60 protein-coding genes, 4 tRNA genes, 2 pseudogenes and 1 riboswitch (2 of these 67 only partly in view) are annotated in these 55,774 nt (G+C 62.7%); of the genes and pseudogenes, 28 read left to right on the top strand and 38 right to left on the bottom strand.

Annotated features, from left to right (window positions below):
- The 4 genes from gcvH to G454_RS0100975 form a co-directional block, all read right to left on the bottom strand.
- A protein-coding gene (gene gcvH, locus G454_RS0100990) for a glycine cleavage system protein GcvH (protein ID WP_027717073.1) crosses the window boundary here: on the bottom strand, nt 1-186 show its 5' end (the start). It extends 207 nt beyond the left edge of the window; only the first 186 of its 393 coding nucleotides appear in the window; its start codon is at nt 184-186; the stop codon falls past the left edge of the window.
- A gap of 1 nt (nt 187) precedes the next feature.
- Nucleotides 188-1,270 (bottom strand): glycine cleavage system aminomethyltransferase GcvT, encoded by a 1,083-nt coding sequence (gene gcvT, locus G454_RS0100985; protein ID WP_027717072.1) that lies wholly within the window; start codon nt 1,268-1,270, stop codon nt 188-190.
- 137 nt (nt 1,271-1,407) lie between these two features.
- Nucleotides 1,408-1,510, bottom strand: a riboswitch (glycine riboswitch).
- Between the two features lie 24 nt (nt 1,511-1,534).
- Nucleotides 1,535-2,665 (bottom strand): alanine dehydrogenase, encoded by a 1,131-nt coding sequence (gene ald, locus G454_RS0100980; RefSeq protein ID WP_027717071.1) that lies wholly within the window; start codon nt 2,663-2,665, stop codon nt 1,535-1,537.
- A gap of 127 nt (nt 2,666-2,792) precedes the next feature.
- A complete protein-coding gene (locus tag G454_RS0100975) occupies nt 2,793-4,352 on the bottom strand; it encodes a sigma-54-dependent Fis family transcriptional regulator (protein ID WP_035106290.1) in 1,560 nt (519 codons plus the stop codon).
- A gap of 496 nt (nt 4,353-4,848) precedes the next feature.
- Here G454_RS0100975 and G454_RS0100970 point away from each other — a divergent pair, with 496 nt between their 5' ends.
- Nucleotides 4,849-6,204, top strand: a complete 1,356-nt coding sequence (locus tag G454_RS0100970; protein WP_027717069.1) for an alanine/glycine:cation symporter family protein — start codon at nt 4,849-4,851, stop codon at nt 6,202-6,204.
- 101 nt (nt 6,205-6,305) lie between these two features.
- Nucleotides 6,306-7,451, top strand: a complete 1,146-nt coding sequence (alr, locus tag G454_RS0100965; protein ID WP_027717068.1) for an alanine racemase — start codon at nt 6,306-6,308, stop codon at nt 7,449-7,451.
- Between the two features lie 100 nt (nt 7,452-7,551).
- Here alr and G454_RS22245 read toward each other — a convergent pair whose 3' ends face one another.
- From G454_RS22245 to G454_RS0100940, 5 genes are all read right to left on the bottom strand, one after another.
- Nucleotides 7,552-7,842, bottom strand: coding sequence for a transposase (locus G454_RS22245; RefSeq protein WP_245574262.1), 291 nt, complete (start codon nt 7,840-7,842; stop codon nt 7,552-7,554).
- Entirely contained in the window at nt 7,772-8,833 is a 1,062-nt protein-coding gene (locus G454_RS17160; protein WP_245574261.1) for an RNA-guided endonuclease InsQ/TnpB family protein, read from the bottom strand. The genes G454_RS22245 and G454_RS17160 overlap by 71 nt, the downstream gene beginning before the upstream one ends.
- Nucleotides 8,834-8,990: 157 nt before the next feature.
- Nucleotides 8,991-9,251 carry a CZB domain-containing protein gene (locus G454_RS22005; protein WP_245574263.1) on the bottom strand — a complete coding sequence of 87 codons (261 nt, stop codon included), beginning with the start codon at nt 9,249-9,251 and terminating at the stop codon, nt 8,991-8,993.
- 106 nt (nt 9,252-9,357) lie between these two features.
- Nucleotides 9,358-11,718, bottom strand: a complete 2,361-nt coding sequence (gene hypD, locus G454_RS0100945; RefSeq protein ID WP_027717066.1) for a trans-4-hydroxy-L-proline dehydratase — start codon at nt 11,716-11,718, stop codon at nt 9,358-9,360.
- 3 nt (nt 11,719-11,721) lie between these two features.
- Nucleotides 11,722-12,633 (bottom strand): glycyl-radical enzyme activating protein, encoded by a 912-nt coding sequence (locus G454_RS0100940; protein ID WP_035106287.1) that lies wholly within the window; start codon nt 12,631-12,633, stop codon nt 11,722-11,724.
- A gap of 138 nt (nt 12,634-12,771) precedes the next feature.
- Between G454_RS0100940 and G454_RS20150 the strand changes: the two genes are divergently transcribed.
- Nucleotides 12,772-13,470, top strand: a complete 699-nt coding sequence (locus tag G454_RS20150) for an HAD-IB family phosphatase (protein WP_051275733.1) — start codon at nt 12,772-12,774, stop codon at nt 13,468-13,470.
- On the top strand, nt 13,467-14,501 hold the full coding sequence (ltaE, locus tag G454_RS0100930) for a low-specificity L-threonine aldolase (RefSeq protein WP_027717064.1): 1,035 nt from the start codon (nt 13,467-13,469) through the stop codon (nt 14,499-14,501). The genes G454_RS20150 and ltaE overlap by 4 nt, the downstream gene beginning before the upstream one ends.
- A 4-nt stretch (nt 14,502-14,505) precedes the next feature.
- Here ltaE and G454_RS0100925 read toward each other — a convergent pair whose 3' ends face one another.
- On the bottom strand, nt 14,506-15,225 hold the full coding sequence (locus G454_RS0100925) for a TerC family protein (RefSeq protein WP_027717063.1): 720 nt from the start codon (nt 15,223-15,225) through the stop codon (nt 14,506-14,508).
- 227 nt (nt 15,226-15,452) lie between these two features.
- On the opposite strand from G454_RS0100925, the gene G454_RS0100920 reads away from it, so the two are divergent.
- The 3 genes and pseudogenes from G454_RS0100920 to G454_RS22825 form a co-directional block, all read left to right on the top strand.
- Nucleotides 15,453-16,556 carry a coiled-coil domain-containing protein gene (locus G454_RS0100920; RefSeq protein WP_027717062.1) on the top strand — a complete coding sequence of 368 codons (1,104 nt, stop codon included), beginning with the start codon at nt 15,453-15,455 and terminating at the stop codon, nt 16,554-16,556.
- 49 nt (nt 16,557-16,605) lie between these two features.
- A pseudogene (locus G454_RS22830) lies at nt 16,606-16,992 on the top strand (sugar diacid recognition domain-containing protein); the annotation flags it as partial.
- Nucleotides 16,993-17,148: 156 nt separating this feature from the next.
- Nucleotides 17,149-17,466: pseudogene (locus tag G454_RS22825) on the top strand (methyl-accepting chemotaxis protein); the annotation flags it as partial.
- Here G454_RS22825 and G454_RS17150 read toward each other — a convergent pair.
- The 13 genes from G454_RS17150 to G454_RS0100850 form a co-directional block, all read right to left on the bottom strand.
- Nucleotides 17,459-18,796, bottom strand: a complete 1,338-nt coding sequence (locus G454_RS17150) for a DNA recombination protein RmuC (RefSeq protein WP_156896603.1) — start codon at nt 18,794-18,796, stop codon at nt 17,459-17,461. The pseudogene G454_RS22825 and the gene G454_RS17150 sit on opposite strands and share 8 nt — an antisense overlap.
- Nucleotides 18,793-19,413: an AAA family ATPase gene (locus G454_RS0100905; protein WP_027717060.1), complete on the bottom strand. Its 621-nt coding sequence runs from the start codon at nt 19,411-19,413 to the stop codon at nt 18,793-18,795. The genes G454_RS17150 and G454_RS0100905 overlap by 4 nt, the downstream gene beginning before the upstream one ends.
- 104 nt (nt 19,414-19,517) lie before the next feature.
- Nucleotides 19,518-20,543: a beta/alpha barrel domain-containing protein gene (locus G454_RS0100900; protein ID WP_027717059.1), complete on the bottom strand. Its 1,026-nt coding sequence runs from the start codon at nt 20,541-20,543 to the stop codon at nt 19,518-19,520.
- Between the two features lie 12 nt (nt 20,544-20,555).
- A complete protein-coding gene (locus tag G454_RS0100895; RefSeq protein WP_027717058.1) occupies nt 20,556-21,338 on the bottom strand; it encodes an enoyl-CoA hydratase/isomerase family protein in 783 nt (260 codons plus the stop codon).
- 17 nt (nt 21,339-21,355) lie between these two features.
- On the bottom strand, nt 21,356-22,900 hold the full coding sequence (locus G454_RS0100890; RefSeq protein WP_035106284.1) for an acyl-CoA carboxylase subunit beta: 1,545 nt from the start codon (nt 22,898-22,900) through the stop codon (nt 21,356-21,358).
- 12 nt (nt 22,901-22,912) lie between these two features.
- Nucleotides 22,913-23,164: a hypothetical protein gene (locus tag G454_RS0100885; RefSeq protein WP_027717056.1), complete on the bottom strand. Its 252-nt coding sequence runs from the start codon at nt 23,162-23,164 to the stop codon at nt 22,913-22,915.
- Nucleotides 23,165-23,383: 219 nt separating this feature from the next.
- The gene (locus tag G454_RS20145; protein ID WP_051275732.1) at nt 23,384-23,701 is read right to left on the bottom strand and encodes a spore coat protein; all 318 of its coding nucleotides are present in this window, start codon (nt 23,699-23,701) and stop codon (nt 23,384-23,386) included.
- Between the two features lie 47 nt (nt 23,702-23,748).
- The gene (locus G454_RS0100875) at nt 23,749-24,006 is read right to left on the bottom strand and encodes a hypothetical protein (RefSeq protein ID WP_211229880.1); all 258 of its coding nucleotides are present in this window, start codon (nt 24,004-24,006) and stop codon (nt 23,749-23,751) included.
- A gap of 37 nt (nt 24,007-24,043) precedes the next feature.
- Nucleotides 24,044-24,940, bottom strand: coding sequence for a radical SAM protein (locus G454_RS0100870; RefSeq protein WP_027717054.1), 897 nt, complete (start codon nt 24,938-24,940; stop codon nt 24,044-24,046).
- 33 nt (nt 24,941-24,973) lie between these two features.
- Nucleotides 24,974-25,201, bottom strand: a complete 228-nt coding sequence (locus tag G454_RS0100865) for a hypothetical protein (RefSeq protein ID WP_027717053.1) — start codon at nt 25,199-25,201, stop codon at nt 24,974-24,976.
- Nucleotides 25,202-25,311: 110 nt separating this feature from the next.
- Nucleotides 25,312-26,412, bottom strand: a complete 1,101-nt coding sequence (ychF, locus tag G454_RS0100860) for a redox-regulated ATPase YchF (protein WP_169719290.1) — start codon at nt 26,410-26,412, stop codon at nt 25,312-25,314.
- Entirely contained in the window at nt 26,409-27,242 is an 834-nt protein-coding gene (locus G454_RS0100855; RefSeq protein WP_027717051.1) for a carbon-nitrogen hydrolase family protein, read from the bottom strand. The genes ychF and G454_RS0100855 overlap by 4 nt, the downstream gene beginning before the upstream one ends.
- Before the next feature lie 75 nt (nt 27,243-27,317).
- Nucleotides 27,318-27,539, bottom strand: a complete 222-nt coding sequence (locus G454_RS0100850; protein ID WP_027717050.1) for a NifU family protein — start codon at nt 27,537-27,539, stop codon at nt 27,318-27,320.
- A gap of 230 nt (nt 27,540-27,769) precedes the next feature.
- Here G454_RS0100850 and G454_RS0100845 point away from each other — a divergent pair, with 230 nt between their 5' ends.
- From G454_RS0100845 to G454_RS0100820, 7 genes are all read left to right on the top strand, one after another.
- Nucleotides 27,770-29,155, top strand: coding sequence for a sigma-54 interaction domain-containing protein (locus tag G454_RS0100845; protein WP_156896602.1), 1,386 nt, complete (start codon nt 27,770-27,772; stop codon nt 29,153-29,155).
- Between the two features lie 272 nt (nt 29,156-29,427).
- Nucleotides 29,428-30,798 (top strand): acetyl-CoA hydrolase/transferase family protein, encoded by a 1,371-nt coding sequence (locus tag G454_RS0100840; protein WP_027717048.1) that lies wholly within the window; start codon nt 29,428-29,430, stop codon nt 30,796-30,798.
- Nucleotides 30,799-30,882: 84 nt separating this feature from the next.
- Nucleotides 30,883-30,971 (top strand) — tRNA-Leu (locus G454_RS0100835).
- A gap of 115 nt (nt 30,972-31,086) precedes the next feature.
- Nucleotides 31,087-31,200 (top strand) — tRNA-OTHER (locus G454_RS21245).
- A gap of 169 nt (nt 31,201-31,369) precedes the next feature.
- Nucleotides 31,370-32,149 carry a DUF169 domain-containing protein gene (locus G454_RS0100830; protein WP_027717047.1) on the top strand — a complete coding sequence of 260 codons (780 nt, stop codon included), beginning with the start codon at nt 31,370-31,372 and terminating at the stop codon, nt 32,147-32,149.
- A gap of 15 nt (nt 32,150-32,164) precedes the next feature.
- Nucleotides 32,165-32,650, top strand: coding sequence for a metallophosphoesterase family protein (locus G454_RS0100825; protein WP_027717046.1), 486 nt, complete (start codon nt 32,165-32,167; stop codon nt 32,648-32,650).
- 36 nt (nt 32,651-32,686) lie between these two features.
- Entirely contained in the window at nt 32,687-32,989 is a 303-nt protein-coding gene (locus G454_RS0100820) for a DUF3795 domain-containing protein (protein ID WP_027717045.1), read from the top strand.
- A 70-nt stretch (nt 32,990-33,059) separates the two neighbouring features.
- Here the strand turns inward: G454_RS0100820 and G454_RS0100815 are convergent, their stop codons facing one another.
- The 5 genes from G454_RS0100815 to G454_RS0100800 all read right to left on the bottom strand — a co-directional run bounded on the left by G454_RS0100815 (nt 33,060) and on the right by G454_RS0100800 (nt 36,029).
- Entirely contained in the window at nt 33,060-34,337 is a 1,278-nt protein-coding gene (locus tag G454_RS0100815) for an RNA-guided endonuclease InsQ/TnpB family protein (protein ID WP_245574260.1), read from the bottom strand.
- Nucleotides 34,338-34,451: 114 nt separating this feature from the next.
- Nucleotides 34,452-34,640, bottom strand: coding sequence for a hypothetical protein (locus tag G454_RS0100810; RefSeq protein ID WP_027717043.1), 189 nt, complete (start codon nt 34,638-34,640; stop codon nt 34,452-34,454).
- Nucleotides 34,641-34,843: 203 nt separating this feature from the next.
- Entirely contained in the window at nt 34,844-35,131 is a 288-nt protein-coding gene (locus G454_RS22675; RefSeq protein ID WP_245574259.1) for an AzlD domain-containing protein, read from the bottom strand.
- Between the two features lie 8 nt (nt 35,132-35,139).
- A complete protein-coding gene (locus G454_RS0100805) occupies nt 35,140-35,784 on the bottom strand; it encodes an AzlC family ABC transporter permease (protein ID WP_169719289.1) in 645 nt (214 codons plus the stop codon).
- A gap of 162 nt (nt 35,785-35,946) precedes the next feature.
- Nucleotides 35,947-36,029, bottom strand: a tRNA-Leu gene (locus G454_RS0100800).
- An 89-nt stretch (nt 36,030-36,118) separates the two neighbouring features.
- Between G454_RS0100800 and G454_RS0100795 the strand changes: the two genes are divergently transcribed.
- The 7 genes from G454_RS0100795 (at nt 36,119) to G454_RS0100765 (ending at nt 42,048) form a co-directional block, all read left to right on the top strand.
- On the top strand, nt 36,119-37,195 hold the full coding sequence (locus G454_RS0100795) for a hypothetical protein (RefSeq protein ID WP_027717041.1): 1,077 nt from the start codon (nt 36,119-36,121) through the stop codon (nt 37,193-37,195).
- A 72-nt stretch (nt 37,196-37,267) separates the two neighbouring features.
- Nucleotides 37,268-39,472, top strand: coding sequence for a dynamin family protein (locus G454_RS0100790; protein ID WP_027717040.1), 2,205 nt, complete (start codon nt 37,268-37,270; stop codon nt 39,470-39,472).
- Nucleotides 39,439-39,633: a hypothetical protein gene (locus G454_RS0100785; protein ID WP_027717039.1), complete on the top strand. Its 195-nt coding sequence runs from the start codon at nt 39,439-39,441 to the stop codon at nt 39,631-39,633. The genes G454_RS0100790 and G454_RS0100785 overlap by 34 nt, the downstream gene beginning before the upstream one ends.
- 17 nt (nt 39,634-39,650) lie before the next feature.
- Nucleotides 39,651-39,917 carry a hypothetical protein gene (locus G454_RS0100780; RefSeq protein ID WP_027717038.1) on the top strand — a complete coding sequence of 89 codons (267 nt, stop codon included), beginning with the start codon at nt 39,651-39,653 and terminating at the stop codon, nt 39,915-39,917.
- Nucleotides 39,918-39,920: 3 nt separating this feature from the next.
- Complete coding sequence (locus G454_RS0100775) at nt 39,921-40,175, top strand: hypothetical protein (protein WP_027717037.1); 255 nt, start codon at nt 39,921-39,923, stop codon at nt 40,173-40,175.
- An 83-nt stretch (nt 40,176-40,258) separates the two neighbouring features.
- The gene (locus G454_RS0100770; RefSeq protein ID WP_027717036.1) at nt 40,259-40,987 is read left to right on the top strand and encodes a hypothetical protein; all 729 of its coding nucleotides are present in this window, start codon (nt 40,259-40,261) and stop codon (nt 40,985-40,987) included.
- An 83-nt stretch (nt 40,988-41,070) separates the two neighbouring features.
- Nucleotides 41,071-42,048 carry an inorganic phosphate transporter gene (locus G454_RS0100765; RefSeq protein ID WP_027717035.1) on the top strand — a complete coding sequence of 326 codons (978 nt, stop codon included), beginning with the start codon at nt 41,071-41,073 and terminating at the stop codon, nt 42,046-42,048.
- On the opposite strand, the gene G454_RS0100760 is transcribed toward G454_RS0100765, so the two are convergent.
- The 4 genes from G454_RS0100760 to hisG form a co-directional block, all read right to left on the bottom strand.
- Complete coding sequence (locus G454_RS0100760) at nt 42,033-42,725, bottom strand: rhomboid family intramembrane serine protease (protein ID WP_027717034.1); 693 nt, start codon at nt 42,723-42,725, stop codon at nt 42,033-42,035. The genes G454_RS0100765 and G454_RS0100760 overlap by 16 nt on opposite strands.
- Before the next feature lie 60 nt (nt 42,726-42,785).
- Nucleotides 42,786-43,472: an acetate--CoA ligase family protein gene (locus G454_RS0100755; protein ID WP_027717033.1), complete on the bottom strand. Its 687-nt coding sequence runs from the start codon at nt 43,470-43,472 to the stop codon at nt 42,786-42,788.
- 2 nt (nt 43,473-43,474) lie between these two features.
- Nucleotides 43,475-44,869 (bottom strand): acetate--CoA ligase family protein, encoded by a 1,395-nt coding sequence (locus G454_RS0100750; RefSeq protein ID WP_027717032.1) that lies wholly within the window; start codon nt 44,867-44,869, stop codon nt 43,475-43,477.
- A gap of 80 nt (nt 44,870-44,949) precedes the next feature.
- Nucleotides 44,950-45,819 (bottom strand): ATP phosphoribosyltransferase, encoded by an 870-nt coding sequence (hisG, locus tag G454_RS0100745; protein ID WP_027717031.1) that lies wholly within the window; start codon nt 45,817-45,819, stop codon nt 44,950-44,952.
- Between the two features lie 166 nt (nt 45,820-45,985).
- On the opposite strand from hisG, the gene G454_RS0100740 reads away from it, so the two are divergent.
- Nucleotides 45,986-46,690 carry an LCP family protein gene (locus tag G454_RS0100740; RefSeq protein WP_027717030.1) on the top strand — a complete coding sequence of 235 codons (705 nt, stop codon included), beginning with the start codon at nt 45,986-45,988 and terminating at the stop codon, nt 46,688-46,690.
- 12 nt (nt 46,691-46,702) lie between these two features.
- A complete protein-coding gene (locus tag G454_RS0100735; protein WP_035106270.1) occupies nt 46,703-47,866 on the top strand; it encodes an amidase domain-containing protein in 1,164 nt (387 codons plus the stop codon).
- Nucleotides 47,867-47,905: 39 nt separating this feature from the next.
- On the opposite strand, the gene G454_RS0100730 is transcribed toward G454_RS0100735, so the two are convergent.
- Entirely contained in the window at nt 47,906-48,433 is a 528-nt protein-coding gene (locus tag G454_RS0100730; RefSeq protein ID WP_027717028.1) for a BON domain-containing protein, read from the bottom strand.
- A 126-nt stretch (nt 48,434-48,559) separates the two neighbouring features.
- Between G454_RS0100730 and G454_RS0100725 the strand changes: the two genes are divergently transcribed.
- From G454_RS0100725 to G454_RS0100710, 4 genes are read left to right on the top strand one after another with little or no spacing between them, the layout of a single operon-like run.
- Nucleotides 48,560-49,366, top strand: coding sequence for a polysaccharide deacetylase family protein (locus G454_RS0100725; RefSeq protein ID WP_027717027.1), 807 nt, complete (start codon nt 48,560-48,562; stop codon nt 49,364-49,366).
- A 12-nt stretch (nt 49,367-49,378) separates the two neighbouring features.
- Nucleotides 49,379-50,332, top strand: coding sequence for a phosphodiester glycosidase family protein (locus tag G454_RS0100720; protein ID WP_211229879.1), 954 nt, complete (start codon nt 49,379-49,381; stop codon nt 50,330-50,332).
- 15 nt (nt 50,333-50,347) lie between these two features.
- Nucleotides 50,348-51,217 (top strand): hypothetical protein, encoded by an 870-nt coding sequence (locus tag G454_RS17140; RefSeq protein ID WP_084413166.1) that lies wholly within the window; start codon nt 50,348-50,350, stop codon nt 51,215-51,217.
- Nucleotides 51,218-51,277: 60 nt separating this feature from the next.
- A complete protein-coding gene (locus G454_RS0100710) occupies nt 51,278-51,724 on the top strand; it encodes an MgtC/SapB family protein (protein WP_027717025.1) in 447 nt (148 codons plus the stop codon).
- A 4-nt stretch (nt 51,725-51,728) separates the two neighbouring features.
- Here the strand turns inward: G454_RS0100710 and leuS are convergent, their stop codons facing one another.
- From leuS to nadD, 5 genes are all read right to left on the bottom strand, one after another.
- Nucleotides 51,729-54,215, bottom strand: coding sequence for a leucine--tRNA ligase (gene leuS / locus G454_RS0100705; protein ID WP_027717024.1), 2,487 nt, complete (start codon nt 54,213-54,215; stop codon nt 51,729-51,731).
- Between the two features lie 99 nt (nt 54,216-54,314).
- A tRNA-Ala gene (locus tag G454_RS0100700) sits at nt 54,315-54,389 on the bottom strand.
- 31 nt (nt 54,390-54,420) lie between these two features.
- The gene (locus G454_RS22525) at nt 54,421-54,549 is read right to left on the bottom strand and encodes a hypothetical protein (RefSeq protein WP_281168422.1); all 129 of its coding nucleotides are present in this window, start codon (nt 54,547-54,549) and stop codon (nt 54,421-54,423) included.
- A gap of 26 nt (nt 54,550-54,575) precedes the next feature.
- Entirely contained in the window at nt 54,576-54,947 is a 372-nt protein-coding gene (gene rsfS, locus G454_RS0100690) for a ribosome silencing factor (protein ID WP_027717023.1), read from the bottom strand.
- A gap of 54 nt (nt 54,948-55,001) precedes the next feature.
- Entirely contained in the window at nt 55,002-55,616 is a 615-nt protein-coding gene (gene nadD / locus G454_RS0100685) for a nicotinate-nucleotide adenylyltransferase (protein ID WP_027717022.1), read from the bottom strand.
- A gap of 77 nt (nt 55,617-55,693) precedes the next feature.
- Here nadD and G454_RS17135 point away from each other — a divergent pair, with 77 nt between their 5' ends.
- A protein-coding gene (locus tag G454_RS17135) for a selenium metabolism-associated LysR family transcriptional regulator (protein ID WP_035106257.1) crosses the window boundary here: on the top strand, nt 55,694-55,774 show its start. It continues 828 nt past the right edge of the window; only the first 81 of its 909 coding nucleotides appear in the window; the start codon lies at nt 55,694-55,696; its stop codon lies beyond the right edge, outside the window.

The raw sequence follows: 55,774 nt of genomic DNA, 5'->3' as shown, positions 1-55,774 counted from the left end.
CGATTCCACCACCCCGAAGGGCTCTCCCTGGACCACTTTATCCCCCACCCCAGGAAGTTCCACGTAAACCACATCGCCTAAAGACTCCTGGGCATAATCGGTAATGCCCACCCGGCCCCGCCCGCCTTCCACGAGGAGCCACTCGTGCTCCCTGGTGTACCTCAAGTTGGGCAGCACTCTGGACACGTCAAATCCCTCCCCGACGGAAAAATTTTAAAAAGTTTTTGGGCAAAACTTCTGCCTCCAGCCTCTTGCCCCGCACCTCCACGGCCAGCACCCTCTCCCGGTGGTAGGGCGTATCCACCAGGGCCAGGGCAAAGTAGCCCTTGAGGTAAGGGGCATAGTTCCCCGTGGTTACAAAGCCCACCTGCTTTTCACCGCTCCAGACGGCATACCCTTGGCGCGCCACCCCCTTTTCTTTGAGCCTTAAGCCCACCAGCCTCCTGCCCGTCCCCTGCTCCTTCTGCGCCAAAAGCACCTGCCGTCCCAGGAAGTCCTTTTCTAACTTAATAAAGGGGTCCAGCCCGGCCTCAACGGGGGTAATGTCCTCGCCCAGCTCGTGGCCGTACAAGGGCAGCCCGGCTTCAAACCTTAAAGTGTCCCGTGCCCCCAGGCCGCAGGGCACCACCCCCTGCCGGACAAAGGCCCTAAAGAGATCCCTTACGGCCCCGGGCGGGCCGTAAACCTCAAAGCCGTCCTCACCGGTGTAGCCCGTGCGCGAAACCAGCACCTCATCCCCCCCGTACGGCGCAAAGGTAAAGCCGAAAGGAGGCAGGCCCGCCACTTCCTCGCCCAGCACGGTCTTCACGTGCTCCCGGCTCCGCGGCCCCTGCAGGGCTATCCCGGCGTAGCCTGCGCTGAGGTCGCGCACCGCTACCCCCGGCGGCAGGTGCTGCCGCAGGTGTGCGTAATCCTTCCGGATGTTGGCCGCGTTGACCACCAGCAGGTAGGCGCTTGCGGCCACCCGGTAGGCAATGAGGTCGTCCACCGTCCCGCCGTGCCCGTAAGTCATGATCGTGTACTGGGCCCTCCCGGGGAAAAGCAGCTCGAGGTCGTTGGTAAGCAGGCGGTTTAGAGCCGGCCCTGCCCCCTCGCCCTCCACCAGGATCTCGCCCATGTGGGAGATGTCGAAGACCCCCGCCCTTTCCCGCACGGCCAGGTGCTCTTCGATAATAGAGGTATATTGCACGGGAAGAAGATATCCAGAAAAGTCTATCATTTTAGCCCCGAGCTTGAGGTGTTCCTCGTAGAGCGGCGTCTTTTCGGGCATGATACCTGCACCCCGCTTTTAAAAGAATTAAGAGGTTTAAGCCGCAAGCAATCTCCCCTAGCGGCTTAAACCTCTGTCCTTGGGCCTGAAAGATTTTCCTCTTCGGCGCCCTTTATTGGCGGGCTCTCCAGAGGCCGGTCGGGGAAGCGGTCCTTTTGCCTGAGAGTTTTGCCCTCACAGCCGCCGCAACGGAGGGCTTGCCCCTTCGGCGCCCCAGCGGGTCTCTCCCGCTCCCCGTCATCCCCTACGCTATTTTTTTTACTTTTAGTTTTCCAGCTCGCCCAGCACTTCTTCCAGACGGCAACAGGGGAGCCCGTGAGCCTCGGCCACCCCGGGGTTGGTAATCCTGCCCAGGACCACGTTTACGCCCCTGGCCAGGGCAGGGTCCTCTTTCACCGCCCTCTTCCAGCCCTTGCTTGCCAGGGCAAGCACGTAAGGCAGGGTGGCGTTGGTGAGGGCCAGGGTGGAGGTGCGGGGAACGGCACCGGGCATATTGGCTACGGCATAGTGGACTACCCCGTGCTTGATGTAGACCGGATCCTCGTGGGTGGTGGGCCGGTCGACGGTTTCCACGCAGCCCCCCTGGTCCACGGCCACATCCACGATCACGCTGCCCGGCTCCATGGCACGCACCATCTCCTCGGTAACGAGGCGGGGGGCACGGGCCCCGGGGATTAAAACGGCACCGATCACCAGATCGGCCTCACGCACCGCCGCGGCAATGTTCAGGTGATTGGATGCCAGGGTTTCAATCTGGCCGTGGAACACGTCATCTAAGTAGCGCAGGCGGTTCAGGTTTTTATCTATCACCGTCACCCTGGCTCCCATGCCTATGGCCCGCTTTAAGGCGCTGGTACCGACGGTACCTCCGCCCAGGATGACCACATGGGCCGGCGGCACCCCGGCTACGCCGCCCAGGAGGATGCCCTTGCCCTGGCGCGGCTTCTCCAGGAAGGTGGCGCCCACCTGCACGGCCATGCGCCCGGCCACCTCGCTCATGGGCGTCAGCAGGGGAAGGGAACCGTTGGGAAGCTCCACCGTCTCGTAGGCTATGGCCGTGACCTGTTTTTCCGCCAGCACCCGTGTTAATTCCGGTTCTGCCGCCAGGTGAAGGTAAGTAAAGAGGACCAGCCCGGGCCGGAAGTATTTGTATTCCGCCGGCAGGGGCTCCTTTACCTTCACCACCATGTCGGCCTGGGCCCAGACCTCGCCGGCCTCCGCAGTTATCTGGGCTCCCGCCTGGCGGTAATCGGCATCGCTAAAGCCGCTCCCTTCGCCTGCGCCCCTCTCTACCAGCACCCGGTGGCCCGCCCGGACCAGGGCATCCACCCCCGCCGGGGTCAACCCCACCCGGTGCTCCTGGGGCTTGATCTCCCGCGGCAGCCCCACAATCATGCCAAACCACCTACCCTCCCCGTAGCACGCTTTCCCCAGGGGGTTGCAACAACCGTTACCTGCAAATTCAGTGCCAGAAGCTGTTACCTCTCCGGTCCCGCCAACGCTACGGGGAGGGTGGCAAGTTTTATTTCCACTGGCCTGCCTGGTTGCCACCAAGGCGGTAACGCCGCATCTTGTTGATTACCGTGGTATGGGAAACCCCCAGGATCTTGGCCGCCTTGCGCACGCTGCCTCCCTGTACCAGCGCTTCCAAAACGGCCTGCCGCTCCACTTCCTCCACCGCCTTTTTAAGCTCGTTAAAGCGCCTCTCCCTGGGGGCCCCTTCCGGGAGCAGTATGTGGGTCGCGTCCAGCTCTTCCCCCTCGGCCAGGTTCACCGCCCGCTCGATAACGTTTTCCAGCTCGCGTATGTTGCCCGGCCAGTCATAGACCTCCAGCCGCTCCAGGGCCGCCCGGGTTATGCGGGTGATGTTTTTACCCAGGCGCTGGTTGAACTTGGCCACAAAATGGCGGACCAGGACGGGGATATCTTCCTTCCGCTCTCTTAAGGGAGGAAGGTAGAGGGGTATGACGTTCAGCCGGTAGAAAAGGTCCTCGCGGAAGGCCCCCGAGGCAATCATTTCTTCCAGGTTGCGGTTGGTCGCCGCAATTACGCGCACGTCGACCTTATTTTCCACCATCTCGCCCAGGCGGCGGACGCAGCCATCCTGCAGGACGCGCAGGAGCTTGGCCTGCACGTGGGGCGGTATCTCGCCCACCTCATCCAAAAAAATGGTGCCGTGGTGGGCAAACTCAAAGAGGCCGGGCCGCCCGCCCTTTAAGGCGCCGGTGAAGGTTCCCTCGGCGTAGCCGAAAAGCTCGCTTTCCAGCAGGGTGTCGGGGATGGCCGCGCAGTTGACCACCACAAAGGGGTTGTCCCGGCGCGGGCTGGCCATGTGGATGGCCCTGGCAAAGAGCTCCTTTCCCGTGCCGCTCTCACCGCGCAGGAGAATGGTGGAATTGCCCCGGGCCACCGTCTTGGCCAGGGCCACCAGCTGGGCCATCTTGGGGCTGGCGTAGATGATTTCCTCGAAGGTGATCATCACCGGGCGGGTGAGGGACTGAATGAGGCGCCTGACCTTGGACATCTTCTCTATGGTGATCATGGCCCCCGATGCTTTCCCGTGCTCGTCCACCAGCCGCTGGCTCTTAACCAGGCAGCGCAGCCGGCCGTAAGGGGTGCTGAGCACCACCTCCTGCTGGCTCAGGCGCCCCACCGCCAGGGACTGGAGGACCTCCTGGGGGAAGCCTAGTTCTTCCAGGAAGCTGCCCATGATGGTGTTTCCCCACCCCAGCACCTCGGCGGCCTTGCGGTTGCAGAGCGTGACGGCGCCCTGCTCGTTGACCAGCAGAATCCCTTCATCTACCGCCTCAAAGACGGCCTGGAGCCGCTGCTGGGCCAGCTCGTGGGGCAGCCACTCCACGGGCGTAACTTCCAGAACATCGGGTATAGCCTGAACTTTCTGTAACATATTGGCCAGCACCGCCGCGGAAATGCTCTCGATCTGGAGGTGCATCTCCCCGGGCTTGACTTCCAGGGAGAGGATGTTGGCACCGTGCTCCGCCACCACAGAGGCCACATCGCGCACCATCCCCACCCGATCACAAAAGCGGATGCGAAAGCGGAAACGCTGCACCTCTTTCATCCCCTCTTTTGCGAACTCATCCAGGCCGGCCTCCCAAAAACCAAAAGGGCGCCTTTCCCCGGTGGTAGCATCTTTGCCACCTGCAAAAGCGCCCTTGCCCGTTCGCCATCAAAACCCTGCCGGGCAACAGAACCGGTGCCTGCCCCTCACGGTCCTTTGGCCGTCAACCTCCAAAGGACATCCCTGCCTCACAAAATTTTGCTGTTTATAAGCCATTGCCCGTTTAACTAGCCTATATCATAAAGCATGGCCCGGCGCTTGTCAACACCGACAGGATGGTACAAGAAAATTGCCATGGAAATTTTCCTTGCCGGAAAGCTCGTAAAAGCGGGAATTGTGTCACAAGTTTCCCCGGCTTCCTCTCCCGCCCGCACCGGCACCGCAGGCCAATTGCCGAAAGCTGGCACAGGTTTTGCTCGCCAAGTCAAGAATGTAAAATGTTAAAGCAGGCCCGCTGTTCCGTCCCCAAATTCAAGCGTGAGAGGTGGTACACGGTATGCAAGCCCTGGAGACGTTTTTAGGCAAGCTGAGCGACATCGTCTGGGGCCCGCCCATGCTCATCCTGCTGCTGGGCACGCACATTTTCCTCACCTTCCGCCTGGGCATCATCCAGCGCTACCTGGGCAAGGCCATTAAGCTCTCCTTTACCAGGAAGACCGAGGGAGAAGGCGACATCAGCCACTTCGGCGCCCTCACCACGGCCCTGGCGGCCACCGTAGGCACCGGGAACATCGTGGGCGTGGCCACGGCGGTGGCCGCCGGCGGGCCGGGAGCCGTGTTCTGGCTGTGGATCACCGGCGTCTTCGGCATCGCCACCAAGTATGCCGAGGCCCTGCTGGCGGTGAAGTACCGCATCACCAACGAACGGGGCGAGATGGCCGGCGGGCCCATGTACGTCCTGGAGCGGGGCTTAAAGATGCGCTGGCTGGGGATGCTCTTTGCCCTCTTCACGGCCATTGCCGGGTTCGGCATCGGCAGCTCGGTCCAGGCAAACTCCATTGCCGAGATGCTCAAGACTTCCTACGGCGTTCCCGGCTGGGCCACGGGTCTCGTCCTGGCTTTTCTCACCGCCCTGGTGATCATCGGGGGTATTAAGAGCATTGCCCGGGTCTGCGAGCTCCTGGTGCCCTTCATGGCCGTATTTTACATCCTGGGCTGCCTGGCCATCTTAATTGTTAACTACCAGGCCTTACCAGGGGCCATCGCCCTGATTTTCAAGAGCGCCTTTACGGGCCAGGCAGCCGTGGGGGGCTTTGCCGGCGCCACCGTCATGGCCGCCATACGTTACGGCGTCGCCCGCGGCCTCTTCTCCAACGAGTCCGGCCTGGGCAGCGCGCCCATTGTCGCCGCCGCCGCCCAGACCAGCAACCCGGTGCGGCAGGCCCTGGTGTCCAGCACGGGCACCTTCTGGGACACCGTGGTCATCTGCGCCCTCACCGGCCTCGTCCTGGTGACCACCGGCAGCTGGACCACGGGTTTAAAAGGCGCCGCCCTGACCAAGCAGGCCTTCAGCACCCTGGGCATTATCGGGCCCCTCACCCTCAGCGTGGGCCTCTTAACCTTCGTCTACTCCACCATCCTGGGCTGGTCGTATTATTGCGAAAAGGCCGTGGAATATCTCTTTGGCACCCGCGCCGTCTACCCCTACCGCTGGCTGTGGGTGTTAATGGTCTTTGTGGGCAGCGTGACCACGCTTAAAGTCGTCTGGTCCTTTGCCGACATCGCCAACGCCCTCATGGCCATCCCCAACCTCATTGCCCTGCTGGCCCTAAACGGGGTGATTGTAGCCGAGACCAGAAAGTACCTGGGCGAAGAGCGGGTCCTGCCCGCATACTCCTCCAGGCAAAGTTAGGGCGGGGCAAAGCCTCCGGAATAAGCACCCGGGGATGGAACAGCGGTCCTGGTTTTTATAAAATACTGGTGTTAGGCTGTTGCTGAAGGTGGTGGGCTTTCGTGGCGCAGGGGCAAGTTCCCGCCCGTACCTGGGCGGAAGTGGACCTAGAGGCCATTGGCCACAACCTCCGGGAAATTAAAAAGCTCTTGCGGCCCGGCGTGCGGGTAATGGCCGTGGTAAAGGCCGACGGGTACGGCCACGGCGCCCTGGAGGTGGCCCGCGCCGCCCTGGGAGAGGGCGCCTCATTTTTAGGCGTGGCCACGGTGGAAGAGGGGATCAAGCTCCGCAAGGCAGGCCTCACATCCCCCATCCTGGTGCTGAGCTCCTGTCCTCCGGAGCAGGCCGACCTCATCATGGCCCACGACCTGACCCCCGCCGTCTTTTCCCCCGCCCAGGCCGAAGCCCTGGCCCGGGAAGCCTTTAACCGCGGCAGGAAGGTCAAGGTACACCTTAAGGTGGACACCGGCATGGGCCGCCTGGGACTAAGGGGGCCGGAGGAGGCGGCGGCCTTCTGCCGTCGCATAAGTTCCTGGCCCCTGGAAATAGAGGGCATCTTTACCCACTTTGCCTGTGCCGAGGAACCCAGTAAGGAAAAGTCTTCACGCCAGCTGGAGGGCTTCAGGGAGGTTTTAAAGAGGCTGGAGGAGGAAGGTGTTTGCCCGCCCCTGCGGCACGCCGCCAACAGCGCCGCCGCCCTGGAGTTCCCTCCCGCCCACCTGGATATGGTGCGCATCGGCATCTCCCTCTACGGCTACCACCCCCGGGGTAAAGGGGCGGGAGGGCCGGACCTCCGCCCGGCCCTGAGCTGGAAGGCGAAGATCACCCAGGTCAAGCGCCTCCCCCCGGGCAGCCCGCTCAGCTACGGGTGGACCTACACCACCAGCGCGGAGGAGATAATTGCCACCGTGCCGGTGGGCTATGCCGACGGCTACCGGCGGGCGCTTTCCAACCGGGGCTGGGTCCTGGTGCGGGGGAAAAGGGCACCGGTGGTGGGCAGGGTGTGCATGGACCAGCTTATGATCCGCCTGGACGAAGAAGTGGCACCGGGCACCCAAGTAACCCTTTTAGGCTGTGAGGGAGAGGAAAGCATTACTGCCGACGACCTTGCATCGTGGGTAGATACCATTAGCTACGAAGTGCTGACCTCCATAGGTCCGCGCGTGCCCAGGATCTACCGCCACGGTGAGGTAGCGCCAAATGGGTAGTTCTGGGGCCTGGTTGGGATTTTAAGGCCGCCCATAAGGGCGGCTTTAACGTTACGGTAGGGTTGACTTCCTCACCCAGGGTTAAAACCCGGGGATTCCTTCAGGCGGCTCGCGCCGCCATCCGGTTGCCGCTCGCCGCATACAGCGTACCGGCGGCAGATTCGAAGCGGCTCACCCACCGGTGGCGGTCCCACCGGAGGGCGAGCGGCTTCAGGGGCGTGGCCTCCGCCCCGTGCCCCTTCGAGGAGCCCAAAAGCAGTATGTTGAGCGCCGCGTTGGCGTCAGCGTGCCAGACGCAGCCGCAGTTTTCGCACGCCACCTTATGCCTGGCGGGACGCTTGACGGGGGAACCGCAGACGGCACACCCGGAAGAGGTGCCGCGCGGCTCCACGGGCACTACCCGTATCCCGGCCCGCGTACAGGCGGCCTCGATGAGGTTTCTCAGCTGTCTCACGGCCCAGAAGTTGTGCACCAGGAGGTTCTTCGGCCCGAAGTCCATGTCCTCCCGGATGCCCGTCAGGGGGGTCTTCGAGGAACAGGGTGGTCACGCGGTGCTGGGACAACGTGCGTGCGATTTCCGCGGCCAGGGCCAGATAAGCGTGTCTGAGCCTGCGGGCGCGAGTTTGGTAGAGCTTCCTCAACTGCCGGGAGGTTTTACGCCCGGCCCGGGCAAGCCTTGCCTGCTCTTCTGCAATTCGCTTCGTCCAGTACAGGAAGTCTTTCCAGACTTTGCGACCGGAGAAGAGAATCTGGCGGCTTACACCTTCGATGGCCAGGGCTGCCAGTATCCTGGCTCCGAGGTCTAAAGCGGCGTATTTCTCAGGCTTCGCTTTTCGCTCCGGTTCCGGCACTTCCACGACCTGGTGGGCGTACCAGCGCTTCTTCGCCCGGTCGTACCTGAGTTCCAGGGTTTTGGGGGTACCATGGAAGCGCAAGACACCCTTCGTGCGCAGGACCAGGCGGCCTCCATGCTTTTCCCGGAGATCCCGCGGTAGTGTGAGGGAGAGGGTGCGGGAGTTCAACGTGTAGGACGTGGGCGCCTTGACGGGGATGACGCAAAACGTGCGCTTTCCCGTCCGGCGGTCTTTCCAGTAGCGGGGTATGCGCGGCGGCCTCTCCAGTTCGCCTTTCCGGTACAGCCGCAGGCAAGCAAAGAAGGAGTCCCACGCCTTCCTCGCTTTCTTGATGACCTCCTGCCCTATGTGAGCGGGCAGGGCACGATACGCCGGGTGCTCCTTGAACTCGGAGCACAGAGCCGCATATGAAGGCACGGGTTCTCCTTTAAAGAAGGCCTGCCTGCACCTGTACTGGACGGCATTCCAGAGGGCAGCACAGCGGTCCCCGATGGTTTCGAGCACTTGCCTCTGTTGCTTGCCGGGCAAAACCCGGACAACGTTTGTTCGCCTCATGCTTCCATTTTAGCACACCCGGCTGCCGCTTTCATCCCCAGGCTTAAAAGCCGGGGCCTTCAGCGGCGGACTTTCTGGTAACCTCACCCCGGGGCGCTGCTTTTCCTGCTCCAACTAACGGCAACCGGGCCTACGTGCGGACGATTTCCCTCTTTAGGGCCACGAAACAGCGCAGCAGCTCCAGCGATGTGCGGGCCAGTTCTTCCGCCTTTTCCGCCCGCGCCTCCTCTGCCAGGTCCGCCCCTATGGCGTGGAACACCCGGTGCGGCTCGTCTATGGCCCGCCAGGCGGGCAGGTGGCCGAAGCGCTTTTCCCCCTCGCCGCGGTACCACCGCCCGAAGGCGCATTCGGTGTGGTCGGGGAGCCTCTCGCCCGAGCCCGCCTTTGCCACCAACCGGCCATCCCGCCAAATTATTGCACACTTCCTTGCCGGTGGCAAAAAAATTTGGGCCACTCCTCGTGGCCCGGCGGTGAAAAAGGTACCGGCAGGGGTTAGGTTACAGGGCGGCGTGCTCCGTGCGGGCGATGATCTCCTCCTGGAGCTCCCGGGAAAGGTCACAGAAATAGTCGCTGTAGCCGGCCACCCGCACCAGGAGGCCCCGGTACTCCTCGGGCTTTCGCTGCGCCTCGCGGAGGATCTCGGAACTGATGACGTTAAACTGCACGTGGTGGCCGCCCAGCTTAAAGTAGGTCCTGATCAGGCGGGCAAGCTTCTCTATCCCCTCCTCGCCGCTTAAAACCTGCGGGGAAAACTTCATGTTCAGCAGAGTGCCGCCGGTCCTGGCGTGGTCCATCTTGGCCATGGAAAGGATGACCGCCGTGGGGCCCTTCCTGTCCATTCCCTGCACGGGCGAGATGCCCTCCGAAAGGGGCTTGCCGGCCAGGCGCCCGTCGGGGGTGGCCCCGGTTACCGCCCCGAAGTAAATGTGGCAGGTGGTGGGGAGCATGTTGATGTGGTAGGTCCCGCCCCGGGGAGCCGGGCGCCCGTCCACGGCGGCAAAAAATGCCTGGAAGGCCCTCCGCATGAGCTCGTCGGCGCGGTCGTCGTCGTTGCCCCATTTAGGCGACTTGTTAAGGAGTAATTGCCGCAGCCTCTCGTAGCCGGCGAAGTTCTTTTCCAGCGCCAGGAGCAACTCCTCCATGGACACGGTTTTCTCCTCGAAGACGTGGTACTTTATGGCGGCCAGGCAGTCGGTAAGGGTGCCGATGCCCACCCCCTGGATGTAGGTGGTGTTGTAGCGGGCCCCGCCGGCGTTGTAATCCCTCCCCTTCTTTATGCAGTCGTCAATGATGATGGAGAGGAAGGGCGCGGGCATCTCCTGCGCGTAAATGGACTGCACGATGGCGTTGCCCCGGATCTTAATATCGATGAAGTGGCGCAGCTGCGCCTCCCAGGCGTTAAACAGCTCGTCGAAGGTCTTAAAGCTCCTGGGGTCACCGGTGCGGGGGCCCAGCTGTTTCCCGGTGCGGGGGTCAACACCGTCGTGCAAGGCCAGCTCTAAAATTTTCACCAGGTTAAAGTAGCCGCTCAGGATGTAAGCTTCCTTGCCGAAGGCCCCCGTCTCCACGCAGCCGCTGGTCCCGCCTTCCCGCGCATCCTCCAGGGCTTTCCCCTGCCGCAGCAGCTCTTCGACAACCGCATCGCAGTTAAAGACGGAGGGGTAGCCGTAGCCCTTGCGGATGACGCGGCAGGCCGCCTTTAAAAAGTGATCCGGGTTCTTGCGCGAGAGCTGGATGTTGGTGCCCGGCTGGAGGAGGTGCATTTCGTCTATTACTTCCAGCAGCAGGTAGGAAACCTCGTTTACCGCGTCGGTGCCGTCGGGGCGCACCCCGCCGATGTTGATGTTCACGAAATCGTTGTAGGTGCCGCTTTCGGCAGCCGTCACGCCCACCTTGGGCGGCGCGGGCTGGTTGTTAAACTTGACCCACAGGCACTCCAGGAGTTCCTTGGCCCCCTCGCGGTCCAGGGTCCCCTCGCGCAGGCCCCGCGTGTAAAAGGGCTCCAGGTGCTGGTCGAGGTGGCCGGGGTTAAAGGCGTCCCAGCCGTTTAGCTCCATGATCACGCCCAGGTGGTAAAACCAGTAGGCCTGCAGGGCTTCCCAGAAATCGCGGGGCGGGTAGGCAGGCACGCGCTCGCAGATCTCCGCAATGCGCAGGAGCTCGGCCCGGCGCCCGGCAGCGGCGGTTTCCGCGGCCATCCGGCGGGCCAGGGCCGCATGGCGGCGGGCAAAAATGATCATGGCCTCGGCGGCAATGTCCATGGCCAGTAATTGCTCGCGCTTGGCCAAGGCCTCCGGGTCGCGGGCAAAATCGAGCCCGGCCATGGCCTCCGCAATCTCGCGCTTAAAGTCCAGGAGGCCTTTTTGGTAGATCTTGCCGTCGGCAGCCGTATGCCCCGGCGCGCGCTGCTCCATGAACTCCGTAAAGACGCCCGCCTCGTAGGCATCCTTCCACTCCTGGGGCAGGCAGGCAAAAATCCTATCCCTGAGCGAGCGCCCCCGCCAGTAGGGGATGATTTCCTCCTCGTACATACGGAAGACCTCTTCCCCCACCTCGTAGCTCGTTTTTTCCCTGGTGCCGAGAATGCGCAGGTCCTCGAGGGAGTGACAGGTGAGCTCGGGGTAGGTAGGCACCCGCTTGGGGGCAGGCCCCCTCTCCCCGACGATCAGCTCGTCTTCCCCGATGTAGATGGTTTGGTGCTCGCAGAGGTACTTAAAGGCCATGGCCCTCATTACAGGCGGGGAGTACTTGCCCAGGTTTTGCTTGTAAAATTCGGTTATGAGCTTTGCCCTCTCGCCGTCTATGGCCGGCCTGGCCTCCAGCGTGCGCTCGCGCAGCCTTTTTATGCGGTCCCGCATTGCTCAACCTCCCACCTTCACTTCAAGGCCTTTTTCCCGGAAAATGCCGGCCGCCTCCTCCACTTCCTGCGCCGCCGGCTCTTTTAAGTGCCGCAGGCGGTATTCCCTTCCCAGCCTCCGGTACTTGTCGGCGCCGATGCGGTGATAGGGCAAAAGGTGCACACGCTTTACGCGGCGTAAGGAGGAAATAAAGCCGGCGACCTGCTCCAGGTTCTCGCCGTCGGTGATGCCCGGTATCAGCGGCACCCTCACCCATACCGCGGCCCCGAGCTCGTCGAGGAGGCGCAAATTTTCCAGCACGGGCCTGTTGGAAACACCGGTGTAGAGGCGGTGCCGCTTCTCGTCGATTATTTTGAGGTCAAAAAGGAAAAGGTCGGTATTGGCGGCCACCTCACGCAGAATGCCGGGGGAAGCATAGCCGCAGGTGTCCACCGCCGTGTGCAGCCCCCTTTCCCGGCAGGCTTCCAGGCACTGGAGCAAGAAGTGCGGCTGCATGAGGGGCTCCCCCCCGGAAAAGGTAACCCCCCCGCCCGACTCCTCGTAAAAGGCCCTGTCCCGCAGCACCTCCTCCAGCACTTCCCCCGCCGTCACTTCCCTCCCCGCCTTTTCCCTGGCCCCGCTGGGACACGCGACGGCGCAATCCCCGCACCGCCGGCAGGAATTATCCCCCTTCCCCGGGGAACTCCCGGAGGAGGGAGCGCGGGAGCAAAAGCTCACGCAGGAGCCGCAGCCGATACACTTTTCCGGCAGCAACAAAAGCTCCGGCTGCTTTTTCTGACCCTCGGGGTTGTGGCACCACCAGCAGCGCAGGGGGCAGCCCTTTAAAAAGACGGTGGTGCGTATGCCCGGCCCGTCGTGGATGGAGTAGCGCTGGATGTTGAAAATAATGCCCCTGTGGTTTTCGATAAGCTTCATCTTCCGCACCACATGTTTGGATAATGTTTAGATAATTTTAGCACAAGGTACCTCCAGCCAAAAGTAACCCTCTCAAATAAAGACGTAGGCCCGCACACAGGCGCGCGCCGTTGCCCGGGAAAACGGCGCGGTGGTATAATGCTGCCGGAGGAAGGTGAGCCCGCCATGCTGGAAATGGTGGCCTTTGATATGGACGGCACGCTGACCCCGGTGCGCAGTTCCTGGGAGTACGTGCACCGGCGGCTGGGGCTCTGGAGTGAACTGGCCGTGCGCTACCAGGAGGATTTCCTGGCCGGCAGGATATGTTACGCGGAGTTTTGCCGGCGCGACGCCGCCCTGTGGCGGGGCATGAGCAGGCGCCGCCTGGAAGAAGTGGTGCGGGAAATACCCCTGCGCCCCCTGGCACGGGAGCTGGTGCGGGCGCTGAAAGAGCGAGGGGTAAAAGTGGTACTCATTTCCTCGGGGCTAGATCTTTTAGCCGAGCGGGTAGCCGCAGAGCTGGACCTTGACGGCTATGTTGCCAACGGCCTGGCCGCGCGCAACGGGCACCTCACCGGGGAGCCCGTGGTGCGGGTTTCCCACGACGAGCCGGGAAAGCTGAAAAAAGACCACCTCCTGAGTTTTGTGGCCCGTTACGGCTGCCGGCGGGAGGCCGTGGCCGCCGCGGGCGACGGCCCGGGGGACCTGGACATGCTCTCCGTGGCCGCCCGGGCCTTTCTCCTGGCAGAGGACTTCCGGGAAGCCGCACGCCTCCGCGCCGCGGTGCCGCACCTGCGCGTGGTGCGCGATCTGGGCCAGCTGGCCAGTCAACTGGGCATACGGGAGCTGGAAAAATGAAGGTAATCGACCTGCGCAGCGATACCGTCACCGTCCCGGACAGGGAGATGCGGGCGGCCATGGCCGGCGCCGCGGTAGGGGACGACGTGTACGGGGAGGACCCCACGGTAAGGCAGCTGGAAGAAAAGGCGGCCGACCTGGTGGGCAAGGAAGCGGCCCTTTTCGTCCCCAGCGGCACCATGGGCAACCAGGTGGCCCTGCTGGCCCACACGGAAAGGGGCGATGAGGTCATCCTGGATGAGGAGGCCCACATCTACTACTACGAGGCCGGGTCCCCGGCCATGCTGGCCGGCGTGCAGCTGAAGCCGGTGGCGGGCCTCCTTTCGGAGCGCGGCCCGGAGGTGCTGCGGCGCGCCTTTCGCCCTCCTGACATCCACTTTCCTCCCACGCGGCTGGTCTGCCTGGAAAACACCTTCAACCGGGGCGGCGGCACGGTCATGCCTCCGGAAGTGATGCGGGAGATATTTGCCCTGGCCAGGGAAAGGGGGTTGGCCGTGCACCTGGACGGGGCCAGGATATTCAACGCCGCCGTAGCCTTGGGTTGCGACGTGCGGGAATTCACCCGCTACTGCGACAGCGTCATGTTCTGCCTCTCCAAGGGGCTGGGGGCGCCCGTGGGGTCGCTCTTGGCCGGGAGCCGGGAGTTCATCGCCAGGGCGCGGCGCTACCGCAAGGCCCTGGGCGGGGGTATGCGCCAGGCCGGCGTGCTGGCCGCCGCGGGGCTGGTGGCTTTGAAGAACATCCCGCGCCTGGCCGAAGACCACGCCAACGCCCGCCTCCTGGCCGAAGCCCTGGCCGGGATGCCCGGCATGAGCGTGGACCTGCGCACGGTGCAGACCAACATCGTGGTGGCCAGGCTCACCGGCGGATGGCCGGCCCCTGCCTTTGCGGAAAGGCTGGCGCAGGAGGGGGTAAGGTGCCACGCCATCGGGCCGAACGCCGTCCGCTTTGTCACCCACCGGGACGTAAGCCGCGCGGACATTGAAGCGGCCATCGCCATCATCGGGAAGGTCCTGGCCGGCGCGGCCTAAAACACTAGTTCCGCGTGGCCTGGCAGGAGGAGGCACCGGCCCTTTCCTTTTTCTCCCTCCCGGAGCAAACCCACCCGGCTGCCAGGACCAGAACCGCAACCGCTGCCGGGAATAGAACCTGCCACGGTAAAAAGGCCAGCCGGGAGTCGGCCAGCAGCCCCTGCACAAACCCGTCCTCCACCACCATTTTTCCGGCCGTCCAGCCAAGCACCGCCGCCCCGGCAAAGAGCAGCACGGGGTACTTTTCCACCAGGAATGAAACCAGCTGGCTTCCGCCCACGAGAATGGGCACGCTCAGCAGAAGGCCCAAAACAACCAGGTAGACGTTTCCGTGGGCGGCTCCGGCCACCGCCAGCACGTTGTCCAAGCTCATCACCACATCGGCTACAATAATTGTTTTTATAGCTTCAAAAAGACTTTTCGCGTCATTTAACGGGGTTACCTGTTTATCCGGCCACAGGAGCTTTAGGGCCACCCAGATCAGTAGCAGCCCTCCGATGGCGCTGAGAAAAGGAACGCGCAAAAGCAGGGTGGCCGCAGAGGTTAAAATTACCCGCAGGATAATTGCGCCCCCCGTCCCCCAAATCAGCGCTTTCCGCTTCTGGAGCGGCGGCAACCCGCGGCAGGCCATGCCGATGACCAGGGCATTGTCGCCGGCAAGCAAAAGATCGGCTACAACAATGGTAAACACGGCAAAAAGGACTTCTGCGTTAAGGAAGTTCATTTTAAGTTACCACCTCCTTGGAAAAATTAAAAAGACCTTCACCTGCTTAACTAGGCGAAGGTCTCGCAGGCGGCTGCAGGCCGCCCTGGCAGCGGGCGCTTGGCCGTACTGACGCCGCCAGGCTAGCTGCTACTCCCCTTCTTTAAAAAGGCATATGCTGCTCCCTGCGTAGCTATTCTACCAGACAGCCGGTGCACCTTGTCAAGGGCAGCGGACCTTTTTGGAGCGTGAGCCGCAAAGTGAACCCGGCAAGGCTAAAAACCCTCGCCGCGTGCCTGCTGGCCTGCCAGCTTTTTTTGCTCCCAGCCCCCCGCCCGGCCTGCGCCGGCCCGCCGGAGTCGCCGGCCGTTTTCCTTTCCCGTATGCTGGCCGTGGAGCTGCAAATAAAAGCGGTGCGGGAAAGGGAGGAGGAAAAGGCCAGGCAGGTGGAGTCCCTGCGGGCAAAAATTCTTACCGCCCAGAACGAGCTGCAAAGCCGTCGCCAGCAACTGGCCGCCGCCCAAAAGGCCTTTTTGCGCCAGCTGTCCTTTTTTTACCGGCTGGGGCCGGCCAGCCTCCTGGGGGTGCTCCTGGGGGCGGAAAGCTTCGGCGACTTTGTTAACCGCTCCTTTTTCGTCGGCGCGCTGCTGGCCCGCCAGGTGAGGCTTGTGGAAAGCATCCGGCAGCACGCGGCGTCTATCGCGGAAAGGCTGGGCGAGCTGGAAAAGCTGGAAAGCGACCTGGCCGGTGAGCTGGAAGCGCAGAGGCTCCTTTTAGCCCGGCTGGAAAGGCTGCGAAACGACAAAGCCCTCCTCGAGGAGCAACTGCGCTCGCTCCCGCCTCCCCTGGCCCGGGAGCTGCTGGAAACATCCCGCAGGTGGGCGGGGCTGCTCTTCGGCCTGCAGGGCACCATGGCGCGGCTTGGGGAACTGCCCGCCGGGACGCTCACCGCCGACCGCTTTTCCCTCACGGCCTCGGGCATGGTGGTGGAGATAAGCGAGAGCACCCTTAACCGCCTCCTGGACCTTGCCCGGGACGGCGCCCTGGAGGCCGTCTCGGTGAGGTTAAGCCCGGGAGGAGCAACGGTTGAAGGCAGGCTGGCCGGGGGCGGCGAGCCCTTTTACCTGGAAGGGGAGCTGGGCTTTGACAGGCGCGAAGGGGTGGTTTACCTCTCTCCCCGTGCCATCGGCCTGCAGGGCCAGGCCCTGGAGGGGGAACTGCTGGACTTCCTGGCCGCCTCCCGCTTCCTGGCCTGGAGGGTGGGGGATTTTGCGCCCCTGGAGGTGGCCTCCGTCACCGCGACCCAGGGCCGCCTGGCCATTACCCTGGCCGGGAGGAGTTTTCCCTTTTAGCAGCGAATGGTCAGACCATAGATAAATTAACATACAGGAGGGTAAGGAAGTGGAATTGCACAGGGAGGTGGCCAGGCAGATCACCGACTTCATCTACCAGGCCACCGGTCACCATGCCATCGTCTGCGACCGCACGGGAACCATCATTGCCGACTCTGCCGGCACGCGCCTGGGCGTGGCGCACAAGGGGGCCATGACCATCCTCTCGTCCGATACAGACGAGTACAGTGTCACCGCCGAGGAGGCCGCCGCTTCCGGGGGCACCATGAAGGAAGGCTTTAACCTGGCCATTAAAGCCAACGGAGAAAAGATCGGTACCTTTGGCATTGCCGGCAGGCTAGAAATCGTGCAGCCCATTGCCAGGATTGCCTCCGCCCTGGTGGTGAAAATGCTGCGGGACGAGGAGATGAAGGCGCGCATCCAGGCCCAGGCCCAGGAAGTGGCCGGGGCCATCCAGCAGGCCGCCCACGCCATCCACGAATACACCGCTTCTTCCCAGGAACTGGCCGCCACCAGCGAAACCCTTGCCCGGGAGGCCCAGGAGGCTTCCCAGCACGTCAAGAGCACCGCCCAGATCTTAAGCTTCATCCAGAACGTGGCCGACCAGACCAAGCTCCTGGGCTTGAATGCCGCCATCGAGGCCGCCCGCGCCGGGCAGGCAGGGAGGGGCTTTGCGGTGGTGGCCAGCGAGGTGCGCAAGCTGGCGGAGGAAAGCAGCCGCTCCGCCCGGGAGATAGAAAAAACCCTGGCCCAGTTCAGGGTTTCCATGGAAAAGGTAGCCAGGGGGATAGAGAGAAACAGCACCATCACCCGGGAACAGGCCCAGGCCATGGAGAAGATTGCCGAAATGGTGGAAAAGCTGGAGAGAATAGGCTCCCAGCTGCACGAAATGGCCGCCGCCCTTAAGTGAGGGCTTCCGGCGTGCGCAAGGTTTCCCCCACCCCTTCCAGGGTCCCAAGCTCCCTGCCCGGCGGAACGGCCCCCAGCTCTTTGAGGCGCCTTGCCCCCGGGGCCACCCGCCCTTCCCAGGAGCCCACGGCGCTGTTGTATGCCGAGACGGCCTTTTGCAGGCCGTCTTTAATTCTGCCCAGGTGCTCGCTGAACCTGCACAGCCGTTCGTACAGCTCCGCCCCGGCCTGGGCGATGAGGCGGGCGTTTTCGGTGAGCGCGTGCTGCTGCCAGGAGAGGGCCACGGCGCGCAAGAGGGCAATTAAGGTGGTGGGCGTGGCCAGAAGCACCCGGCAGGCGAGGCCGTCTTCAATGAGGTGGCGGTCCTGCTCTAAAGCGGCGGCAAAGAAGGACTCCCCGGGCAAAAACAACACCACGAAGTCGGGGCTCCTGTCAAACTGGCTCCAGTAGGCCTTGGAGGCGAGGGCCTGCATGTGCTCCCGCACGGCCCGGGCGTGCCGGGCAAGGGCCGCCTGCCGCGCGCCCTCGTCGCCGCTCTCCATGGCTTCCAGGTAGGCCTTCAGGGGCACCTTGGCGTCCACCACCACCGTCCTGTCACCGGGAAGCTTCACCACCAGGTCGGGCCGCAGCCGGCCCCCTTCCCCTTCCACCGGCACCTGCTCCGCAAAGTCGCAGTAGGGAGAAAGCCCCGCCACCTCCACCGCCCGGCGCAGGGTGATTTCCCCCCAGCGCCCCCGCACCTGGGGCATCTTCAGGGCCGTCACCAGGTTGCCTGTCTCCTTCTGCAGGAGCTGCTGCGTGCGCTGCAACTCCTCCAGCTGCCTCATGAGGCTGCCGTAGGCTTCCCGGCGGGCGCTCTCCATGGCCCTCACCTGGGCCTCGTAGCGGGCCAGCTCCTCCTTCAGGGGCCGGATGAGGGCATCGATGGCCTGCCTCTGCTGCTGGAGGTCGCCCCGCGCCTCGAGGACCACGCTTTCCAGCGCCTGCCTGGCCATTTGCACAAGGGCCTGGCTGTTGGCGTGGAGGGCGTCGGCCGACAGGGCCTTGAAAGTATCGGCGAGCCTGGCGCCCGCCTCTTCCAGGGCCCTCCTCTGCTCGGCCAGGGCCGCCTCCGCCCTCACGCGGCCTTCCTGCTCGCGCAGGAGCTGGTCCCGCAGCCCGGCCACCTCTTCCGACAGGCGCTCCACCTGCTGGCGCAGGGTGTCGCCAAGCAGCTCGGCAGAACGCGCGCGGGCCTCAAGGAACCTCTGGCGCCAAAGAGCCAGCAGGCCGGCCAGGAGAGCCCCCAGAGCCAGCCCGCAAAGAAACCAAACCGCCTCGCCAGGCATCATATTTCGCAGCTCCCGTTCCCCTTGGACAGCTCAAAGACCGAGGTGCAGCGCTTGCGCTTTTCCACAAAGCCGATTTTCTCCTTGACAATGCGCACGCGCGTCTCCAGGTCCCCGCTGACTACGGTGTAGGGCACGTTCATGAGATCCAGGAAATCCCTTATCTTGGTGTCCACCGCCAGGGCCATCTGGTCATCCTGGTAGCGGATGCCGTCCTTCTCCACGGAAAACTCCCTGGGCACGTAAAAGATGTCGTATTCCGGCAGGTCGCGCATGGCCCACTCGTAAAGTTTCATGAGGGCGTAGACTTCCTTGGGGTTCTTAAAGTCGCAGGTTAAGAGGCCGTACACGTAGTTTAAGATCGTGGCGTTGTCGCAGAAGATGATGTCGCAGTAGCTGAGCTCTTCCTCCCGGCGCTTCTGGCCTTCGTAAAGGAGGAACTGCTCAAAGATGCTCTTGGGAGGGCCGTACCAGGCAATGTAGGAGCGGGCAAACTCCAGGCAGACGTCGCTGATGTAGCCGGCCATGCTGTAGTCCACATCCAGCTGCTTGCACAGGGTCGTCTTGCCCGTGCCCGGCCCGCCCAGGATGGCAATCTTGCGCGGTTTCTTTTCGGCCATGCATACTCCCCCTAATGTTGCCGTGTTTTTATTTACACCATTCGCCGCTGGGCTACGCCTCCCCTCTCTTGCTGCGGCCAAAAATTAAAGGCCCCGGCGGGCCTTCAATCCAGTCCAAAGCCCGTGGGCCCCTTGGGTATGCGCCCGGTGCGGATGCACTCGCTCCGCAGCCGCCGCCCGACAATCTTTTCCACCATGCGCCCGATCTCCAGCACCCTGTCCACGTCCACCCCGGTGTCAATGCCCATCTCGTCCATCATCACCACCATGTCCTCGGTGCACACCAGGCCGGTGATGTTGGGGTCCTGGTAGTAGTAGGATCCGGTGCCGGCTACCGGCACGCCGTCCACAAAGTTGGCCGGCTGGCCGCCGATGCCCCCCAGGGTGCTCTCGTAGCGGATGATACCGGCCTGCAGGGCGGCCAGCACGTTGGCCAGCCCCCAGCCGCGGGTAACGTGGAAGTGGGCAATGTGCAGGTTCGGGTCGGGAAAGGCATCCAGGACCATGGAGAAGTACTCGTAAACCCTGTTGGGGGGAGCGGAACCGTCGTGATCCGCGTGCTCGATGTCGTCCGCCCCTAGCTCCAGAAACCGCCTGGTTACCTCCAGGGCCTTCTTCATGTCCGTGGGCCCCTCAATGGGGCAGCCCCAGATGGTGCTCACGGTGCCGTTGAACTTCAGGCCCGCGTCCTTGGCCTTCTTGATGCAGCGCTCCACTTCCGCCCAGTAGGCCTTGTGGTCCAGGCCGGAGTTCTTGATCTGGTGGGACTCGGAGGTGGAAACCATCATGAGGATGCGGTCGGGCCCGTAGCCTTCCTCTCTGGCCTTTATAGCCCGGTCCACAGCCCGCTCGCGGATGGTCACCGCCGTGAGCACCACGTCCTTTAGCTTGTCCTGCACCTTTTTACTGGTACGCAGCAGCTTGAAGAGCTCCTCCGCATCGGCAAACTGGGGCATGCCCCGAGGGTTGCCGAAGTTGGTAACCTCCAGGTGCTTAAAGCCCGCCAGGATGAGCTGCTCCAGCACCCACAGCTTGGCCAAGGTGGGGATGAACTTTTCCTCGTGCTGGAAGCCGTCCCGGACCGTGATGTCCCCCAGGATGACCTTCTTGGGATACTTTAATTCCGCCATCGGCACTCCCCCTCACCTGTTTTTGTACACCGGCTTTCTCTTTTCGTTGAACGCCCGCAGGCCCTCGTCCCGGTCCTCCGTGGCCAGGCACACGTTGTAGCATTCGGCCTCCAGGGCTAGCGCCGTGTGCAGGTCTAGCTCCAGCCCGTAGTTAATGGCCCGCTTGGCCTGCTGCAGGGCAATGGGGCCGTTCTGCACAATTTCCGCCATGATTTCCATGGTCTTTTTCCTGAGCTCTTCCGGCAGCACCACATAGTTGACCAGCCCGAGGCGGTAGGCTTCCCGGGCGTCGATGCGCCGCCCGGTAAAGATCAGCTCTTTGGCCCTGGCGCGGCCAATGAGGCGCGGCAGGAGCTGCGTGCCTCCCCCGCCGGGGATGATGGCTAGGCCTACCTCCGGCAGCCCGAAGACGGCCTTCTCCGAGGCCACAATGAAATCGCAGGCCAGGGCAAACTCGCAGCCGCCCCCCAGGGCGTAGCCGTTTACCGCCGCCACCAGGGGCTTTTTAAACATGGCCACGGCGGTAAAGGCCTTAACAAAAAGCTCCCGCTGTTTTTTCATTTCCTGCTTGCTCATGTCTTTTCTCTCTTTGAGATCCGCCCCCACGCAAAAGGCCTTTTCGCCCTCGGCGGTAAGCACGGCGGCAAAAATCTCGTCGTCCTGCTCGAGCTCCTCTAAGGCCGCCAGGATCTCCCGGGCCATCTGGGTATTCAAGGCGTTTAAGGCCTGGGGCCGGTTGAAGGAAAGGATACCCACCTTCCCCTCCCGCTCCAGCTTGATGGTTTCGTAACCCACCGGGTCGCCCCCCCTTTTTACACCGGATAAACCGGGTGCTTGCGCTCGGAAAAGCGCTGCCTCTTGGACTCGTACAGGCTAAAGCGGGCAATGAGCTCGGCGCGCAGGTCCTTCGGCCTGACGATGTGGTCCACTACCAGGTCGGAGGCCAGCCGGTAAATGTCGATGTCCTTTAAATACTCCTCCTGCTTCTGCTTAATGAAAGCGGGCCTTTCCTCCGGCGGCAGGGCGTTGATCTTGTTCTCGTAAACGGCCTTCACCGCCGCTTGGGGGCCCATCACGGCAATGCGGGCGCTTGGCAGGGCCATGCAGCAGTCGGCATCGTAGGCCGGGCCGCACATGGCGTACAGGCCCGCCCCGTAGGCCTTGCGCACGATCACCGAGATTTTGGGTACGGTGGCCTCGGCCACGGCGGCAATCATCTTGGCCCCGTGGCGGATGATGCCCTGGCGCTCCACGTACCCGCCGACCATGAAGCCGGGCACGTCGGCCAGGAAGAGCAGCGGGATGTTGAAGGCATCGCAGAGGGTGATGAAGCGGGCCCCCTTGTCAGCGGAATCCACAAAGAGCACGCCGCCCTTTTCTTTAGGCTGGTTGGCCACGATCCCCACCACGCGCCCGCCGATGCGCGCAAAGCCGGTGATCAGCTCGGGGGCAAAGAGCCTTTTAATCTCAAACCAGCTGCCCCGGTCGATTATGCGGTCAATCAGCTCGTACATATCAAAGGGTTCGCTTTCGTCAACGGGAATGATGTCCTCGATGTCCCGCCCTTCCGCCGGGGGCTCCTCCATGGCCATGGGCGGGCGGCCCATGTAGTTCTGGGGCATGTAGGTCAGGTAGCGCCGGCAGAGCTCAATGGCCTCCTGCTCCGTCTTGCAGAGCACATCCCCACAGCCGCTCACCGTGCAGTGCATGCGGGCGCCACCCAGGTCCTCCAGGGTGGTCTTTTCGCCGATGACCATCTCCACCATGCGGGGGGAGCCCAGGTAGATACTGGCATTCCCCTCCACCATGAAAACCACGTCGCAAAAGGCCGGGATGTAGGCGCCGCCTGCTGCCGAGGGTCCGAAGAGCAAGCAGATCTGGGGCACCATGCCGGACATTTTCACCTCGTTGTAGAAAATGGCCCCGGCGCCCCGCCTCCCGGGGAACATTTCCACCTGGTCGGTGATGCGCGCCCCGGCGGAATCCACCAGATAAATCATGGGCACCTTTAAGTCCATGGCCGTCTCCTGGATGCGGATGATCTTTTCCACCGTGCGCCAGCCCCAGGAACCGGCCTTTACCGTGGAGTCGTTGGCCATCACGCACACTGTGCGACCGTTAATCTTCCCTATCCCGGTGATCACCGCGTCGGCGGGAAGGTCGCCGGCCAGGTTGTTGGCGAAAAGGCCGTCCTCGCAAAAAGGCGCGTCACGATCCAGGAGGAGCTTGAGCCTTTCCCGGGCAAAGAGCTTGCCTTTGGCGGCATTGGCCTGGTGGTACTTCTGCGCCCCGCCGGCCTTGATGCGCTCTTCCTTGGCCACCAGTTCCTCGTCCAGGGTCCTCAAGTTCACCGCCACGCTCCCATCTCCTTACCACCTGTCTGGGGTTAAATCACGGGAGTCCATGAGCTCTACCAGTCCCGCCCGCTTCCAGGGGTTCTTTTGCGGACGAACGGCCACCACCCTCTCCCTTTCGCCGATAAGGCCGCCGGCCAACAAGGCCCCGCATATGGCCGCCACCACGGCGGGCCTCACACCAAAAGAATACAACTCCTCGTCCTGCCGCTCCCAGTTAACGTAATCCTCTTCCCACGGCCCCGCCGCAAAGCCACCCGCGCTCAAGGCAACCGCATACCTCCCCTCGCCAGAGATGCCTGGGGGAAAACGGGTTGCAAAAATACCGCCTGAAACGCCGCCCTCTACCCGAGCGGTAAAATAAGGGCCTCCAAAGGTCGAAAAGGCCACCCCAGCGGGCAAAGTGTTAACTCCAGCCCCCGGCCCGCTGTTTCCGATTGTTGACAAAAAAGACCGGGGATTTCCCCGGTCCCTGCCAGGTTTGCCTTACCAGGTGCGCGTTTCGGGGCCGGGCCCCACGGTGCCCGGCGCCACCCTGCCCATGGGGCCCTCGGGCCCTTGAATACGGGTGACCTCCGGCCCCATGGGCCTGCCAGTATAGACGGGGTCCAGCGGGTACCAGCCCCGCGCATGCATGAGGTCGAAGATCTGCTTCTGGGCGTTCATTTCCTCGTTGTTGATGTGAATGAGGGTGTTGCGCACTCGGTCGTTGGCCGCCTCCAGCACGGCCATGTGGTAGCCCATGGAAAGCATCTTGGTGCCGATAAGCATGTCGGTAAGGATATCCCGGTCGGTAAACTCCATTTTTCCACCCTCACCTCCCAATTTTACAAAAACACCGTTAAATGCCCCTAATGCCGCGCCAGGCCGCTTAGGCCCGCGTCTTGGAGCAGGTTGTTTAAGGTGCTGATGTGGCGCTGCCCCTTGTCAATGCAGGACTGCAGGAGCCCCTGGATGGCCGGGTCCCTGGTCTGGTTGAGGTAAAAGCGGGCCTTTTTCACGCACAGGTCCTCGGCCTTGAGCTGTTCCATGATGTGCAGCTTTTCCATTTCCGTCATGCGCCAGTGGTGCACGCCCACACACCCCCTTTCCAGGGGGTAGTATGCCAAAAAGACAAAAATTTATTCCCTTTGCCTGCTTTTTTATTTAAGGGTAGAGGCGGTAGAGCCCGCACCGCCTGGCTATCTCCCGCGCCTCACGGTATTCCTGCGCGGTAATGCGCCGGGAAAGCTCGGGATAACGGAAGGCCTCGTGAGCGGGGTAGTATTGGGCCATGATGTTGACAAAAGTGGCGGGGGATACTTCCCTGGCCAGAAACTCCATCACCGCCGCCGTGCGGGCCAGGTCCCCGGGCATCACCAGGTGGCGGACCAAAAGGCCCCGTACGGCAATGCCCCTCTCGTCCACCTCCAGGTCGCCCACCTGGCGGTGCATTTCCTTTACCGCCTGCTTGGCCACGGTGAAGTACTTCTTTGCCCCCGTGTAGCGCTCCCCCACCTCGTCGTCCCCGAACTTGATGTCGGGCATGTAGATGTCCACAATGCCCTCCAGCAGCCTCAAAACGGGCAGGGCGTCGTAGCCGCCGGTGTTATAAACCAGGGGGACGCTCAAGCCCTCCTGTACGGCCAGGTAAAGGGCCTCCAGTATTTGCGGCACGCAGTGGCTGGGGGAAACCAAATTTATATTGTGGCAGCCCATTTCCTGCAGCTCCAGCATGGCCAGGGCCAGCTCGCGGGCGGTCAGCTCCCTGCCCTCCCCGCACTGGCTTATCTCGTAATTCTGGCAAAATCGGCAGGCCAGGTTGCAGTTGGCAAAGAAGATGGTCCCCGAGCCGTAACGGCCCACGAGCACCTTCTCCTCCCCGAAGTGCGGCCCCCAACTGCTGACCACGGCCAGTCTCCCGGTGCGGCAAAACCCCTTCTCCCCCCCGAGGCGGTTCACGCGGCACACCTGGGCGCACACCCGGCAGTCCCGCAGCATTTCCACGGCCTTCTCCACCCTGGCGGCCAGCTCCTCCCTGCTCATGCGGCGGTAGCCCACCATTTGAGCGCACGCTCCTTTTAAAAGACTGCCGCTTTAAAGCTCGCGGCTGGCCTTCCCGGCAACCCGCGGTACCCCTATTTGCTTTAAGTACTCCACCACCTGCCGGGGAAACACGCCGCCGCTGGAGATCACCTCGCCGTCCACCAGCACCAGGGGCAGCGCCCCGTGCTCCGCAGGCGAAACGGAGCGGTAGGTGAGGGTCACGGCATCACCGTAAATGCGCTCCAGGAGGCCCTCCAGGAGCCGGTACTCAAACGGCAAAGCGCGCTCGCCAGGCGCGCAGTTCCCCCCGGGCAATCACCCCGGGCGCCCGGAGCCGTCGGCCGCATAGCTGCCCCACACTTCTACTTTGACCGGCACCGCCATCCCCCCTAAACGTTAAAGCGAAAGTAAATGACGTCCCCGTCCTGCACCACGTAATCTTTGCCTTCCAGGCGCACCAGGCCGCTTTCCCTCGCCCTGGCCATGGAACCAGCCCGGAAGAGGTCGTCAAAGGAAATCACTTCCGCCCTAATAAAGCCCCGCTCCATATCCGAGTGCACCTTTCCCGCCGCCTTTTTGGCCGTAGTGCCGCGGCGGACGGTCCAGGCCCTCACTTCCTCCTCGCTGGCGGTAAAGAAGGAAATGAGGCCCAACTGCTCGTAGGCGGCACGCACCAGGCGCTCTGAGCCCAGCTCTTCCACCCCCAGGTCGGAAAGGAAGGCCTGCCGCTCCTCCGGCGGGAGCTGGGCTATTTCCATTTCCAGCTGGGCGCAGATGGTGAAGACCTTCAGGCCCTTCTCCAGTGCTATTCTTTCCACCTTCTCCTGCCCCGGATACCGGCGGCTCTTAAACTGCTCCTCGTCGGTGTTTACCACGAGGATCATGGGTTTTTCGGTGAAGAAGCTGTAGTTCCTAAGGGCCAGCCTCTCTTCCTCCGTAAGGCCCGCCTGGTGCAGGGGAATTTCGTTTTCCAGGGCCTGCAAGCACTTGGCGAGCACCTCGAGCTCAAAGGCGGCTTCCTTGCTCATCTTTTTGCCGCTCCTGATGCGCTCCATGCGCCTTTCCACCAGCTCCAGGTCGGCCAGCAAAAGCTCCAGCCGCACCGTTTCAAAGTCCCGGTAGGGATCGACGTCCCCTTCCACGTGGAGCACCGCGGGGTTGCGGAAAGCCCTGAGCACGTGCACCAGCAGGTCCGCATTCCTGATGGCCTCCAAAAACTGGTTGCCGAGACCCATGCCCTCGCTGGAACCGCGCACCAGGCCGGGCACGTCGCTGCACTGCACCTGCGCGTAGGTCGTCTTGCGGGGTCTATAAAGGGCGGATAAAAAGGCCACGCGGCGGTCCTTCACCTGGGCCGCGCCCACGTTGACCTCCGCGCGGGAGCTCATGAAGCGGGAAGTCCGGGCGTTGCCCCTGGTGAGGAGGTTAAAGACGGTGGTCTTGCCCACCATGGGCAGGCCGATAATGCCGAGGGTCAGCAATGCTCTCACCCCGTTAAAAGCTCCAGCCGGTAGACGTCCTCGCGCCGGTGGCGCAGGAGCGGCAGTTCCCGGCGCACCTTTTCCACCCGGGCGAGGTCCACTTCGGCCACGAGGATCTCCTCGCCCTCCCCGGCGCGGGCCACCACCTGCCCCCAGGGGTCCACCACCAGGGAGTGTCCGTAGGCCACGTAGGCCGCACCGGGGTCCCGGGCCGGGGAAGCGCCGATGAAGTACGCCTGGTTGTCCACCGCGCGCAGGCGGAAAAGCAGCTCCCAGTGGGCCGGGCCGGTGGTCATGTTGAAGGCGGCGGGGACGGCCACCACCAGGGCTCCTTTCAAAACCATCAGCCGCATGAGCTCCGGAAAGCGCACGTCATAGCAGACCGCCACGCCCAGGGGCCCGAACTCGCAGGGTACCACCGTTACCCCGCTACCCGCGGCTAAAGTGCTGGATTCCCTTACCCGCAACCCCCCGGGAAGGTCCACGTCAAAAAGGTGCATCTTGCGGTGGCGGCCAAGCAGCGTGCCGTCCGGCGCAAAGACAAAGCTGGAGTTGTAGATCTTGCCGCCCTCCTCTTCCGGGATGGACCCGCCCACCAGGTAGACTCCCTCCTCCCGGGCCGCCCGGGAGAGCATCCGGAGGCTCGGGCCCTGGGGATAGCTTTCAGCATAGGAGGGAAAGAGCGCGGCCACATAGGGGCAATTAAACATCTCCGGCAGCACCACCAGGCGCGCGCCGGAGGCGGCGGCCCGGGCAATCATCTCCCGCGCGCGGCCCAGGTTTTCCTCCTTGCTTTCCGCCACCCGCATCTGGCAGACGGCTACCTTAAATTTCTGCACCCAACTCCCCCCTGTGAAAAAAAACCTCTGCTCGCGCAGAGGATGTGCATGCAAAATCCCAACGGGAACCGCTTGTTAAACCTGAACTACTTCTTTGACTTCGGGCACCGCTTGCTTCAGCGACCGCTCAATCCCCAGCTTTAGCGTATATGTGGACATGGGGCACCCACCGCAGGCACCCTTTAGTCTCACCTTGACCACGCCTTCGGGGCTGACGTCCACCAGCTCCACATCGCCGCCGTCCCGCTGCAGGGCCGGGCGGATTTTGCTGAGGACCTCCTCCACCTTTTCCCGCACTTGGCTTACCCTCCTTCCCAAAAACGGCGCTTGCGGCTAGTATAGTTCTTCGCGGAAAGCATGCCGCTTATGCCTCCGCGCCTTTAACCTATTTTAACTCCCCCCGGCACCGCTGGCAAGAAGAAATTAATAGGCCTCCGGGCGGGACGTGCAGCCGCTTCCAGAGGAAAGAGAACGGCGCTCCTAGAAAGATAACATAAAGCCCAAAACCAAGCAGGCCGCATACCGGGGTGAGAAGAGCCATGGGCTGCCCCATTGATAGCCGCCTGGCCACCTGCCTCCTCGACAACCCCCACGAAGCCGCCATCTTCGTCGACGCGGAGGGGATTATCCGCTTTATAAACCAGGCCTACTGCGACTTCTTGGGGGAGAAAAGAGAGAAGCTCCTCGGGCGCCACATCAAGGAAGTGATGCCGCAGAGCAGGCTGCTTGAGGTGATGCAGTGCGGCCAGCCGCAGTTCGGCGAGATCTGGGAAATCAAGGGGCGTCAGGTCGTCGTGCAGCGCCTGCCCATATACGACGGCGACAGGGTTATCGGCTGCCTGGGGCGGAGCGTCTTCAAGGACGACCTCTCGCTGGTAAAAGAGTTTATGGCCAGGATCAGGCAGCTCAAACTGGAACTGGACCAGTACCGGCAGGAACTGCAAAAAGCGCAACAGGCCAAGTACACCATCGAACACATCGTAGGCAACAGCCAGCTCATGCAAAGCCTGAAAAGCAAGATCCTGCGGGTGGCCCGCACCAACTCCACGGTGCTAATTACCGGCGAGAGCGGTACGGGCAAGGAGCTCGTGGCCCACGCCATCCACAGCGCCAGCTCCCGCCGCCACCGCCCCTTTATCCGCGTCAACTGCACCTGCATACCCGCGGAGCTATTGGAATCGGAGCTTTTCGGCTACGAAGAAGGCGCCTTTACCGGCGCCCGCAGGGGTGGAAAGCTGGGCAAGTTCGAGCTGGCCCAGGGCGGAACCATTTTCCTGGACGAGATTGGCGACATGGACCGCTCCATGCAGGCCAAGCTGCTCAGGGTGCTGCAGGAGAAAGAAATCGAGAGGGTCGGTGGCACCAGGCCCATCACCGTCGACGTCAGGGTTATTGCCGCCACCAACCGCAACCTGGAAGAGCTCACCTCGCGCGGGATCTTCCGCGAGGACCTGTACTACCGCCTGAACGTGGTGCTCATCAACACCCCGCCCCTGCGCGCGCACAAAGAAGACATACCGCTGCTGGTGGACCACATTATCGACCGGCTCAACCGCAGTCTGGGCACCGCCGTGAAGGGCGTCACGCCGCGCGTCCTGGAACTCTTCCGGCAGTACGACTGGCCCGGCAACGTGCGGGAGATGGTCAACATGATCGAGCAGGCCATAAACCTCTGCGAGGGCGAAGTCCTGGACGCGGAGGATTTTCCCGTGCTCCTGAAACGCCTGCACTTCAAGCAGGCAAGGGGCTCCTTTCCGGGCAGGACTTTTGCCGAGGCCATGGCCGAGGCGGAGAAAAACATCCTCCTGCAGGCACTCTCCCTGGCCCAAAACAATAAGCAGGAGGCCGCGAGAATGCTGAAAATACACCGCTCCGTGCTCTACCGAAAGCTGAAAAAGCACCGCCTCCTCTAGTTTCCCAAACGCAGGCGTCGCGGGAAAGGGACGGTGTTGCTCTCCCGCCACACCCGCCAGCCGCCAAAAGCCTGCTTCGCGCCGAAAGGCGTGTCGCCGCCAGAGGACGGTTCCCTCCCTCGTCACCTCTCCTACTTAAAAATTTCAGGCTATTTACTTTCGGCATAAAATTTGCGTTGTTAAAAATGCGGCAATAACTGTAATCGTCAAAATTGCCGAAAACAGGCTATTCTTTAAAACCAAGGCAACCGCAGGGAGGAGTTGCACCGTCTATGAGCGCGAACTTCGCCAGGGAATACCGAGAAAAGCTGAGAACCCCCGACGAGGCGGTAAAGGCGGTGAGGTCCGGCACCTGGATCGACTACGGAACCTTCCTCGGCCAGGTGGTGGAGCTGGACAAGGCCCTGGCCCGCAGGAAAAACGAGCTCCGGGACGTCAAAATTCGCTCTGCCGCCCGGGTCAGCGGCGTACCCGCCGTCGTCCAGGCAGACCCGCACCAGGAGCACTTCATCTACACCAGCGGCCACTTCACCGTCATCGACCGCAAAATGCACGACTTCGGGCTGGCCTACTACACGCCCATTCTCTTCAGGGAAATAGCCGAATATCACCGCTACGTGGAGCCTCCGGACGTGGCCATGGTGGCCGTCTCCCCCATGGACAGGCACGGCTTCTTCAACTTCGGCCTGCACAACGTCTACACCCTGGAGACCCTGCGGAGGGCCCGCGTGCGTATAGTGGAAGTCAACCCCCACATCCCGCGGGTCCCCGGCGGCACGGAGGAATGCATTCACATCTCCGAAGTGGATTACATCGTGGAAGCCAGCTGGCCGCTGGTGCCCGTGCCTAACCAGCCGCCCTGTGCCGCCGACCAGAAAATTGCCGAGCTGATCGTCGGCGAAATTGAAGACGGCGCCTGCATTCAGCTCGGCATCGGCGCCCTGCCCAACGCCATTGGCAGCCTCATTGCCCGCTCGGACCTCAAAGACCTGGGCGTGCACAGCGAAATGTTTTGCGACGCTTTCATGGAGATGTACATGAGCGGGCGCATCACGGGCTACAGGAAAAACATCGACCGCGGCAAGATGGTTTTTACCTTTGCCCTGGGAAGCCAGCAGCTTTACGAGTTCCTCCACGAAAATCCCGCCGTTGCCTCCTACCCCGTCAAGTACACCAACGACCCGCGCATCATTGCGCAAAACGACAAAGTGGTCTCCATCAACAACGCTCTGGAGGTAGACCTCTACGGGCAGGTGGCAGCCGAATCGCTGGGCACGCGGCACATAAGCGGCACAGGCGGGCAGGTTGACTTCTGTGAGGGTGCCTTCCTCTCCCGCGGCGGCAAGTCCTTCATTGCCCTCCACTCCACCTACACCGACAAGGACGGGCGCCTGCGTTCGCGCATCCGCCCCACCCTGGAGCCGGGCACCATCGTCACCACCCACCGCGCCATGGCCATGTACATCGTCACCGAGTACGGGATCGCCTGCCTCAAGGGCAAGTCCACGTGGGAAAGGGCGGAAGCGCTTATCAACATTGCCCACCCGGACTTCCGCGAGGAGCTGATTAAAGAGGCGGAGAAAATGAAAATCTGGGTGCGCAGCAACAAGCGCCCCACCATGGCCCAGGCCGCATGCTCCTAGCACCCGCGGGTACCCCGAAGAGGCACCCTCCTCGGGACAATTGACACTGCCTCCCGGCTGTGCTATGATGTTTTTTAGCAGTGTGCCGAAGTGGTGGAACTGGCAGACGCGCCGGACTCAAAATCCGGTGGGGCTCACACCCCGTGCGGGTTCGACTCCCGCCTTCGGCACCATTTATTTTTCCCCGGGGTGGTGCATCACGAAAAGGATGGAAAAATAAGGCCTCTTGCCTTTTTTTTTATTTTATGTTAAAAGAATATGCCTGAAGGGATATGCACTACCTCGTGTGGGGTGGCGGCGTGGTGGCGACACGCCTGGAGAGTAGCTTGCTGATTTACCGGCTACCTGTCCAGTAAAACAGGTGCGCAAACACCTGAGCCGGTTCGAATCCGGCCCTCCCCAAGGCACCACAAGCCTCGGACTGGGCAGTGGTAGAGTCCGCGCGGAAAGCCAAAAAGTCCACAAAATGACCAGTGTTGCAAAGGCACTGGTTATTTTGTTTTTTCAGGAGGAGCACCCCTTCATGCCAGCGAATATACCACAAGACATTTCCCGCGGGGGTGAAGGCCACATGCAAAGCGAAATTGCGAGGGCCCTGAACCTGAGGTACTCCCCGGTGGCCATCCTCCTTTCTAACGAGAAACCGCCGGACGCCCTGCAGTTTAAAGAGGGCCGCTGGGGGTGCGTGGTGGCCATGTTCATGGCCGCGGCGAGAGGGAAAACAGCCGTCTTTGACCGCAAGACTTACGGGTGCCTTGGCGGCGGCGTCGGCCTCGGCTTCGGCAACCTCTACGTCAACTTCCCGGGCGGCATTGAGTATTTCCTCTCCACCGGGAATAAGGAATTCTGCCGGTCGGAAGCGGCCAGAAACCTGGTGCGCAACATGCCGGCGCTGGAGCACGGAGAACGATACTTCAAGAACCCGGAGGTGGCCAAAAAGTTTATTGATGCCCTCCCCTATACCGAAGTGCCCACCACCTACGTCATCTTTAAGCCCCTGGAGCAGGTTACGGAGGGCGAAACCCCCGAGGTGGTGGTCTTCCTGGCCAACGGCGACCAGCTGTCGGCCCTGGCGGTGCTGGCCAACTACGACCGCGGCGGGGAGCCAAGCGTAATCGTTCCTTTTGGGGCAGGCTGCCACACCATCTTCCTCTTCCCGTACCATGAGGCCAAAGCAGAGCGCCCCCGGGCGGTCATCGGCCTCACCGACATCTCCGCCCGCAAACACGTGGAAAAAGACCTGCTATCCTTTGCCGTGCCCTATAAAATGTTCCTGGAAATGGAAAGCAACGTAGCCGGTAGCTTCCTGGAATTGGAGGAGTGGCAGAAGGTAAGGGAGCGAAACCTTTAAACAAGGTGGGCAAGGATGCGCATTGTGGTCATAGCGGATACCCATGTGAAGCGCCCGGGAAACTGGTTGCCCCCGGGCATGGAAAAGGTGCTCAGGGAAGCGGATATTATCGTCCACTGCGGGGACCTGGTGGCCCTCTGTGTGTATGAAGACTTGAGCAGGATGGGCAGGGTCATTGCCGTCCACGGGAATATGGACTACCCCGAGGTAAGGGAAAAGCTGCCGGCCACGGCTGTCTTTGAGGCCGGGGGCTACAAGTTCGGCGTCGCCCACGGCTCCGGCAGCCCCCTGGGCATTGAAAAGAGGGTGATGGCCTTGCTGCCCGGCGTGGACGTTATCGTTTACGGCCACACCCACTGCCCGCGCAACGAGTTTAAAGACGGCGTGCTCTTTTTTAACCCGGGCAGCCTTTTGGACAGGCGCTTTGCCCCCTACAACTCCTACGGCATCTTGGAAGTCGGCCCCGGGGGCGTGAGGGGAGAAATCATCAGGCTGCCCTAGCCCCTGGCTGCCGCGGAGACGGAGGTGTGCCCGGCCATGCACGTCGGACCCTGCGGCTTGGCCTGCAGCGCGTGCGGGCTCTACCACCGGGGAGAGTGTGCGCCCTGCGGCCCGGGCAACACCATTGAAGCCCGCCTCAAGATCGGGGCCCAGGAACGGCTGGGCTTCCGCTGCCCGGTGCTGGCCTGCGCCATCAGCCGGGGCGTCGATTATTGCTCCCGGGACTGCCCGGAGTTCCCCTGCCCCCGCTTCGAGCGGGGCCCGTACCCCCTAAGCCACGCTTTTTTACAGATGTACCGCCGGCGCAGCCGGAAGCTTCCCTGCCGGGAAAACAATTAAAAAGCCACCCCAAAATGATAAAACCGCCTTTGTTGACTTCCTCACCCAGGGTTAAAACCCGGGGATTCCTTCAGGCGGCTCGCGCCGCCATCCGGCTACCGCTCGTCGCATACAGCGTACCGGCGGCAGATTCGAAGCGGCTCACCCACCGGTGGCGGTCCCACCGGAGGGCGAGCGGCTTCAGGGGCGTGGCCTCCGCCCCGTGCCCCTTCGAGGAGCCCCAAAGCAGTATGTTGAGCGCCGCGTTGGCGTCGGCGTGCCAGACGCAGCCGCATCTTTCGCACACCACCTTATACCTGGCGGGACGCTTGACGGGGGAACCGCAGACGGCACACCGGGAAGAGGTGCCGCGCGGCTCCACGGGCACTACCCGTATCCCGGCCCGCGTACAGGCGGCCTCGATGAGGTTTCTCAGCTGTCTCACGGCCCAGAAGTTGTGCACCAGGAGGTTCTTCGGCCCAAAGTCCATGTCTTCCCGGATGCCCGTCAGGTCTTCGAGGAACAGCGTGGTCACGCGGTGCTGCTTGAGGATGCGTGCGATTTCTGCGGCAAGGGCGACAAAGGCGTGTTTGAGCCTGCGGGTGCGAACTTGGTAGAGCCTCCTCAGTTGCCGGGAGGTTTTACGCCCGGCCTGGTTAAGCCTGGATTGCTCTTCTGCTATCTGCTTAGTCCAGTACAGGAAGTCCTTCCAGACTTCGCGGCCGGAGAAGAGGATTTGGCGGTCCAGGCCTTCGACGGCCAGAGCTGCCAGCACCCTGGCGCCGAGGTCTAAAGCGGCGTATTTTTCGGGCCGGGTTTTTCTCGCTGGTTCCGGCACTTCCACAACCTGGTGGGCGTACCAGCGCTTCTTCACCCGGTCGTACTTGAGTTCCAAGGTCTTGGGGGTACCGTGGAAGCGCAAGACGCCCTTCGTATGCAGGACCAGGCGGCCTCCATGCTTTTCCCGGAGATCCCGCGGTAGTGTGAGGGAGAGGGTGCGGGAGTCCAACGCGTAGGACGTGGGCGCCTTGACGGGGATGACGCAGAACGTACGCTTTCCCGTGCGGCGGTCCTTCCAGTAGCGGGGTATGCGCGGCGGCCTCTCCAGTTCGCCTTTCCGGTACAGCCGCAGGCAAGCAAAGAAGGAGTCCCACGCCTTCCTCGCTTTCTTGATGACCTCCTGCCCTATGTGAGCGGGCAGGGCACGATACGCCGGGTGCTCCTTGAACTCGGAGCACAGAGCCGCATATGAAGGCACGGGTTCTCCTTTAAAGAAGGCCTGCCTGCACCTGTACTGGACGGCGTTCCAGAGGGCAGCACAGCGGTCCCCGATGGTTTCGAGCACTTGCCTTTGTTGCTTACCGGGCAAAACCCGGACAACGTTTGTTCGCCTCATGCTTCCATTTTAGCACACCTGGCCGCCGCTTTCATCCCCAGGCTTAAAAGCCGGGGCCTTCAGCGGCGGACTTTCTGGTAAGGCGGCTCAACCTGCGCTCACGCGGCCCTGCAGGCAGGGCCTTTTCTCTTTACGGCCTTTATGGCCCCTCAGCACCCGCAGCTTTACCTTTTCGCGGCCTCTCTCTTTCAGTAACATTTCCGCGCGGGCCAGCTCGGCCTGGCAAAACGGCTCCTCCCAGTACTTGGCGATCAATGCCTTCAGCCACTCCCGCATCGCACTCACTCCCTGCTGTCCGTAATCCCGGCTCCGACGGGGTTAGGCCTTATTATAAAAAAGGGGGCGCAAAAAGAAAAGAGAACCCCCTCCAATTGTCGATTTGGCTCGGCTATTTTTTCACAAGCACCGGGCCGGGACCCAAATACTTTGGCGAACGGTTCACATTATCAAGAACACCAAACCTGGCAGCCGGCAACCACTTAAAGTAACGCCCGAATAACCATAAGGGAAACAATACCGCAAAAGACGGTAAGAAAGATATTCCTGTATTTTACGGCTACTAGAAATGAGGGAATGGCTGCCAGCAAGTAATGGTTATTCAGCTGGAGAGCCAGTTGACCATTCTGAACCAAGAGGCCGGGAACCAACAGCGCTGAAAGTACCGAAACCGGAACAAATTGTAGCCAGCAGCGCAAGCCGGGAGGAATCTCCCTGCGAGAAAGTATAACCAGAGGCAACACCCTGGGAATATATGTAACCAAGGCCATTCCGATGATTACCCACAATGGTTGCGCCATTTTTTCCACCCCATTCCAAAGGACGCCGCAAGGAGCGTGGCCAGGAGTACGTTCCAGCTGCTCTGCACAAAGAGGGACAAGATAAGGGATATCAGGCCGGACACCAAGGCGGTAACGGCCAGCAGGCGGTCTTTTACCTGGGGTACCAAGAGAGCAATGAACATAGCGGGTAAGGCAAAGTCCAGGCCTAATTGTTGAATGCCACCTACCAAGCCGCCCAGGAGTCCGCCAAGAAGGGAACCAGTATTCCAGGCCAGATATGGCGCCAGGTGTACGCCGGCCAAGAACATAGTCGACCTAGGTCCCCGGGAGAGTTCAACGATATCAAGAGAAAAGGTTTCATCGGTCACGCCAAATCCCAGGCCGGCCAGGCGGGCCATGCCTACCCGGCGGAGATAAGGTGCCAGGGAGGCACTGTATAACAAGTGCCGGAGATTGACCAGAAAAGTAGTGGCAATGATGGCCGCCGCGCTGGCCCCACCCGCCAGCATGCCGACGCCAATGAATTGGGCCGAACCGGCATAAACCAAAGTAGACATGAGCACGGTTTCCACCAGCCCCAGGCCGGCCTGCCGGGCTAAAATACCGTAGGCCACGCTAATGGCCAGGTATCCTACCACCACCGGTGTGGAAACAGCTACCCCATGAAAAAAAGATTGCCATTTTTCCACCCTTTGCTCTAAAAGGGGTGAAATATCCTGTCCGAACAACAAAACGCCCCCTATGCCCTTTTACTTGCAGCAAAAGGGCCGAGGCTCCTCCTCGGCCCGTGGCTAATGTTAGAGTGGTGTCGGAGGCGGGACTTGAACCCGCACGGTTTCCCACACGCCCCTCAAACGTGCGCGTCTGCCAATTCCGCCACTCCGACACGCTACCCATAGGCTATTATATGATTAACACAGCTGGCGTGTCAAGGGTATAATATTCCTTGACCGTTTCCGGAAGGTGGTAAGGGAAGTGCCCAACTCCATCTGGCTCTACCGCATTTTCGACGTGGCCGACGAGATAAACCTGAACAAGGTGGAGGAACTGCTGGCCCACACCAAGCCCACTTCCCGCCTCCGCCTCTCCCGCCTCCCTTTAAGGGCCGTCCACATCCCCAATCCTCCGGTTACGGTGGAGCTGGGAGAGGACGTGGTGGCCGTGGGCGGGCGCCCGCTCCAGGTACGCTTTGCGGGGAAAATTTACGACCTAGGCGTGATCAGCCTGGTCATGCACGTGCTGATCCCTCCCCACTTTGGCTACGAGGAAATCCGGGACCTGGCCGTCTTCCTGGACGAAAACCAGCAGGCCGCAAGGGAAATAAACGCCATCTTCGAAGGCAAGCTGAAGGAAATAACCGGCATCTTGAGCGCGGCCATGGTGCGCCCGGGGACGCGGAACGCAGAGGAGGACTATACCCTCTTTTTCTTCCAGGAGTGGCGCGAGGAGTGGGACCCGGTGCCGCTTTTGCTGGCCGATCCCGATCCGGTCAGCCCCCAGGTGCGCAAGGAAACCCTGCAGCACACCTTCTCCTACGGCCCCGGCGACATGGCCATCATCACCTGGGCCTCGGCGCTGGTTTACGACGCCGCGGGCAGTCAGGATATACCGGACCTCCTGGAATTTGCCCTCACGCAGCTGGTGGAGTTGCGCTACTACGACAAGCTGCTCAGCGAGGAAATGGGCAAGATGTACGATGACATTGAGGAAGCCGAGCGGGCCACGCAGCTCCGCCGCCTGGGCTACTACCGGCACATCATGAACCGGCTCATGGAGCTGGTGGTGGACATCAACGAGATCCTGGAAAGGATCCAGAACTCCATCAAGGTTACGGAGGACGTCTACTATGCCCGGGTGTACGGGGCCGCCCTCTCCGTCTTCCGCACCCGCGCCTGGGTGGAGAGCATCGAGCGCAAGCTCTCGGTGATCATGCAAAACTATACCATGCTCAGCAACCGGGTGATCAACCAGCAGTCCACCCTCCTGGAGGCGGCCATCGTGCTGCTCTTTGCTCTGGAGATCCTGCTCACCCTGGCCAACATTGCCCACTGAAAAAGCCGGTCATATTTGCCTGCTCCCCAAAATATATACCAATTAAGCAAAACTGGGGGAGCGTGCAAAAAAATGAAGGGCGACGGACACATAGCCCCCGTCATCGCCTTCATGGGCACCACCGGAACCGGCAAGTCCACCTTGGTTAACGTTCTCCTGAGGGAAGAACTCTCGCCGGTAGACGTGCTGCCCTCCACCCCCTGCCCGCTCATCTTCCGCCACGGGGAAACCTTCCGCGCCGTATTTTACGCCAGAACGCCCAAAGAAATCTCGGAGCGCAGGGAGTTCGCCCGCCGCCTAAAGGCGCCGGGCGAGCACTTTAAAAAGGTGGAGGTTTCCCTGCCGCACCCGTGGCTGGAGAAGGCCACGCTCATCGACACGCCGGGCATCGAAGCCGGAAGGAAGCCTGGCTGGCTGAAAGAGGTGGCGGAATCCGCCGACCTGATCCTCTACCTTTTTCACCAGCGAGGGTTGGGGGATGAGGACCGCTACATTTTACACCACCTGAAAGGCCTCCTTCCCCACCTGTACACAAAGCTTTCTTTCTGGATCAACGCCAATTACGGCTCCCCGGACGGCAGCGCTTTAAAAGCCACCCGGGCGGCGCTGGGGGAAATATGGGGCCGGGAGGTGCCGCTTCGTTACCTGCACCCGAAGCAGGAGGCCTGGCGGGAAAAGTTCCGCCTCCTCCTGGAGGTGGAAGCAGAACTCGCGAGCGCCCGGCGCCTGGAGGAAAAGTGCCGGGAAGAGGATGCGGCCATTCCCCGGCAGCTGAAGAGGGCCGCCTCGCTGGAAAGCAACGCGGAATTCCTCTGCACTTTTTGGGAAATCCGCCGCCGGGCCGGAACCATCATCTCGCTGAGGGAACGGCGGGAAAAGCTGCACGCGCAGAAGACCGCCCTCCTGAGGGAGCTGGAAGGATACGGCCAGGAGGCCTCCCCGCCCCTCGCCACCTCCGCCGGCGGGGACGGCGGCTTCCAGACCGTCAATTTCGCGCTCCTAAAAGAGCGCCTGCTGGACCTCCTCCGCCGGCTGCTCGAAGATGTGGCGGCCCTGCCCTCCGTGAACGCAGAGCCCTTAAAGGAAGTGGCCCGCAGCCTGGCCGCCGATTCCTTTTTCATCACCATTTGGGGCCCCTTTTCGGCCGGGAAAAGCACCTTTGCCAACGCCCTACTCGGGGAACCACTACTGCCCGTGCAGGACTGCCCCACCACCCCCTGCCTTACGCACCTCCACCACGCGGCCGAGAAAGCCGCCGCAGCCAGCTTCCCGGAGCAGGTGACCCTGCCGCTCCTTGCCGAGCGCGGCGGGGAGGCCTACCCCTGCCGGGAGGAAATGGCCGCCCTGGCAAAGTGGCTAGAAGACCCCGGCTTTCTCCGGCAGGTGCGGCAGGTGGAAGTCCTCGCGGGGAACAGGTTTTTCCCCGTGAGCCTCACGCAGCTGGGGCACTGGCTGGAGCAAACCAGAAACCTCTTCCGGCCCCCGGCCCTAGCCGTCCCCCGCGCGCCGGGCACCGCTTTAACCCTCGCCCGCTCCCTGCCGGCCAGGCGAGCCGCGCGCGCCGCCGCTGCCGTGCGCCTGACCTTTTACCGGCCCAGAAAGGAGTTCTTTTGCCTGGACGACCCCCGGGACCTCAGCCGCTTCCGGCAGCTGCTCACCTCCCGGGAAGCCATGCTGCTGGAAAAGGTGGAGATCGGCCACCCCGCCGAGCCGCTGAAGCTGGCCACCTTCATAGACACGCCCGGCCTGGACTCCGTGCACACCCGCTACCTGCAGCTGGTCGGCCGGTGGCTCGGCAAGAGCGACGTCCACCTGGTCTTCTTTAACGGCAGGCACGTCCTCTCCCCCACCCACCGGCAGCTCCTGGAGCAGGTGGACCGGGAAAGCGCCGCCTTCAAGGACAACTGCCTCCTGGTGGTGAACTTTGCCGACGTCTTAAGCCACCGGGAAAGGGAGCGCATAGCCGGCTACCTACGCCGGGAAATCGCCCTAGCTTCCCGGGCGGAAATCCACTTCCTCTCCGCCAGGGAAGCCCTCAAAGACCCCCGCAACTTTGCCTTCAAGCACCTGCTGCGCCGCCTGGAACAAATGGTCCTTGCCCAGCGGGGCGAAAAGATCCTCCAGCGCCGCCTGCTGCAGGTAAGGGAATTCCTGGATACAATCCCTGCCGCCCCGCTGGCCAAGTACCGCCAGGAACTGGCGGAAATCCAGCACATGCTTGCCAAGCCAGGAGGTTACCGCATATGGAAAACGCCCGCATCCTTGAGGAAAGGCTGAAAAACATCATCCGGGAAATAAGCAGCCAGACGGGCCAGGAGATCAAGCGCCACCTCCTCGCGGACCTGGAGCGGGAGGTAGCCCAGCTCTTAAAGCACAACTCCCGCCAGGAACTGGCCCGCTTCCTCCACCTGGTTAAAGGAGCCGTGGAGCAACTGTGAAGGGAGGAAGGCGCCCCATGGATTTCAAGACGGTGACACCCGACGACTCCCTGCAGGAGTTAATAAAAGAGGTCCTGGCCGGCTTCCGCGACAAGCTGCTCGTGCCCCTCATCAGCGAAATAAACCGCCTCGCCCTGGCCGTGGGGGAAATGCAGGAGCAGCAGGTGGCGCTCCACCGCGAAACCCGGGAGCTGCTCGGCCAGCTGGAGAAAAGGATTGCGGAGGCTCCCGTGGTTACCCTTTCCGCCCTGCGGGACGCCCTCCGCCGCGCTGGGGAGGGTTAAGCGGTGAGCTGCCCTGCGGAGGATTTAAAGAAAAGGGAAGTGGTGGATTCCCTGGCCGAAACCATAAAGCACCGCTTTGTCGCCCCTACCAGGTCGTGGCTGGCCAGGGTAGAAGAAAAGGGCCGCGAAGTGGAGGGGCGCCTGGCCCGGGCAGAGCAGGAGCTCGCCCGCACCAGAAAGCAGGTAAAGGCCCTCTTTGGCGCCCTGGCCCTGGTCCTGGGCTGCCTGGGCTACCTCTTCTTAAAAGCGCTGGCGTGAAGGTTCATGAAGGTTTAAAGGAAAGGGGACCTCCTGGGGCGAATATGGATCTCCCCAGAGGAAAGCCACCGGGGGAAAAGGCCTTGTACCCGCAAACCCATGTTTACTTTGCACAGAGAGTCTGCGGCACCCTCTCCCTGGCCCTGGCCCTGGGGAGCATTTTCCCCGACATAGTGGCCGGCCTCACCGCCAGCCGCACCGAAAGCCACGGGCGGGGGAAAGAGCTCTACGAGGCCTTAGCGGGCGACCCCGAGCTGCGCGATTTTGCGCGGGGAGTCATCACCCACGGCGTGACCCCCAAGGGCCTGGATTATTACGGGGACGAGAAGTTCCTCCACTACGAGCGGGGTTACTGCTTTGAGAAGGCACGCGCGCTGGTGGAGGAAACCATTGTGGCCTGCAACCTGCCCCCTTCCCTGGGCTGGTGGAAGAGCCACAACATAGTGGAGATGGGCATTGAACTGCACATCGGCCAGGAGGAGCGCTACGGGAGGGCCCTGGCCGCCGCCCTCGGCGACCGGGGGCTTTTGGCCAAGGTAAGCAGCCGGGTGGCCGCATTTTACGGCCTCGACCCCCAGCTCCTCTTCCGGCGCATACACAACTTCCTGCACTACATTGAGGTCGCCCGCCCCACCCCCGAAAAGCTGGCCGCCAAGTACGACGTGCAGATGTTTTCCCGGCACCGCATCCGCATTGACGTGGAAAGGACGGCCCGCCTCATCACAGCCGCCCGGGAGGCGGTCATGCCCGACCTGGAGGACTTTTTTGCCTATGTAGAGGAACGGGTGCGGCAAGGCTTAAGCGATATATAAAAAATTTAAATTAAACCAGGGCATATATCCAGGAAAAGGTATGTACGGTATATGTAGGTATAATGTGCGGGGAGAGCGGCGGCGTGGAATGGCTCCTGCTCCCGGCAATCCTTTTCCTGGCCCTGGTTTTCGATTTTATAAACGGCTTTCACGACACGGCCAACGCGGTGGCCACCTCCCTGGCCACGGGCGCGCTCACGCCCCGCCGGGCCATCATGCTGGCCGCGGCCATGAACTTCCTGGGGGCGCTGTTTTTCAGCGGCGTGGCCCTGGCCGTTGCCGAGGGGGTGTGTGACCCGGCGGCCCAGCATCCCGGAGCCGTGGCGGCGGCCCTGCTGGCGGCCATCACCTGGAACCTGCTCACCTGGTTCTGGGGGCTGCCCAGCAGCTCCTCCCACGCCCTGGTGGGGGCCCTGGCCGGGGCCGCCCTCGCCTCAAGCGGCCCCGCCGCCGTCAACGCGGAGGGCCTGGCGCGCATCCTCAGGTCCCTAGCCCTCTCCCCCCTCCTGGCCGCGGGCACCGGCTTTGCGGTCATGAAGGCCCTGGGCCGGCCCGGGCCCTCCCTCTACCCGGCCTTTAAGTCCTGGCAGCGCCTGGCCGCCGCCCTGCAGGCCTTTTCCCACGGCACCAACGACGCCCAGAAGACGGCGGGCGTAATCACCCTGGCCCTCTTTCAGGCGGGCTACCTGGAAGCGCTGGCCGTCCCCCTGTGGGTAAAGCTCCTGGCCGCGCTGGCCATGGGCCTGGGCACCTCCTGCGGGGGATGGCGCATCATCCGCACCGTGGGCAAAGGCATCACCCGCCTGGACCCGCCGACGGGCTTTGCCTCCGACCTCAGCGCCGGGCTGGTCATACTGGGCGCCACCTTATGGGGGCTTCCCGTCAGTTCCACCCACGTCGTCTCTTCCGCCGTCACCGGTGCGGGCCTGGCCCGCGGGAGGGGGCGGGTAAACCGGGATACGGTGGCCAGGATGGCCCTGGCCTGGGCGCTGACCCTGCCGGCCTGCGCGGCCCTGGGGGCGCTCTGGTTCCTGGCGGTAAACGCCTACCACCGCGGGTAGTCGTTGTAGAGGCGGAAGCGGGGGGCCATCACTTTAATTAACACCATGCCCGCCACAAAGCCGCCGATGTGGGCCCACCAGGCCACCGGGTTGGCCGCGCCGCCCAGCGACGCCGCGCCGTTGAAAAGCTGGATGAAAAACCACAGGGCCAGGAAGATGACCGCCGGTACCTCCATGAGGGTAACAAAAAAGAAGACCGGCACCAGGGCCAGGATCCTGGAGCGCCGGAAGGTAACGAAGTAAGCGCCCAGCACGCCGGCGATGGCCCCGCTGGCCCCCACCACGGGCACCGGGGAAGCGGGATTGGCCAGCACGTGGGCGGCGTTGCCCGCCACGCCGGCCAGGAGGTAAAAGAGGAGGTAGCGGAAGTGGCCCAGGCGGTCCTCCACGTTATCCCCGAAAACCCAGAGGTAGAGCATGTTGCCCAGGAAGTGCACCCACCCGCCGTGCAAGAAAATGGCCGTCACGAAAGTTACCATTACGGGCTCGAGGGGAGCCCCCACGGCAAGGTCGTGAACCACCCTGGCGGGGATGACCCCCCAGCGGTAAAAGAGGTGGTTTAGCTCTGCCGGGGTAAGTCCGAGTTCCTTTATGAACACGAGCAGGTTGGCAAAAATTAAAAGCCAGTTGATAAAAGGCCTGTGGCGGGGCCTTATGCTGTCCCGCAAGGGAATCATTTCCTCAAACCCTTTCGCTTGATTTTCCCCTGGCCATAGTCTAACCGCATCCCGCAACGCTTACCCGGCCAGCACCAGGCGGGCATCGGCCACCACGAGCCCCCGCTCGTACACCAGCACCGGGTTTAAGTCCAGCTCTCCAATCTCCGGGTGGGCCTCCATCAGCCCCGATACCTTCACCAGCAAGTCCGCCAGCGCCTCGATGTCGGCAGGAGGTACGCCCCGGTAACCCGCCAGCAGCCGGTACCCCCGGAGGGAGCGGAGCATCCTCACGGCTTCCTCTCGCGCCACCGGTAGGAGGCGGAAGCTCACGTCCTCGAGGATCTCGGCCAGCACTCCCCCCAGCCCCGCCATGATTACGGGCCCGAAGTGAGGATCCCCGGTCACCCCCACGATCACTTCCCTCCCCGGCGGGGCCATGGGCTGCACGCTGACCAGGGCCCGGGGGTCCAGCGCCGCCGCCCGGGACAATATGCCGCGGTACGCGCGGCGGACTTCCGCCTCCCCCCGCAGGTCCAGCGCCACGCCGCCTGCCTCCGTCTTGTGCACGATAAGGGGCGAGCGCACCTTTAAAACCACCGGGTAACCCATTTCTTCGGCCAGGGCCACGGCCTCATCCTCGCTTGCGGCCAGGCGGCAAGGCACCACCGGTACGCCTGCACGGCGCAGCACCTCCTTGGCCTCGTCCTCGCATAAAATGCGGCGGCCTTCACGGCGGGCAGCAGCCACGATCTCCCCTGCGACCATCTTTATTCCCCCTCTCCCCGGCGCAAGGCGTAGTGGATGAGCGCGGTGGCCCCCCACGACGCCTCCTCGGGCGTAAGATAAACGGGCACCCCGCGGCCCTGCAGGATATCCCTCTCCGGCCTCACCTCATCCAGGGCGGCAATGTAAAGGGCCACCACGGGCTTGCCGTAGCGCTCCCTGACGGCCAGGATCTCCGGCGTAGGGCAGCGCCAGTGCCTGTGCTGGCAGAAAATAGCCGCCAGCAAGTTTACCCCGGGATCCTGCGCCACCGCTTCCAGCAGGCGGCCAAAGGTGGCGGCCTGCATTCCCTGCCCCGCCGCATCCAGGGGGTTCTTTAACACCACCGGGGGATTTTCTCCCAGGATCCCCTTGATTTTCTCCATTGTTTCCGGCGCAAAGGCGGGGAAAACCCCTCCCCCCATGGCCACTTCGTCCAGAAAGACGATGCTAGGGCCTGCCGTGTGCGTAACCACCCCCACGCCGTTCCCGGCGGGGCGAGGGGCCAGGGCCAGGGCCTTGCAGGCGGCTACCATGGCCAGGGTATTCTCCACCATCAGAAGGCCGAACTGCTCGCCGAAGATTTGCCGGTACATGCGGTAGCTCCCGGCCATGCTGCCGGTATGGGTAAGGGCCGCAAAGTCCGCCCTCCCCGAACGCCCCACCTTGTAGACCACCACGGGCTTCTGCCGCGCCACCTTTCCGGCCACCCGCGCCAGGCGCCCGGCGTCCTCCGTGCCTTCCAGGAAAAGGCCGATGACGGAGGTGCTCTCGTCCTGCGCCAGGTATTCCAGGTAGTCGGCAGGCTCCAGCGTGCTGCGGTTTCCCACCCCTACCCACTTGCCGATGCCCAGCCCCTCATCCCGGGCCTTCTGCAGGATGGCCAGTCCCACCCCGCCGCTCTGGGTAATAAAAGAGGCGCTGCCCCGCGGCAATTCCCCGAGAGGGTAGAAGGTGGCGTTTAAGCCGGCGTGGGTGTTGAGCAGCCCCAGGGTATTGGGGCCCACTACTTCCATGCCGTACCGCCGCGCCACTTCCACCAGCCTCTTCTCCAGGGCCTCTCCCTGCGGGCCCGTCTCTTTAAAGCCCCCGGCCACCAGGACGACGCCTTTTACCCCTTTCCGCCCGCACTCCTCCACCACTTCCAGGGCCGCCAGCTGGTTGACCCCCACCACCGCCAGGTCCACCGGGCCCGGCACTTCTTCCAGAGAGCGGTAGACCGGCAGCCCGGCCAGCGTCTCCAGCCGGGGGTGAACGGGATAAATTCGCCCCTTAAAGCCGGCGGAAACAATGCTCTCCAGGAGGTTGTAGCCCACGCGCTCGGGGGAGGCGGTCACCCCGATTACGGCCACGGCCCGGGGGTAAAAAAGGCGGGCGATGACCTCCGCTTTCTGTCCCACAGCCGATCACCCCCGGCAAAAGCCTTTATTAAAGAGTAATTCTCTTCCTTTCCGCCTATAACCTCCCCCGCACGCCTTTTTTAAGGGATGACCTTGTTAAGGGGGTACTCAATGATATCCTGGGCGCCGGCGCGCTTTAAGGCCGGGATGAGGTCCCGCACCTTTTTCTCGTCGAGGATTACCTCCACGGCCACCCACTCGCTGTCCACCAGCTGGGAAATGGTCGGGTGCTTCATGGCCGGCAAAAGCGCCAGCACCTCCGCCAGCGCCCCGCGGGGCACGTTCATCTTCAGGCCCACCTTGGCGTCCGCCCGCAGGGCCCCCTGGAGGAGCACGGCCAGGTTCTCCAGCTTCTCCCTCTTAAAGGGATCCGCCCAGGCCTTCTTGTTGGCGTGGAGGCGGGGAGTGGAGACAAGAATGGTGGCAATCTCCCGCAGGTTGTGCGCCTTTAAAGAAGCCCCCGTCTCCGTCAGGTCGGCAATGGCATCCACCAGGTGGGGAACCTTTACCTCCGTGGCGCCGTAGGAAAACTCCACAAAGGCCTCCACGCCGTGCTCCGCCAGGAACTTCCTGGTTACCCGCACCAGCTCCGTGGCAATGCGCTTGCCCTGCAGGTCCTGCACGGTCTTAATGGGGCTGTCGTTGGCCACCGCCAGGACCAGCCGGATGGGATTGGCGGTCTGCTTGGAGTAGACCAGCTCGGCCACTTCCACCACGTCGGCCTCGTTTTCCATAATCCAGTCCAGCCCGCTGATGCCCGCATCCAGCATCCCCTCGCTCACGTAGCGGGGAATTTCCTGGGCGCGCATGAGGACTACCTCCAGCTCAGGGTCGTCCACGCTGGGAAAGTAAGAGCGGCTCCTTACCGCCAGGTTAAAGCCCGCCCGCTTGAAGAGCTGGAAGGTGGCCTCCTGCAGGCTCCCTTTGGGCAGTCCCAGGCGCAGCTTCATCTTGCGGCCTCCTTTAGCTATTTAATATGTTAATATGCTATCATGGCAGCGAATCTTTTTCCAGTATAACCCCCTCCCCCTTCCCTGTCAATATGCGCCCCGCATAAAATGCTCCCTCCCATGCCAAACTGATACCTGTGCGAGCCAAAGGGGGCCTTGCAAGCTCATGCGCTTTCTAGCCGGTTTGCTGGCAGCCCTTTTCCTCCTGGGCCCGGCACGGGCGGCGCGCGCCGGCGAAGACCAGGCCGTTAACGTGCTCATCTTCTGGACCGATCACTCCCGCCTCAAGGCCGTCACCCTGATGAGCATCACCCCACACAAAAAGCCGGTGGGCATAGTTTCCATTCCCGTCAACGCCCTGGTCCGCGAAGGCGGTGCCGCCACACTGGAGGAGCTCTTTTACCGCGCGGGGAGGGAAGGGGTCACCGCCTACCTTGAAAAGCGCTTCGGCATTCCCATCACCCACTACGTGGACGTGAGCCAGGAAACGCTGGCCCGCACCAGCGAGGCCCTCGGCCCCCTGGCCATTGACGGTAAGAAAACCTCCCTGCTGGAAGTCTTTGAGGGCACCTACACCGCACAGCGCCTGGACCTGCAGGCGGAAATCCGGGCCCTGGCGGCCAGGCTCATTGAGCCGCCGGTGCTCGTGAAGCTGCCCCGCCTCCTCTGGATCTTCACCACCGGCGTGGAGACAAACCTGGGGGTGGGGCAGATCATAGCGCTCTACCAGGCCCTGCAGGGAAACGGCCCGGAGATCCTGCGCAAAAAGGCCCTGCCGGGATACGAGTTTTCTGCCGGCGCCCGCAGGTACTGCGAGGTGCCCCCGGAAGCCTGGTGGCAGGTCCTGCGGGAGGTAACCCGCGAGTATTAGGGAGGGGGAAACATGCGCCTGTGGACGACCGTCCTGCCGCTGCTCCTCTTCTTTAACTGCCTTGCCGGGGGTGCTTGCGCCCAGGGCACGGCCCCCCCTGCGCCCGCAAAGGAGGAGCTCATGGCCGCGTTAAACGAAATTTTCGGCTTCCGGGCAAGGGCCCTGCTTACGGGCGCTCCGCCGCCGCTGGATAAATACTACGACACCGACACCAGGCTGGGCCGGTGGGCCCTCGCCCACGAGCAGGGCAAGGTGAGCTACGTGCAGGCCTGGGCCGCCAAGCGGGGGGTACGGTTCGTGGAGGCCAACGCCGCCCTGCGCGTACCCTGGTGGCGCTGGGAAAAGGACGCCGCCGAGCTTCTGGTTCACCACAGCCTCCAGCTGGGCTACGTGTACCCCGGCGACGCGCAAATAAATCGCTTTGGCATCGGCACCCGCCACTGGATGAAATTGGTCAAAAAGGACGGGCGGTGGCTCATCCAGCAGGACTTCTACCTCGACGGCCTGGGCGACGATTCCCTGGCCGAGAAGCCCACCCCGGCAGACGGCCCGGCCCTAGTGCAGCCGGTTTCCGGAGCCGAAGGCGAGGGGAGGGAAAAGAAGGCCCCGGGCACCGGACCCAAGGTGTTTGACCGGGAAGGGGCGGTGCGCTATGCGGACAAGTATGCCGGGCTGGCCTGGGGGGCAGGCAACGACCACCGCTACAACTCGCGATACCGGGACCTAAACGACCGGGGCGGCGACTGTACCAACTTCGTCTCCCAGTGCCTGGGGGACAGAGAAGAAGGGGGCAGGCTCCCCATGGACGGCACGTGGTACTACCGCTACGACCGCCAGGGCGGCTCCGGCAGCCGGGCCTGGGTACAGACGGAGGCCTTTGCCCGCTGGCTCCTCTACAGCGGGCGCGCCAGGCGCATTGCCCGGGGAACTTTTGCGCAAGTAAACCAGCCCACCGCCGCCTTCCCCAGGGGGGCGGTGCGGGAGCTGCAAAAGGGGGACCTCATCGGCTACGAAGAGAAGGGGCACATCGAGCACTTCGCCATTGTGGTGGGCGCGGATTCCGGGGGCTACCCGGTGGTGAACGCCCACACGGTGGACCGCTACCACTGCCCCTGGGATATCGGCTGGGACAAGTCCACGGTCTTCCACCTATTTAAAATCAGGGACGAGCTTTAAAAGCTCTGGCGGCGGGTCTTTTCACCCGCCGCCGCGTCCTTAGAACAGCCGGGCCTCTCCCTCGTCCTCCCGGTCGTTGTTGACCTGATGGTGGAAAATGGCCGTTAAATCCTCCTCGTCGTACCCCCCCGGGGGAAGAAGTTTCACCTGACAGACCACTTCCTTTACCCCGCGGGCCTTAGCCGCCGCAGCCCTGGCCCTTTCTATTTCCGCCGGGCTGTCCGCGAGGCCCGTTAAATAGACCACCCCTCTCACGCTCTTCACCCCTATGTGGTGCGGGTTCACTCCCGACGCCCGCAGCTCCTCGCTCACCTCAAATTCCACGTCCTCATCCCTGACGGCTCCGTCGGTGCTCACGGCCACCGCGCTCCTCACCCCCCGCACGCCGGGGACGGCGGCGGCGATTTTTTGCGCCTGCTCCTTTTCCGCCAGGGTGTCCACCACCCCGGAAACGGTGACCCACCCGTCCACCACCCGGGCCTTTAGCCCGTACTCCCGGGTGCGCACGTCGCCGTCTAAAGCCTCCTGCACTTTCCTTTCCAGGAGCTCGTCCAGGTCTTTTTGCAAAGCCCCTTCCCTCCCTTCCAGCCCCTTATTATTCCCGGTCTCCGGCAAATATATGGCCTTTGGGAAGGAATGAGGCTCTTTTTTTGCGAATAAATAAGTGATTTTAGGAGAAATCGGGGGAACTCCATGCACCGCTACTTTGCCCTGCTGGCCGCGGCACTCTTCCTGCTCGCCGCCTGTTCCCCGGCGGGGGAAAGAACGCCGACAGGCGGCCAGGCCGGGCCGCCCGCCCGGCAGGAGGAGGCCGGAGAGGAGCCGGTCTACCCGCCGGGGGTGCCCGTGCTCATGTACCACAAGATCGGTGACGAGCCCAACAACGACGCGGTGATCTCCAGGGAGAAGTTTCTCGAGCAGATGGCCTACCTGTACCAGAACCGGTACCACCCCATCTCCCTGGAGGAACTCTACGCCTACCTCACCCGGGGCGAAAAGCTGCCGCCCCGGCCCGTGGTCATCACCTTTGACGACGGCTACCGGGACACCTACGAGGTCGCCCTGCCGGTGCTGAAGCAGTACGGCTTTAAAAGCGTGCTCTTCATTCCGGGGATGCAGGTGGGCAAGCGCCTGAGCAGAGAAGAGCTCCTGGAGATGAAGGCCGCGGGCATGGAAATTGCCGCCCACGGCTTCTACCACCGCTCCCTGGGAGTGCTTTCGCCGCGGGAGCAGGAAGAAGAGATAAGAAAATCGAAGGAGATTCTCGATCAGACCCTAGGGCAGGACACGCGCTTCTTCTGCTACCCCAACGGGAGCTACAATCAGGAAACGCTACGTATCTTAAGGGAGACGGGCTTTGTCATGGCCTTTACCATGGAGCCGGGGTGGGCCAAGCCCGGCGATAACCTGCTGGCCTTGAAGAGAATCTGGATGGGCAACCGCATAGACCTCACCCGCCTGCAGCAGAGGCTGGCCCGGGAAGATTACCCCCGCACCTGAGGAGGGACAACTGTGAAGAGGCTGCGCGTGGCCTTAAAGGTAATCCTGCGCTTTATCCTCATCAACCTTATCTTCTTCCTCCTCACCTCGCCCGTGGTGGTCCTTTTCGGCCCCTTTGAAAACATCAAGCGCAGCGTGGTGGGGGCCATACTCACCTCCCGCCACCCCCACTATATAACCTGGCTCCTCTCGGAAGAAAAAATTGCCGCCATCGTGGGCAACAAGGGGGCCACGGAGGCCCGCCAGGACCTGTTCCACATCAACCGCCCGAAGAACGACGACCTCCTGCGCCTGATGCACATTAAGGGCGCGCGGTTTGTGGGCTACCTCCTGGAGGTGAGGGACCCCACCAGGGTTAAGGTGGCTACGGCCCGCGACCTGCACGAAAAAGGGGACACCGTGAGTACCATAGCCATTAACAACAACGCCATTGCGGCCATCAACGCCGGGGGCTTTGACGATCCCCAGGGCACCGGCACGGGGCGCCTGCCCTACGGTGTGATCGTGCACGAAGGCAAGTTCCTGGTGGGGGGAGACATCCAGGGCAAGGTGGACGTGGTCGGCCTGACCAGGGAGGGAGTGCTGGTGGCGGGGAAGTACACGGTGGAGGAAATGAAGAAAATGCACCTGGCCGAAGCGGTGACCTTCGGTCCCCCTTTAATTTTAAACGGGCAGAAGATGATCACGCAGGGTGACGGCGGCTGGGGCGTGGCCCCCCGCACGGCCATCGGGCAGCGCAGGGACGGCACCATCCTCATGCTGGTCATTGACGGGCGCCAGCCCGGTTACTCCCTGGGCGCCACCCTGCTGGACATCCAGAACATCCTCTACGAGCAGGGCGCGTACGTGGCCGCCAACCTGGACGGCGGCTCCAGCACCACCATGTTTTACAACGGCAAGGTAATCAACAAGCCCTGCGACATGCTGGGGGAAAGGATGGTCCCCACAGCCTTCATCGTCAAGTAGCGGGGGGATGGGCCGGTGCCTAAAAGAGCGGGGAAAATAGGCAAGCTCCTGGCCTGGCTGGCGGCTGCCGCCGTCCTGCAGGCGGGCGTGTACCTCTACCTGGACAGGGTCCTCCTTGCTCCCGCTTCCCCCTTCCAGGTAGGCGCAGTAACGGGCAAGGAAGACATTGTCACCACCGGCAAGGTCTATTACTCCCGGGACCGGCGCTACATGGCCCATGTGAAGAACGACCAGGTGGAGATTTACTCCATGAAGGACAAGAAGCTGGTGCGCACCGTGGACCTGGAGGAGAAGAGGGTTTCCTACTTTAAATGGCTGGAGGACCGGGACCTGGCCCTCATGGGCCTTTACCACGACGGCGCCGCGCAGACCGAGGTCACCCTGACCCAGCTGTTCCCCGAGCCGGGCATCCACGAGGTGGCCACCACCATCAAGGAGCTGCCCAAGGGGAGCAGGATTACCGACGTGGCCTACTCCGTGGCCACCAACGTCATCTATATCCAGGTCAAAACGGCATCCAACATCTACCGCATCTACCGTACCGACGCCAACCACAACCTGGCCCGCATCTACCTCAATACCAACAACATCGGGCGCATTGCCGTGCTCTTTGACCAGGACACCCTCATTTACGACGACCTCACCCACAACACCGTCAACATGCGGGAAGGAAACGGGCGCTGGAGGGTGATCTCTCCCCCCAACGGCAGGTACCGCCTGGTGGGAGTGGACCACGACAACAACATCTACATTGCCAAGCTCAACGAGGAGGGCTTGAGCGAGAGCATTTACCGGGGCAGGTTGCAGGTGGGCTTTTTCCACCAGCGGGACCTGCGGGCGCCGGTGGACGCCCGGGAGCTGACGCTCTCCGACGTCATGGGCTAAAAAACGCATAGCCAGCACGCAGGCGGGCCAGAATATGGCCACAAGAGAGGGGGTTTTCCCGTGGTGGACGCAAAAGAGATGGCCTTCCGCCTGGTGCTGGCTTTTTTGGTCGGCTTTTTTATCGGCCTGGAGAGGGAGAGGCGCCACAAGCCCGCCGGCGTGCGCACCCACACCCTGGTCGCCCTGGGAGCCGCCCTTTTCACCCTCATCGGCAGCTACGGCTTCCCGCAAAGGGAAGCCGCCTACCTGCCCGCAGACCCCACCCGCGTGGCGGCGCAGGTCGTCACCGGGGTGGGCTTCATCGGCGGAGGCATCATCTTTAAAGACCACGACCACATCCGCGGCCTGACCACCGCCGCCAGCATCTGGGTAACCGCCGCCCTGGGCACCGGCATTGCCGCCGGCCTGTACCTGCCCGCCCTGCTGGGCGCCCTCCTGGGGTACATCACCCTGCGCCTCAACTACCTCCTGCGGCGGCTGGGCATCGAGGAGGCAGGGGAAGAGTAGGCCCCTACCTCACCACGATATTCACCAGCTTCCCGGGAACGGGAATGATCTTGAGCACCTCTTTGCCTTCCAGGAGCTGCCTCACCCTGGGCTGTGCGAGCACCACTTCCTTCATTTCCTCGGTGGAGATACCGGCGGGCACCAGCACCCGCTCCCGCACCCGCCCGTTGACCTGCACCACAATGGTGATCTCGTCCTCCACCAGGGCCTCTTGGTCGTAGGCAGGCCAGGGCTGCCGGTGGATGCTTTCCCGGTGGCCGATGGCCTCCCACAGCTCCTCGGCAATGTGGGGGGCAAAGGGGGCCAGCAGGAGGAGCAGGTGCTCCACGGCCTCCCGCATGACCGCCGGGTCGCGGTCCGTTTCCGGCACCTCCCTGTACTGGTAGAGGGCGTTGACCAGCTCCATGATGGCGCTGATGGCCGTGTTGAAGTTGAAGCGCTTTTCGATGTCCTCGGTAACCTTTTTAACGGCCTGGTGGGTCAGGCGGTGCATCTCCCGGTTGACCCCCACCAGCCTGCCGGAGGGCCGGGAGGGAGCACCGGCAATTTCCGGCGCCACAGCCGTCACCAGCCGCCACACCCGGTTGAGGAAGCGGTAGCAGCCCTCCACGCCCTGGTCGCTCCACTCCAGGTCCTTCTCTGGAGGTGCGGCAAAGAGGATGAACAGCCGGGCCGTATCGGCGCCGTACCTTTCCACAATGTCTTCGGGGCTCACGATGTTGCCCTTGGACTTGGACATCTTGGCCCCGTCTTTTAAAACCATGCCCTGGGTGAGGAGGTTGGTAAAGGGCTCCTGCACGCTGACCAGACCCAGGTCGTAGAGGACCTTGGTGAAGAAGCGGGAGTAGAGCAGGTGGAGGATGGCGTGCTCCACGCCCCCGATGTACTGGTCCACCGGCAGCCAGTAGTCCACCTTGGCCCTGTCCCAGGGCTGGTTTTCATCCCGCGGGCTGGTATAGCGGTAGTAGTACCAAGAGGAGCACACAAAGGTGTCCATGGTGTCGGTTTCCCGCCGCGCCGGGCCCCCGCAGCGGGGGCAGCGGGTGTTTACAAACTCGGGGCAGCTGGCCAGGGGTGACTGGCCGGTGGGCTTAAACTCCACCTCCCGGGGGAGGAGCACCGGCAGGTCCTCCTCGGGCACGGGCACCGTGCCGCAAGCTTTGCAGTAAATGATGGGGATGGGGGCTCCCCAGTAGCGCTGGCGGGAAATGAGCCAGTCCCGCAGGCGGTAGTTCACCGCGCTCCGCCCCAGGCCCTTTTCCTCCGCGTATTTGACAACTGCCTTGATGCCCTCTTCTTTGGTAAGACCGTTAAACGGCCCCGAGTTAACCATCACCCCGTCCCCTTCGTAGGCACAGGTCATGGTTTCCGGGTCGAGTTCCTCGCCGGGGGGCTGGATGACCACCCTGATGGGCAGGTTGTACTTGCGGGCAAATTCAAAGTCCCGCTGGTCGTGGGCCGGCACGCCCATCACCGCCCCCGTGCCGTACTCCATGAGCACGTAGTTGGCCACCAGGATGGGCACCTGCTCCCCGGTAAAGGGGTTCACGCAAAAAACCCCGGTAAAGACGCCTTCCTTTTCCAGGGTGGTGGAGGCGCGGTCGATCTCCCGCATGTTGCGCACCCGGCGCACGAACTCCCGTACCTCTTCTTCCTGGGGCTTACCGGCAACGAGCTTTTCCACCAGCGGGTGCTCCGGGGCCAGCACCATGTAGGTGACTCCGTAAACCGTGTCGGGACGGGTGGTAAAGACGACTATTTCCTCCTCCATGCCGGCCACCTTAAAGCGCAGCTCCGCCCCCTCGCTCTTGCCTATCCAGTTCTCCTGCATTACCTTGACCTTCTCCGGCCAGCCCTCCAGCAACTCCAGGTCTTTGAGAAGGCGCTCGGCGTAGGCGGTGATCCTGAAGAACCACTGCTCCAGCTCCCGCCTTTCCACGGGGGTCTTGCAGCGCTCGCAGACGCCGCCGCCGACCACCTGCTCGTTGGCCAGCACGGTGGCGCAGGAGGGGCACCAGTTAACCGGCGCCTTTTTCTTGTAGGCCAGGCCGCGGTGGTAGAGCTGCAGGAAGAGCCACTGCGTCCACTTGTAGTAGCCGGGGTGGCAAGTGGCCACCTCCCTGTCCCAGTCGTAGCTGATGCCCAGCTGCTTCAGCTGCGCCCGCATGGCCCGGATGTTGTCCATGGTCCAGTCGGCGGGGTGCACGTTGCCGTGCTTGATGGCCGCGTTTTCCGCCGGTAGCCCGAAGGCGTCCCAGCCCATGGGGTGCAGCACGTGGAAGCCCCGCATGGTTTTAAAGCGGGCCACCACGTCGCCGATGGAGTAGTTGCGCACGTGTCCCATGTGCAGCTTGCCGGAAGGGTAGGGGAACATCTCCAGGCAGTAGAACTTGGGCTTACGGCTAAAGTCGGGAGTTTTGTACAGCTTTTCCTTTTCCCAGCGCGCCTGCCACTTGGCCTCGATTTCCTTAAAGTTGTAGCGTTCCCTCACCTGCACACCCACTCCTAAAACTGCTCATAAATTTAAGCCTCCCGCCCCTTGCCTTTAGGGACGGGAGGCCAATCCCGCGGTACCACCCTAATTGGTAAGTGGTGGAGCTGACGGGACTTGAACCCGTGACCTCTTCCATGCCAAGGAAGCGCGCTCCCTCTGCGCCACAGCCCCACGTATTACCCGCTTTGCGGTGAGCTAACGGTCACCCGCCGTCCCGGGGTACCTCTCTTCCCCCGGGAAGCTCCAGGGCGAGTTCGGCAGGCCGGACCACCGCCTCGCACCTGCCGGCGGCTCTCTTGAGGTGCCTTCCCTGCCTACTGCTCCCCTTCACGGCCTTTCTCCTGCTCGCAGGCAATGTTAATTATACGATAAGCTTGCCCTTTTGTCAACGGTCTGCACGCGGGCATTGCCCCACAGGCGCTCCAGGTTGTAGAACTGGCGCTCCTGCTCCCTGAACACGTGCACCACCACGTCGCCGTAATCCAGCAGCACCCACTGGCCCCCCCGCAGGCCCTCCTGGCGGGGCACGAGGCCGTGACTCCTGGCCACTTCCTCGATGATCTCCTCGGCAATGGCCTGTACGTGGGTGACGGAGCGCCCGCTGAAGATGACGAAGTAATCGGCAATGATGGAGAGCCTGCTGATGTCCAGAATGATGGCGTCGTAGGCCTTCTTGTTTTCCGCCGCTTTCACGATGGTGTCAAGCAGCTTGCGAGGGGAAAAGGTCAAAAGGCATGCCTCCCGGTGAAAAAGTCTTTGATCATTATACTACCCAAGGCGCCCTCATTTGTATAGGCCCCGGTTTAAAATGTAGGCCTCCACCGGCTCGGGAAGGAGGTACTTGATGGGGCGCCCTTCCCGCACCCTGGCCCGGATGTCCGTGGAGGAGATGGCCAGGGCCGGCACCTCCATAGGTATGATGCGCTCCATCTGGGACTCCTTGATTTTCCCCTTCAGGCGGGAGCGCAGGTTCCCCAGGGGGTAGCCGGGGCGGGTAGCGGCAATAAACCAGCACATCTCCAAAAGCTCGTCCACGTCCTTCCAGCTCAGGATCTCCAGCACGGCGTCGGCGCCGGTAATAAAGTAGATTTCCGTGTGCGGGTAGAGTTCCCTGACCTGCCGCACCGTGTCAATGGTATAGGAGTAGCCCGGGCGCTCCACCTCAATGGTGGAGGTTTCAAAGTACGGGTTGGAGGCCACGGCCAGCTCCGTCATGATGAAGCGGTGGTAGGGATCGGTAATCTGCCTGGCTGACTTGTGGGGGGGCCTGCCGGCGGGAACGAAGATCACCTTGTCCAGCGCAAAGCTGTGGCGGGCCCCTTCGGCGGCCACCAGGTGCCCGTAGTGAATGGGGTCGAAGGTGCCGCCCATAAGTCCTATCCTCTTCCATGCCTTCATAACGGCCCAAAACCCCTTGTTGACTTTAAATGACGGGCTCCATAGAATTATGACAGGTTGAGGAGGGTCGTCAGGCTATGCTGGATCACCAGCTGCGGGTTTTCGTCACCGTTGCCGAAAAGAAAAGCTTTTCCCGGGCCGCCAAGGCCCTCAGGCTT

Source organism: Desulfovirgula thermocuniculi DSM 16036 (assembly GCF_000429345.1).
GTDB lineage: Bacteria > Bacillota > Desulfotomaculia > Desulfotomaculales > Desulfovirgulaceae > Desulfovirgula > Desulfovirgula thermocuniculi.
This window is presented reverse-complemented; position numbering and strand designations above follow the sequence as displayed.

What these genes read in the sequence shown, in the direction of transcription:
- G454_RS0100735 (WP_035106270.1), top strand. Translation starts at nt 46,703, where the DNA reads ATGCGCCTGTGGACGACCGTCCTGCCGCTGCTCCTCTTCTTTAACTGC.
- ald (WP_027717071.1), bottom strand. Translation starts at nt 2,665, where the DNA reads ATGATTGTGGGGCTGCCGCGGGAGATCAAGCCCCAGGAGCACCGGGTG.
- G454_RS0100820 (WP_027717045.1), top strand. Translation starts at nt 32,687, where the DNA reads ATGCACGTCGGACCCTGCGGCTTGGCCTGCAGCGCGTGCGGGCTCTAC.
- G454_RS0100900 (WP_027717059.1), bottom strand. Translation starts at nt 20,543, where the DNA reads ATGGCGGAATTAAAGTATCCCAAGAAGGTCATCCTGGGGGACATCACG.
- hisG (WP_027717031.1), bottom strand. Translation starts at nt 45,819, where the DNA reads ATGAAGCTGCGCCTGGGACTGCCCAAAGGGAGCCTGCAGGAGGCCACC.
- G454_RS0100940 (WP_035106287.1), bottom strand. Translation starts at nt 12,633, where the DNA reads ATGAAGCTTATCGAAAACCACAGGGGCATTATTTTCAACATCCAGCGC.
- G454_RS0100830 (WP_027717047.1), top strand. Translation starts at nt 31,370, where the DNA reads ATGCAAAGCGAAATTGCGAGGGCCCTGAACCTGAGGTACTCCCCGGTG.
- ltaE (WP_027717064.1), top strand. Translation starts at nt 13,467, where the DNA reads ATGAAGGTAATCGACCTGCGCAGCGATACCGTCACCGTCCCGGACAGG.
- G454_RS0100725 (WP_027717027.1), top strand. Translation starts at nt 48,560, where the DNA reads ATGCACCGCTACTTTGCCCTGCTGGCCGCGGCACTCTTCCTGCTCGCC.
- G454_RS20145 (WP_051275732.1), bottom strand. Translation starts at nt 23,701, where the DNA reads ATGGAGTTTACCGACCGGGATATCCTTACCGACATGCTTATCGGCACC.
- G454_RS0100870 (WP_027717054.1), bottom strand. Translation starts at nt 24,940, where the DNA reads ATGGTGGGCTACCGCCGCATGAGCAGGGAGGAGCTGGCCGCCAGGGTG.
- gcvT (WP_027717072.1), bottom strand. Translation starts at nt 1,270, where the DNA reads ATGCCCGAAAAGACGCCGCTCTACGAGGAACACCTCAAGCTCGGGGCT.
- G454_RS0100760 (WP_027717034.1), bottom strand. Translation starts at nt 42,725, where the DNA reads ATGATTCCCTTGCGGGACAGCATAAGGCCCCGCCACAGGCCTTTTATC.
- G454_RS20150 (WP_051275733.1), top strand. Translation starts at nt 12,772, where the DNA reads ATGCTGCCGGAGGAAGGTGAGCCCGCCATGCTGGAAATGGTGGCCTTT.
- G454_RS0100740 (WP_027717030.1), top strand. Translation starts at nt 45,986, where the DNA reads ATGCGCTTTCTAGCCGGTTTGCTGGCAGCCCTTTTCCTCCTGGGCCCG.
- G454_RS0100755 (WP_027717033.1), bottom strand. Translation starts at nt 43,472, where the DNA reads ATGGTCGCAGGGGAGATCGTGGCTGCTGCCCGCCGTGAAGGCCGCCGC.
- G454_RS0100840 (WP_027717048.1), top strand. Translation starts at nt 29,428, where the DNA reads ATGAGCGCGAACTTCGCCAGGGAATACCGAGAAAAGCTGAGAACCCCC.
- hypD (WP_027717066.1), bottom strand. Translation starts at nt 11,718, where the DNA reads ATGCGGGACCGCATAAAAAGGCTGCGCGAGCGCACGCTGGAGGCCAGG.
- G454_RS0100905 (WP_027717060.1), bottom strand. Translation starts at nt 19,413, where the DNA reads ATGGCCGAAAAGAAACCGCGCAAGATTGCCATCCTGGGCGGGCCGGGC.
- G454_RS0100790 (WP_027717040.1), top strand. Translation starts at nt 37,268, where the DNA reads ATGAAGGGCGACGGACACATAGCCCCCGTCATCGCCTTCATGGGCACC.
- G454_RS0100925 (WP_027717063.1), bottom strand. Translation starts at nt 15,225, where the DNA reads ATGAACTTCCTTAACGCAGAAGTCCTTTTTGCCGTGTTTACCATTGTT.
- G454_RS0100970 (WP_027717069.1), top strand. Translation starts at nt 4,849, where the DNA reads ATGCAAGCCCTGGAGACGTTTTTAGGCAAGCTGAGCGACATCGTCTGG.
- G454_RS0100785 (WP_027717039.1), top strand. Translation starts at nt 39,439, where the DNA reads ATGGAAAACGCCCGCATCCTTGAGGAAAGGCTGAAAAACATCATCCGG.
- nadD (WP_027717022.1), bottom strand. Translation starts at nt 55,616, where the DNA reads ATGAAGGCATGGAAGAGGATAGGACTTATGGGCGGCACCTTCGACCCC.
- G454_RS0100825 (WP_027717046.1), top strand. Translation starts at nt 32,165, where the DNA reads ATGCGCATTGTGGTCATAGCGGATACCCATGTGAAGCGCCCGGGAAAC.
- G454_RS17150 (WP_156896603.1), bottom strand. Translation starts at nt 18,796, where the DNA reads ATGATGCCTGGCGAGGCGGTTTGGTTTCTTTGCGGGCTGGCTCTGGGG.
- G454_RS0100975 (WP_035106290.1), bottom strand. Translation starts at nt 4,352, where the DNA reads ATGAAAGAGGTGCAGCGTTTCCGCTTTCGCATCCGCTTTTGTGATCGG.
- G454_RS0100780 (WP_027717038.1), top strand. Translation starts at nt 39,651, where the DNA reads ATGGATTTCAAGACGGTGACACCCGACGACTCCCTGCAGGAGTTAATA.
- G454_RS0100810 (WP_027717043.1), bottom strand. Translation starts at nt 34,640, where the DNA reads ATGCGGGAGTGGCTGAAGGCATTGATCGCCAAGTACTGGGAGGAGCCG.
- G454_RS22675 (WP_245574259.1), bottom strand. Translation starts at nt 35,131, where the DNA reads ATGGCCTTGGTTACATATATTCCCAGGGTGTTGCCTCTGGTTATACTT.